A 57,671-nucleotide genomic window follows, 5' to 3' on the forward strand; every position below is an offset into this window, starting at 1 on the left:
TTTATAAAGGTGACCATTGAGGATAATGGGCCCGGCATTGATTCCAAGAATCTGCCGCACATCTTCGATCCATTTTTTACCACCAAGCAAACCGGCAAGGGCACGGGGTTGGGACTGAGTGTCTCTTTCATGATCGTGGAGAAACTCGGGGGACATATAACAGCGTCCGGAATCGAGGGGCAAGGCGCCTTTTTCGAGGTGATCTTACCACTGGCAACGCAGCCTGATTGTGCTTCGATCAAATCCTTCGACAAACAGACAGACGGTTATGGAAAACAAAACAAAAGGTAAACGAATTCTCATTATTGATGATGAGGAAAATATGCGCCACATGCTTAAGAGCATGCTCGTGCGTTATGGCTATGAAATCACCACCGCAACAGATGGTACCGAGGGGCATGGCATTTTATCCACCCAGTCCTTCGATTTCATTCTTTGCGACGTCCAGATGCCGAAGATGAACGGCATGGAATTTTTAACGGCCGCAAAGGACAAACTGCTTTCGACTACCGTTATCATGATGTCCGCCTATGGCAACATTGACATGGCTATCGAAGCGATGAAACTCGGTGCATACGATTTTATTTCCAAACCGTTTAAAAATGAAGAAATCCGATTGACCATTAAAAAAGCGGAAGAACGGGAACGACTCAAAAGAGAGAATCTTGAACTTAAAGACCGCATCTGTCGCATCGCCGGCAGTTTGTCCTTCGGAAACATGGTGGGGCGCAGCCAGGTCATGCAGGACGTCTTTTCCATCGCCCTGAAAGTGGCCCGGTTCAACAGTACGGTGCTGATTACCGGTGAGAGCGGAACCGGAAAGGAACTGGTGGCCCAGGGAATTCATCAGGAAAGCGACCGCCGGACCGGCCCAATGGTTCCGGTAAATTGCGCTTCAATTCCGGAGAACCTGATAGAAAGCGAATTGTTCGGTCATGTAAAAGGTGCTTTTACCGGTGCAGATAAAGACAAAAAAGGCCTTTTCGAGGTCGCTGAAGGGGGGACCCTGTTTCTCGACGAGATCGGTGATATCCCGGTGGCCTTGCAACCCAAACTGCTGCGGGTTCTTCAGGAGGGTGAAATTCGTCCTTTAGGCGCCGCCAGGGCCAGATCCATCGACGTGCGGGTCATTGCGGCAACCGCCAAAGACCTGGAAGCGGAAATGAGAACCGGGCAGTTCAGGGAGGATCTGTTCTATCGCCTCAATGTAATCCCCATTCGACTGCCTCCCCTTCGTGAACGGGCTGAAGATATCCCTCTTCTTTGCCAGTTTTTTATCACGCGATTCAATGACGCCCTTGGCAGCAGCATTAAAAATGTCTCGCCGGCAACCATGGCCGCGTTGATGCAGCACGGCTGGCCGGGAAATATAAGAGAACTGGAAAACGCCATTGAGCGGGCTATCGTTCTCGCCGACGGAAACACTCTGGAAGTTGAGAACTTTTCATTGGTAAACGCAGGTGCGATTAAGCCTGATGGTGACAGCGGCTATGAGGGCTTTTCGCTGAAGGCTGGCAAAGCGGCACTGGAGGATAGGCTGATCCGAAAAGCGCTGACCGCAACCGGCGGCAACCGGACCCATGCGGCAAATATGCTCGAGATCAGCCACCCCTCCCTGTTGAGTAAAATGAAGCTGTATGGCATCGAGTAAGCGCCCTATGCAACAGGCTCGAAAACCTTAAACGGGCGCTATCTGCTTCAAAGACAACGGCCCTTTCGTCGGGGCCTTTAGGGGCGACCGCAATCGTTATAAATGATTGGCCCTTCGTCAGCGAAACGGAATTCAATTGCGGGCGCCCGCCGGTGGGGACGCTATAGTCCGGCCTGCTGGAAAAGCCGTTCGATATTCAGCCGGTTGATCATATCCGTGAAAATTTCACCGATTACTTTTTCCGCGCCCCCGCTTCCCACCAGTCTCATCCGTTCGGCACTGCCGCTTACCACCTCTCGTGCGACCAACTGAGTATCTTGGGACAGGCTGGCTTCATAGCTGACGTCAGCGAGCCATTTCCGGCCAATCAGTTTGATGCGAAACTGATTAATTTTGATCTGGAACTCCGGGACGTTCGGTGATGTTTCGGCCGCCATGCCGATCCCCAACTTCTTCAACCGCTCAACAAGCGCCGTTTCGAAAAGCATCGGCAATTCGTAGGCCCCCTTCAACCTGTGCTGGTCTTCGGGAAATGTCAATGAAAGGGCAAAAAGGCCGGAGAAGTCCTTAAACTTATCCTTGGCACGTCTGTCGAAAATTTCCGTATCGCTGCGAAAATCCCGGGTTTCAACAAAGACCGTGCGTCCGGCCAAGGTGCCGGCAGACGGTGGCAGTCGATATTCAACGTCTATATAGGATTTTTTAGAACATGAGACAAACGCTGTGGCCAGCAACAACGGTACAGCGATCTTCAGGCATGTGTTCACAATTTTCAAAACCATAGCCCCTCCTTATGGCACCGAGAAAATTAGCTTACAGGTGTTGCCTACCCGAGGTCGGGTTCTTTGTCAATGCCGCCCCTTAGGCGGCATTGACACTGAATCTGACAAAGGTGGGCGCACTTTGTAAACGCAACCTGCAAATACCCTTGCCAAAACGGAAGCTTCCATGGTATCCCATCTGGAATCAAGGATTCATCTTTAAGGAACGTGTTTCCCCGCCAAAACCGTATAAAACGCCAATTTTTCCACGGACCCCAGACAGGTCCACCATTATATTAACCGCTTGCTTGATGGGAGGAGGACGTGATGAAACGATTGAGTATGGTGATTGCCGTGATAGCTGTATTTGCACTGATCGGTTCCGCCTCGGCCGGCACCCTGGATGATGTCAAGGCCAAAGGTTTCGTTCAAGTGGGGGTCAATGGCGATCTTTTCGGTTTCGGCAAACCGGATGAAAAAGGCGTCTGGAAGGGATTGGATGTTGACACCGGGCGGGCCATTGCCACCGCCGTATTCGGAGACCCAAGTAAGGTCAAGTTTACGCCGTTGACCGCCGTCACCCGTTTTACAGCCCTTCAATCGGGTGAGATCGATGTGCTCTGCCGCAACGCCACCCGAACCTTGAGCCGGGAGACGGCATTGGGACTTGATTTCGTTCAGGTCAATTATTACGACGGACAGGGCTTCCTGGTGCCCAAAGCGCTGGGGGTAAAGAGTGCCAAGGAACTGGATGGCGCCGCGGTATGTGTTTTGCCCGGCACGACCACGGAATTGAATGTCGCCGATTACTTCCGTTCCACCGGCATGAAGATGAAACCGGTGGTTATAGAGAATACGGCTGAACTGGCCAAAGCATTTTTTGCCGGCCGCTGCGACTGCCTGACCTCGGACGCCTCCCAGCTTGCCGGCACCCGGGCTGTGGCACCCAATCCGGACGATTATATAATCCTTCCCGAAATCATTTCCAAAGAGCCTCTGGCCCCTGCCGTTCGCCACGGTGACGATCAATGGTACGACATCGTCAACATGTCTGTCCTGGCCATGATCAATGCGGAAGAGATGGGGATCACTTCGAAGAACGTCGACAAAATGCTCAAGAGTGCCGACCCCAAAGTGCAGCGTTTTCTTGGTGTGAGCCCTGGTAACGGCAAAGCCTTGGGTCTGGACGAAAAATTTGCATACAACATCGTAAAGATGGTTGGCAATTACGGAGAGGTCTTCGAGCGCAACGTGGGGAAAAACACCCCCCTCAAAATAGAGCGTGGCCTCAATGCCCTCTGGACCGACGGCGGCCTGATGTATTCTCCTCCGTTTAAATAAGCGGCGCAGGGCGTCCGTGGCCGTCAGCCGGTTGAATCGGTTTCGTTTTGCCCGTTTTCTCGTGGCCACTATTCCGTATGTACTATCGTTAACCCGTTGCTGAGCGTGTGTCTTTCATTGACGCGCTCAGCAACGCGTAACCTCGAGCCATAACAGGATGCAAACGGTCCATACCGGGGATGAAAAAATTCCCCTGCTCAACGACCCCGCCAAGCGATCACTGATCTATCAGGTGGGTGTGATGCTCATGGTGGCGGGATTGGGCTACTACCTGATGTCCAATACGCTGACCAACCTCGAGCGCCAGGCCATCGCCACCGGTTTCGGATTTCTCGAAAAAGAGAGTTCTTTCGAAATCGGTGAATCCATCATTTCCTACTCGGCAGCAGACAATTACGCCAGGGCCCTTTTTGTCGGGGTGCTCAATACGCTAAAAGTTTCCTTCATCGGTATCATACTGACGGTTTTATTAGGTACCCTTGTCGGTATCGCGCGACTTTCATCCAACTGGCTGGTTTCCCGACTCGCAGCCATCTACATTGAGGTCCTTCAGGATATTCCCGTCCTGCTGCAGCTTTTTTTCTGGTACGCTTTTTTTTATGAAATGCTGCCATCCCCTCGCCAGGCGCTCAATCCTCTTTCCGGCCTATTCTTATGCAACCGGGGCATGATTTTCGCCGTGCCCGCCGACCACCCTGTTTGGGGATGGATGGGATGGGCATTCTTAGGCGCCTGTATTGTTGCGTATTTTTTGCGGCGGTGGGCAATCCAGCGTTTATTTAATACCGGCAAAACCTTTCCTGTTTTCTGGTGCGCTCTGGGGCTGTTGCTGGGACTGCCCTTTTTGGTCTGGACACTGGGTGGCGCACCGGTGGCCATGGACGTTCCCCAGTTGCGTGGATTCAATTTCCAGGGGGGGATGAGTGTCAGTCCCGAATTTGCCGCCCTGCTGCTGGGGTTGGTCCTCTATACCTCCGCTTTCGTGGCCGAGATTGTGCGTGCCGGTATCCAGTCGGTGAACAAAGGGCAAACCGAGGCTGCCAGGGCCTTGGGGCTGAGGCAGGGCCAGGTGCTCAGCTTGGTTATCCTTCCCCAGGCGTTGCGGGTCATCATTCCACCGTTGACCAGTCAGATGTTGAATCTGACCAAGAACAGTTCTCTGGCGGTGGCCATCGGTTACCCCGACTTTGTTTCGGTGGCCAACACCACCATCAATCAGACCGGTCAGGCCATCGAGGGGGTTGCGATGATCATGACTGTGTACCTGTGTCTCAGCCTGGTGACCTCGGCGTTTATGAACTGGTACAACAAAAAAATGGCATTGGTTGAACGATGACCGTTTATTCCTACGACAGCAGTGTGGATACGATCAAGCCGCCGGCCACGTCGGTGGGGATTCTGGGCTGGACCAAACGCAACCTTTTTAATGGATGGTTCAACTCGATCCTGACGGTAATCATTATCGCATTGATGGTTAAAATACTACCGCCCTTTTTAAAATGGGCATTCGTGGACAGTCATTGGCTGCCATCCGGGGCGGGATGCCAGAACGGCCAAGGGGCTTGCTGGTCCATCGTTTCAGCCAACCTGAGATTCATCATTTTCGGATTTTACCCGCATGATCTGCAGTGGCGGCCGCTGCTGGCCATGGTCATACTGGTCGCTCTGCTTTTCTACAGCAGGGACCGCAGCCACTGGCGCAAAGCCCTGGGATGGGGATGGCTGGTGGCCCTGGTGGTGATGGGGTTGCTGCTGCGAGGCGGCCTGTTCGGTATGGCGCCAGTGGAAAGCACCCAGTGGGGGGGGTTGCCCCTGACACTGCTGCTGTCGGTGTTCGGTCTGACAGCGGCCTATCCGCTGGGGGTCGTGCTGGCTCTGGGTCGTGCGTCGCGAATGACGGCGGTAAAAACCCTATGCATCGTTTATATCGAAATGATTCGCGGTGTGCCGCTGATCAGCCTGCTGTTCATGTCCTCGGTCATTTTCCCCCTTTTTTTACCCGAGGGGGTCACCGTGAACAAGATCCTGCGTGCCCAGGTGGCCATCATTCTGTTTACCGCCGCCTACATTGCCGAAGTGGTCCGCGGCGGTCTGCAGGCGATTGCCAAAGGTCAGTATGAAGCCGCCGAATCCCTGGGGTTGAACTATTATCAGACCATGCGCCTGATCATTTTGCCCCAGGCCCTGAAAATTGTCATCCCGCCATCGGTGAGTATTCTCATTTCGGCTTTCAAAGATACATCCCTGGTTGTGATCATTGCGCTTTACGACCTTTTGAAAACGACCAAGTCCGTATTGTCGGATCCCAAGTGGATGGGGTTTTCGGCCGAAGCCTATATTTTCCTGGCGGTGATTTATTTTCTATGCTGCTATTTCATGTCAAATTACAGCCGCCGGTTGGAGCGGGAGCTGGATACGGGGTTATAATAAAAGCAGCTTTAAGTGTTACGTGTTAAGTGATGGATGAGAATCGTAGTATTGATACCCTGGTTGGTGGCCACTTGTTCATTTGATAACGCTAACTTACTAAAATTATACAGCATGCCATTGCTTAAAACTTAACACAACAGGTTTTAACATGTCTGAGAAACTTGAATCCACTGAAAATACCCTGGAAACCAACGACACCATCATCCGGATCGTCAACATGCACAAGTGGTTTGGTGACTTTCATGTGCTTCAGGATGTTAACCTGGAAGTCGCCAGGGGAGAGCGTATCGTTATCTGCGGCCCCTCCGGATCGGGAAAATCCACGCTCATCCGCTGCATCAACCGTCTGGAGGAACACCAGCGGGGAAAGATCATTGTTGACGGCATCGAACTGACCAACGATCTTAAGAACATTGAGAAGATCAGGGCCGAAGTGGGTATGGTGTTCCAGCATTTTAACCTCTTTCCTCACCTCACCATCCTGGAAAATCTGACGCTGGGCCCCATCTGGGTAAGAAAAACGCCGAAGAAGGAGGCCGATGAAACGGCGATGTACTACCTGGAAAAAGTTCACATCGCCGAGCAGGCCAAAAAATTTCCCGGTCAACTCTCCGGTGGACAGCAGCAGCGAGTGGCCATCGCACGTAGCCTGTGCATGAAGCCCAACGTCATGCTTTTCGACGAGCCCACGTCGGCTCTGGATCCTGAGATGGTCAAAGAAGTGCTGGACGTCATGATCAGCCTGGCCCAGGAGGGGATGACCATGCTGGTGGTCACCCATGAAATGGGATTTGCCAAAAGCGTTGCCCATCGGGTGTTGTTTATGGACTACGGGCGGATTGTCGAGCAGAATTCCCCGACCGAATTTTTTGACAACCCCCAGCATGACCGTACCAAACTGTTTTTAAGCCAGATTTTGCATTGAAGCGGCAGTACCGACAACCTCCACCTGGAAAACGGTCATGGATCCACGAACTTGCGCCCGTATCCATTTAGATTCCCTGCGATTCAACTATCGTGAAATCCAAAAAAAGATCGCACCTGCCCGCCTGATACCTGTGGTCAAAGCCGATGCCTACGGCCACGGCGCCATTGCCGTTTCCCGTTGCCTGGTCGATGAGGGGGCTGATCTGCTTGCCGTTGCCCAATTTCAGGAAGCCGCGGCCCTTCGTGACAGCGGCATCAATGTTCCCATCATCATTTTTGGACGACTCTTGCCGGATGAACTCCCCGATGCCGTCAGGGCCGGATTCCGGATCACCGTGTTCGGCGTCGAAGACCTCCGATGGATTGAACGGGCAACCGGGGGGGGCCAGAAGGCATACGTTCATGTCAACGTGGAAACCGGCATGGGGCGCGTGGGCGTGCAGTTGGATCGGGAACCGGATTTTTTCGACCAACTGTCCCGCTCCCGGTGCTGTGCCTGGGAAGGACTGTACAGCCACTTTGCCACTGCCGACGAGGCGGATAAAACATACGCCATGGGCCAGTTGGACCGCTTCAACGCCCTGCTGAAACGGCTGCGGATCCTTGGCCAGATGCCTCCCATGGTCCACATGGCCAACAGCGGCGCCATTCTCGATATGCCCCAGAGTTATTTCGATGCCTGCCGGTCCGGGATCATGCTTTACGGTCATTACCCCTCAACGGAAACCTCGCGATCGGTTCCGTTAAAACAGGTCATGACCCTCAACACGGTCGTCGCTCATTTGAGGCGCTTGCCTGCCGGTCATAATGTGAGCTACGGAAGGCGATGGAAAACCGACAGGGAAACCACCATCGCCGTACTGCCCATCGGATACGCGGACGGGATCCGGCGCCATTTGACAGGCCGGCTCCAGACCCTGATTGGCGGCCGGTGCTACCCGGTGGTGGGTACGATTACCATGGACCAGATGATGGTGGATGTGGGTGACGCCCCGGTGGCGGTGGGTGATGACGTATTGATCTGGGGAGACAGCGAGAACGGATCGATCCAGGTCCTCGCGGTCGCCGAGGCCATGGGATCAATCCCCTATGAAATGACCTGTGGCATCTCTTCCCGGGTCCGACGCGTCGTGGTGGAAGGCGCCGACCATCCCTGAACCGTCCCCACAAAGGATGGCAGGGCGTTTGCCGGACATAAAATAACGGGGAGGTGCCCTCTTGCCCCGAACGGATGCCTATCCAATGAAGTGCCCCGTGTGCCACAGTGTTGTGGACAAAGATGAAACGGCTTGCCATGTGTGTGGCTGCCGGCTGGGGCTGTTGTGTGATGCCTGCGGGACGATCAACCGCTCCGCAAGTAAGTTCTGCAATGCATGCGGCCGGCCGTTGACCGGCTCCCCCGACCCATTTTCACGGCCAAATCGGCCGGTCGACCATGAATATCCAACGGTTTCCAAGGTAAGCCCACAATCTCCAAGGGGGCCCACAGGCGGCAGTGAGCGAAAACAGGTCACCGTTCTGTTCTCCGATCTGTCCGGCTATACCGCGCTTTGTGAACGGCTGGATCCCGAGGACGTCCGGGAGATGATGAGCCTGATTTTCAAAGAAATCGTTGGTATCATTATCCGATATGAAGGATACATTGACCGGATTATCGGGGATGAAGTGCTGGCGGTTTTCGGAATTCCACGCATTCACGAGGACGACCCGATCCGTGCGATTCGTGCAGCCCTGGACATTCACAGTACCGTGTCCGGAATGAGCGAGCGGTTTGAAAGGCAGCTGGAAGGCCCATTGGCCATGCATTCGGGCATTGCCACGGGACTGGTGGTAACCGGAGAGATCGACCTGGCGACCGGAAGGCACGGCATCACCGGAGAGACGGTCAACCGGGCATCGGTGTTGACCACTCTGGCTGCTTCCGATGAAATTCTGGTGGGGCCCGGCACCATGGCGTTAACATCGGGTTTTTTCCTTTTCGAAAAACGGTCTCCCGGCGCAGACGATGGCAATGCAGACATCATCGATGCCTATCGCGTGAGGAGCGCCGAAAAAAAACCGGACAAAATTCGCCGGCTGCGGGGATTGCGTTCCCGGCTCATCGGGCGTGAGGCCGAGATGACAGCGCTTCGGGAGGCGATGGCTGAGGCTTCACGGGGACGCGGGTGCTGTGTTTTTATCGAAGGAGACGCCGGTACGGGAAAAAGCCGGCTGATTTATGAATTTAAAAAAAAACTGGTCCCAAAGCACGTTCAGTGGCTTCAGGGAAACGCATATACCTTTACCCAGGCGATGCCCTATTCCCCACTGATCGAATTGCTGGGCCGTGCAGTCGATTTACGGGAAGGCGATTCCGAAACCGTGGTCCGGCAAAAGCTGGTTGAGATTCTCAGGCCGCTGGAGGGGGAAGACGGACCCATTGCCCACGTCCTGGAACGCCTGTTTATCCATTCTCGTGACAACACGATCAACATTACTCCGGAAGCATGGAAGCTCAAGCTGCGCCAGGCCCTGATCCAATTGGCGATCAGCTATTCGCAGGACGGCGTGACCATCATCTGCATCGAAGACCTGCACTGGGCTGATCCATCCACGGTGGATCTGCTCCGGATGATGCTCAACAACGCGGCGCTCCCCGTTTTTTTTCTGATCAGCTACCGCCCCGGTCTGTTGACCTTCAACCACCGCCAGATCACGAACCCGTATTACAGAAATCAGTATATCCTGATCGAAGACCTGCCGCCGGAAAAAAGCGAGGCGATGGTCAGATCCCTTCTTCAGACGGAAGAAGTTCCGCGCAGGTTGCTGGCTTTTATCGCTGATCATCTGGGGGGAAATCCTTTTTTTCTGGAAGAACTGATCAATTCCCTGGTCGATGACGGAATCCTTAAGAAAAATGGCAATCGATGGCAGGTCCGCGGGATTATCGGCGATACGGCCTTTTCGTCCAACATCTCTTCGGTCATTGCCGCCAGGCTGGACAGCCTGGGTGATGCCGACAAGCGCATCGTTCAGGAAGCCTCAGCCATTGGCAGGCGCTTTTCTCCGGCTGTTCTCAAACGGATTTCAGCCAACCCAAAGCGAATCGATGGCAGCGTCGCCCTTCTCAAATTACTGGGATTGATTTTTGACGGCAACGATCCGGGTGAAGACGTCTATGTGTTCAAGCACGCGCTGGTTCAGGAGGTGGCCTATAAAAGCCTTCTGAAGCGACAGCGTAAAAATCTTCACGAGCGGATCGGCCGGGTTCTCGAAAGGCAGGGCGCGGAACGGATCGACGCCCTTTGTGAGCCGCTGGCATTTCATTTCAGCAATGGCCATTCACTGGCCAAAGCGGTTAACTACCTGAAGTTGTCCGGCCGCAAGGGATTGAAAAAGTATGCCGTCATCGAGTCGCACAATTATTACGAAAAGGCCTACCAACTGCTTACGGACAAGGCACGGCCGGTTGACGATGCGGCATCCCGGATACTGGAACTCCTGCTGGAGTGGTTTTTTGTTTTCCACCTGCGTGGTCACTACGGGGATGTATTGACCTTGCTGGAGCGGCATGAATCGTCAGCAATGAACAGCCCGGATCTTCAACTCAAGGGGATGTATTTTGCCTGCCTGGGCTGGGCGCACCAGCGGCGCGAGCATCTCGACTCCTCCCGCCGCTGCCTGCTCGAGGCGATCGCCATCGGTGAGCAGATCACAAGCTATAAAGTGATCGCTTACGCCAATGCATGCCTGATCTGGACCTGTACCGATCTGGGACGTCTGGACGAGGCGCTTGTTTTTGCCGGCAAAGCCGAAGCGGCTTCCCGTTTCTTCGAATCCGAAGATTCCTCCTGGTTTTTTGAGACAGGTCAGAACCTGGTCCGGTTTGTTCTCACCGGAACGGCCATCGCCCACTGGTTCAGGGGGGACTGTCGCCAATGCCACAAGTTGGGGGATCGCCTTCTGGCCTACGGAGAGAGTGCAGGGGACGTAAACAGTCTCTCCGAAGGACACCTGGCCCATGGTATGGGGTGTTTTGCAGCCGGGGATTACCGTGCCGCCATCGAAAAGTGCATTACCGCCATCGATAATTCGGGAGACCCGCTTTTTGATGTTAACGCACGTTTTCTGATGGCTTATGCCCACCTTTCGCTGGGAGAGGTGCCGCAGGCAGAGAAAAAACTTCAGGAGATTATTACTTTTTGCCGGCAGTCGGGCTATGAGTACATCGGAACATCGGCGAACGCCCTTGCCAGTGTCATTGCCGTGGCCCGGGGGGAAATCGCAACAGGTGTAAAAACGCTCAAAAGGCATGCCGGGCAACACCTGGCCAACGGTAAAATATACCACGCCCAGACCTTTCATTACATGCTGGGCAGCATTTTTCTGCAAATCGCCATGCGTGAAGGAAGGTTGACCCCGGGGATGGTGTTGAAGAATTTATCGTTTTTCCTGGTGAACCTCCCACGGGCGGCAAGGCATGCGGAGCATCATTTTAAAACGGCAATCCGTATTGCCAGCCAGATCAATGCCATGGGCATTAAAGGCCAGGCTTGTCTCGATCTGGGTCGACTTTACCTGTCAAGAAAAAACCATGATCTTGCCCTACCGCTGATCAAGGAGAGCATCGCCCTTTTCAAACAACTGGGTGCGGACAGTCATCAGCAGCGGGCAACGGCGGTTTTGAACACCGTCGAATAAAAAACCCGAGCCGGAGGGCCATGCGTTCTCTGGCCCTTGCCTGATTTGCATCCGATCATCAGGGCGACAGCCGTCAGGTGCAAACGACGCCGCTGCGCGCTGTCGGTCAGACGGAACGGCCTTCCAGGGCCAGCTGTCGTAAAAGGGTGTAGATTTGTCGGGTTGTGGGGCCCACCTTACCGTCACCGATGGATTTTCCATCGATGCGCACCACGGGAAGCACTTCGGTGACCGTTCCGGTGAGAAAGACCTCGTCGGCACCATAGAGTGTTTCGGTGTCGAAAAACGCTTCCTCGGCATCCAGGCCGGCTTGCCTGCAGATGCGAAAAATTGCCGTGCGGGTGATGCCCGGAAGGATATTGTTGGTCAACGGATGGGTCATGAGCCGGCCGCCGGATACGATGAACAGGTTGGAACTGGTCCCTTCGCGAACGACACCGCTGGCCGACACGAAGATGGCATCGTCGCAGCCTGAATCCAGGGCTTTCTGCTTGGCCAGGCTGTTGGCCACCAGCTGAACGGTTTTGATGTCGCACCGGTCCCAGCGGGTATCTTCAACGGTAATGGCGGTTGCCCCCTTTTTTCGCATCGCTGCCGGGATTTCCTTGACCGGCCGGATGGTCATTATGATCTGGGGGGAGATGTTCGGGCTGATGGCATGGTTTCGGGGGGCGGCGCCCCTTGAAATTTGAATGTAAATGCCCGCGCGGGGGTATCCGGAACGTTCTGCCAGGTCGCAGATGGCCGCTTTGATCTCGGAACGGGAAATCGGATCGAAGTTCAATCCCCGCATGGATCGCTCCAACCGATCCAGGTGCTCCTCCAGCATGAAGAGGCGTCCTTCATAACTGGCGATAAACTCATAAACACCGTCACCAAACTGGTAGCCCCGGTCTTCAATGGGCACCACCGCCTTTTCGATGGGCATGAATTCCCCGTTCACATAGGCCAGGTCCGGCATGGGGCCTCCTTTCAGCGCTCGATTCAGATGTTTCATTTATACCCGATGGTGGGGTGTCGGGGTCGCACGGTTGCCTGGCCAACATACACCAAAAAAATTTGGGTTGAAACCCCTTTCGGTGTCTATTCCAGTGAGCCCGACGGTATCACCCAATGGACGTTTGACACGTGATTCACTCCTGGGATATACAATTTAAGCTCGAAGCTCATGAACCGTTGCGGCCAGCGATTGATCCGGCCGGAAACCTTGATCGGAAACATGTAATGAAACCCATCGTTGCCATTGTTGGCAGGCCCAATGTGGGCAAATCCACCCTGTTCAACCGGATCACCCGATCCCGGGATGCCATTGTGGACGATTTGCCCGGCGTGACCCGGGACCGGAATTTCGGGGATGCCCGCTGGGACGATAAAGCATTTACCCTGGTGGATACCGGCGGCTTTGCCGAAGGGGATGACGACGCGTTTGCCCCCCACATCCGCCAGCAGGTGGAACAGGCTATCATTGATGCCGATGCCATTATCCTCCTCCTGGACGGCAAGGGGGGGATATCGCCTTTTGATGCCGATCTGATTGCCATCCTGCGCACGGTGGACAAGCCTGCGTTTTACGTGGTCAACAAGATTGACGGCGAGGGGCAGGAAAAGGCCCTGTCCGATTTTTACAGCCTTGGCATCGACACCCTGTTTCCGGTATCCGCCGAGCACGGATACGGTGTCGCCAGTTTTCTGGATGAACTGACCGCCGGCTTTCCGGAAATGGACGCCAAAGAAGAACGGTCTGATGCGATCCGCATTGCAGTGGTGGGAAAACCCAATGCCGGGAAATCTTCCATGATCAATGCCATTTTGGGGGAGGACCGGCTGGTGGTCAGCGAGGTCGCCGGTACCACACGGGATTCTATCGACTCCGTTTTTCACCGGGGAGACAGGAAATACGTGCTGGTTGACACGGCGGGAATTCGCCGCAAGGGAAAAGTGTCCTTCCGGCTGGAAAAATTTTCCATCATCAAGGCTCTGCGAAGTTTGGAACGCTGCGACGTGGCCCTGATTATCATCGACGCCGATGTGGGGATTTCCGATCAGGACGTCCGGGTGGCCGGCTACGCATACGACCGCGGATGCGGTGCGATCTTTCTGCTGAACAAATGGGACCTTGTAGATAACCGGGACGGAAAGGCCCTGAAGCGCCTGACGGAAAAATTGCGTATGGACGCCAAGTTCCTCAGTTTTGCGCCGGTGACGACGGTGTCGGCCAAAACCGGTCAGCGGATTCAGCGAATTTTTCCCCTTGTCGACCAGGTTTACGCCCAGTATGCGGCCCGGATCACCACCGGACAGCTGAACAAGGCCATGGACAAGGCCTTGACGCGCACCGAACCCTCCCTGCACAAGGGCACGCGGCTGAAATTCTACTATGCCACTCAGGTGTCCACCCGCCCGCCCACCTTTGTCAGCTTCGTTAATTTCCCCGGCGGGGTGCATTTCTCTTACCAGCGATATCTGATCAACCAGATCAGGGAGGCGTTTTCCCTGGACAAAACGCCGGTTCGCCTGCTTTTGCGGCAACGCACCGGAAAAAATCCGGATTTTTTAAACAAGAAACGCACACCCGCCAGCTGGAAAAAAAAGCGACGCACCAAAAGCAAAAGATAGATGGATCTCTTCGACTATCAGGCGGCAGCCGCCACCGATCCCCAACGGCCGCTGGCCGAGCGTATGCGACCGCAGCGGCTGGCCGATGTATTCGGCCAGGACGCCGTGACCGGTGCGGGTTCCCTGGTTCGCCATGCCATTGAAAACGATCGGGTGTTTTCCATGATCCTGTGGGGGCCCCCCGGCTGTGGGAAAACCACCCTGGCCCGGATCATCGCCCTTGAAACGCAATCTCATTTCGTTCATTTTTCGGCGGTGCTCTCGGGCGTCAAGCAGATCCGGGAAGTCATCGACGAAGCCAAAAAACAGCGGCAGTTCCAGCGCAAGCGAACCATCCTGTTCGTGGATGAAATCCATCGGTTCAACAAGGCCCAGCAGGATGCCTTCCTCCACCACGTCGAGTCCGGGCTGATCACGCTTATCGGCGCCACCACCGAGAATCCGTCCTTCGAGGTCATTTCGGCACTGTTGTCCCGATGCCGGGTGATCACCCTCAACCTGTTGGACGAGGACGCTGTGGGCTGCGTGCTCGACAGGGCCATGGGGGATGGAAAGCGCGGGTTGGGTGAACTGAATTTATGCCTTGCCGAAGAAGCCCGGCAGCATTTGATCCAGATGGCCTCGGGAGATGCACGCAGCGCCCTCAACAGCCTGGAGATGGCCGTCACGCTGACCCTGGCCGAATCGCCGCCAGAGACGGGCACCTGCCGAACGGTCACCCTGGATCACGTGGAAAGCGCTCTGCAGAAAAAGGCGCTGCTTTACGACAAGGGCGGTGACGAGCATTTCAACCTCATTTCCGCATTTCACAAGAGTCTGCGGGGAAGCGATCCCGACGCGGCCCTTTACTGGCTGGCCCGCATGCTGGAGGCCGGCGAAGATGCCCTTTATGTGGCCCGGCGCATGGTGCGGTTCGCCTCCGAGGATGTAGGCAATGCCGATCCGTTTGCCCTGCGCATGGCCCTGGCGGCCATGGAGTCCTTCCGGTTTTTAGGACATCCGGAAGGAGACCTGGCCCTGGCCCAGGCGGCTGTCTATCTGGCCACGGCGCCCAAGAGCAACAGCATCTACCGGGCATGGAACACGGTGCGGCAGGTGGTCCGGGAAAAAGGCGCGCTGCCGGTTCCCCTGCACATCAGAAACGCGCCCACCGGCTTGATGAAAGACCTGGGCTACGGCAAGGGGTACCGCTACGCCCACGACTACAAAGATGGGTACGCCGCCCAGGAGCATCTGCCCGATGCGCTTGCCGGCAGTCTTTTCTACTTTCCCGTAGACCGGGGGTATGAGAAAATGATTGCCGGGCGTTTGAAGCACTGGCGGGCCTTGAAGGAGAAGGCCAAGAAACAGGAATGACACCGGTCGGCGATGGCAAGCCAGATCCGGGATGGGGCCCCGGGCTTTGAATGTAAAACGCAGTTGCGATTCCTGCGGAAATTTTCATTCTCGAAGAACAATCTCCCTCACCCAATGGAGATTTCAACATCCATGAACGGTTTCAGCGTGTTGGCCACGATGCAGCCCCGTTCGGCGATCTGGATCAATTTTTCCATCTGCTCCCGGTTGATGCCCTTGCCCTGAACCGTCAAGGCCATTTTCTGAAAACGGGGCGGGGTGCCATCCAGCGTACCCCGAACCGTGAGGGTAAGGCCTTCGGGCTCAAGCTCCCTTCCCTGGAAAGCGGCGATAAGATTGCTCATGAAGCACCCGCCCAAGCTGGCCACGAGCAACTCCCCGCCCATTGGACCCTGGTTGCCGCCCCCTTTTTCCGCCGGGCGGTCGGTGACCAGCTCATGGTCGCGAATCTGCGTGCGTGCAGCGGTGGTGCCTTCGATATGCGAAATGGTCGTTGTCACTTCCGGCATGGTTTGATCCTCCTGTAAAAAATGAAATCAGTCCACCAAATTGGACATGCTTGGTTCAAAATCAAGGTCCGGCCACGAAATGACCGGGTCATTTAGGGGGAGGGCGGTCGATCCCCAATTGATTTGTCCAATGAATGTTGGTACATAGATGGCGTCCATGTGGACTGTCGGCAAGTTCGGAAAACAGGAGCCTCACCCCGGCGTCACTTTCATTGAATACACGAAGGGAGGCCTACGATGTCCCAACACGGCAGTACCCGAACCCTTGTGGCCGTTGGTGCCCTGGTGGCAGCCTTTGCCGGCCTGCTCGCCGGTCCGGCCGGCGCAGATATGCGGTTATTCAGGGGACAGACCGTATACGTGCCGGTCTATTCTCATATCTACAGCGGTGACCGCGAGCAGCCCTTTTACCTTGCCGCCACCTTGAGCATACGCAACACCGACCCCACGCATGTCATCAAACTCACGGCGGTGGATTATTATGACTCGGACGGAAGATTCCTGAAGCACTATCTGGACAAGGCGTTAGCCCTCAACGCCATGGCCACCAAGCGCTATGTCGTGCCCGAGTCGGATAAAAGCGGCGGGTCCGGTGCCAAATTCATCATCCGCTGGCAGTCGGACCAACCGGTGGCGGAACCGTTGATCGAATCGGTGATGATCAGCACCAAGACCCAGCAGGGCATTTCTTTTACTTCCCGGGGGAGAGTGCTGGAAAGCATATCCCCATAGATAGGGCTCATTCACAATCGGCATCTTGCGGCCCATATCTGCGTTATCGCCAATTGGAAATCCTCGACGTAGCGCTGCTACGCCTGTGGTTTTCAATTCGCTGCAGCCTTGATCTGAGCCGCAAGCCACCATTTCTGAACGAACGCTAGGGATGTACAATTTCAAAAAACGAAATGGGCTGGGAGTCAAAGATGTCGGCTTTTTGTCAGGTTTTCCCTTCTGGTTGAATGCGGGATCGCTTTTTTAGATAGAGCCACAGCAACCCGCCGGCCAGGATCATGGCCATGCAGAGCATTTGCCCCATGGAGAGGGACAGCATGATAAAACCCAAATGGGCGTCGGGCTGGCGGGCATACTCGATGAAAAAACGCACCAGGCCGTATCCCATGAGGTAGAAGGCCAGCATGGCGCCCCGGGTGGTGCTTCGGTTTCTGACCGTCCACAGGACAATAAAGAGCACGATGCCTTCGAAAAAGGCCTCGTAAAGCTGCGAGGGGTGCCGTCTGCCGGGACCCGGTGCCAGGGGGAAGAGCATGCCGATGGGATGGGTGGTCACCCGGCCGTAAAGCTCACCGTTGATAAAGTTGCCCAGGCGACCAAAGGTATAGCCCAGCGGAATGCAGGGGACGATGAGATCGGCCATGTGGAAAAAATCAAGCCGGTTTTTGCGCACGAAGATGACCGACGCGACCACCACGCCGATGAGCCCGCCGTGGTAGGACATGCCGGTGATCCCGGTAAAGCGGATGCCCCCGGAGAATTCAAAGGGCAGGATGATTTCCAGGGGGTGATGCAGGTAGTAGGAGGCGTTGTAGAAGAGCACATAGCCCAGACGGGCGCCGATGATCAGTCCCAGAATCATGGCCGTCAGGAGGCCCTGAAGCTGCTCGAGGTCGAGGTTGAATCGATCTTCCCGCCGGAGCCGGTAGCTGGCCAGCAGGTAGGTGATGGCAAAGGCCACGATGTACATGAGCCCGTAGTACTGAAGCCTGAACCCGCCGATTTCAAATATGACCGGGTCCATGTGCGCCGGCAGGTGCTGCCACCAGAATAGAAAATCAGCCATTTGGATTCGCTTTCCTTGATTTCCGGTTCACTCGAAAAAACGAACTTACTACCGCCCGGTGCCCTGCGTCAACTCCATATGACCCACTGCCCATTGCAACTGCGCCAGGGCCGTTCCATGGCTGTAGCGTGATTCGTAGTAGGTGTTTTCGGCCCGGTTGAGATAATTGCGGGCGTCGAGAACCTCGGTGGATGTGGTCATCTGCTGCCGGTAAAGTGCCTCGGTGATGCGCCAGTGTTCGCGGGCCTGTTCCAGTGCCTGTCGGGCCGTATCGATGTTCTGGGCGGCCACTTCCAGGTCGAGCCGCGCCCGGATGACCTGGAGGCGAACGTCGTCCTTCATTTTCCTGAGTGCCTGCTGCGCGGCGTGCCGTTCGGCGCGGATGCGGGCAGAACCGGCACGGGTTTTCCCGGCCTCGAAAAGAACCCATTGGGCCTGAATCCCGATGCTGGCGTTATACTGGTTGGAATAGTCGTTGTTGCCTGCCCCCGGGTCGTCCCCGTCCTGCTGGTACCTGCCGGTCAGGTCGATGCGGGGATAATAATCGCTCCGGGTGAGGCGCAACGCCTCTTCTTTGGAACGGATCGATTGTATCAGGGCATATACTTCCGGCCGCTTCTCCAGCGCCAGTTTCACCTGGGCGTCCAGATCCGATTCAAGTGGCGCCACCGTCGTCCTGTCCGTGATGGCAATGCTGCTGTCGTAGGGCCTCCCCATCGCCAGGCTCAGGGTGGCCCGGGCGTCGGTTACGCCGGCCACGGCGCGATGCACCTGCTGGACGGCTTCGGCCCTGGCAACCCCGGCCTTGAGCAGGTCATTCAAAGGGACCAGGCCGTTTTCATGAAACATGCGGGCGTCGGCTTCATGGGCTGCCAGTGCCGACATGTTGCTGTGGGCCACATCCAGTTTCTTCCCGGCCATGAGAAGGCTGAAGCAACCCTGTTTCACCCGCAGGACCACCGCCAGGCGGGTCTGCTGCATCTCCAGCTCCCGGGTTTCAAGGCCCAGCTGCGCCAGGCGGTGCCGCGCACTGATGGCGAATCCCGAAAACAGGGGCTGGGTCAGGCTGACTTCCCAGTGGTGCTGAGCCCGGCTGTTTGTCGTGACCTGGTTGCCGTTGATGTTCACGAAGGGGGCATCGGCCAGGTTCCGGTAAGAGTAAGCGGTCGTCAGGCTGGGAAAGAAGGCTGCCCGGGCCTCTTTTTCAGCGTAATGGGCCGCCTGGCGGTCGGCCGCCTCCTGGCGGATCAGCGGGCTGTTGCCGAGGGCTTCCCGGACGGCCTGATCGATGGAGAGTACCTCGGCAGCGGCGCTGCCGGCCCATGTCATCATCAGCAGAAAAATCAATTGCCTTTGCATCGTTATTCTCCCTGAACTTATTCCAAGGTCTTTTTAAACCGCCCCACGGCCAATGCGAGGAAGCCGCCTGCCAGAGCGATCTGGGCAATGATCGGCAGCCACAGGGTCCTGATGCCCACCCCCTTGACCACGATGCCGTGGAGAATTTGAAGGAACCAGCGCATGGGGTTGACTATCGTGGCCCATTGAACGGGGTCAGGCATATTGCGGATGGGGAAGATAAAGCCGCTCAGCAGGATGGTGGGCATGAGGATCAGAAATGCGGTCAACAAGGCCTGCTGCTGGGTGCGGGCCGTGACACTGACCAGCAGGGCCAGCCCCAGGTTTCCCAGGATATAGATGCCGGCGGTGGCGTACAGCAGGGTGACGCTTCCCTGTATCCGGATGTCAAACAGGAACCGGGCGATGATGAACATCATGGTCATGGTGACCATGCCGGTCAGCAGAAAAGGCAGGGTCTTGCCGATGATGAATTCCACCCGGCGGATCGGGGTCACCATGACCTGTTCGATGGTGCCGATCTCCTTTTCCCGGACAATGGCCATGGAGGTGAGAACCAGGCCGATAAGAATGAGCATTACGGCGATCAGGCCGGGCACATAGTAGTATTTGCTTTCCAGGTTCGGATTGTACCAGGCCCGTATGCGCACCTCCACGGCTGCCGGATCGGCCGGCGGGGCTGCCGACCATCCGGTGGCCCTGCGGCGGTTGAATGTGGCGATCGCCTGGCTGGCGTAGCTGAGGGTGATGGCCGAATCATTGCTCAGGGTGCCGTCTACGATCAGTTGCAGCGCCACTGTTCTGCCCGCCCGCAGGTCAGCCGAAAACCCCTGGGGGATGCGAATCACGGCGCGCACCGTACCGGCATCCATCAGCCGCCGCACATGGCTGTCCGTGGCGAACCGATGGGTAATGTGAAAATAGCCGCCGCCGGAAAATGAGGACACCAGGTCGCGGCTCTCCGCGGTGTGATCCGGGTCCACCACGGCCGTGCTGATATTCTTCACGTCCGTGGTCAGGGCGAAGGCCAGCACGGTGAGCTGCACCAGGGGCATGACCAGGACCACCAGGCGCATGCGCGTGTCGCGAAACATCTGCAGGAACTCCTTGACCAGCATTTGTCGAATTCTCAGAATCATGGGTCACCCGTCCAGTTTCAGCCGCATTTTACGGTGGGCCAGGACCACCATGATGGCGGCATAAACGGTTAGCAGCAGCGCGTTGAGACCCAGTATTTCAAGGCCGATGCCCTTGAGAAAAATCCCCCGAAGCAGGGCGATGAAATAGCGGGCCGGTACGATAAAGGTGATCGCCTGGATGGCCGCCGGCATGTTGTAGATGCCGAAGACAAACCCGGAGAGCAGCAGGGTGGGCAGGTAGCCGGAAAAAAGGGCGATCTGGTTGGCCAGTACCTGGGTTTTGAGCACAATGCTCAGCAGCAGTCCCAGAAACAGGGCGCCGGTAAGAAATATCGATGCCGTTAAAAAAAGCAGACCGGTGCTGCCCCGCAGGGGCACGTCGAAGATCCACCGGCCCATGACCACGGCGATGGCCACGTCGGCCAGCCCGATCGCAAAGTAGGGCACCACCTTTCCAAGAACCAGTTCCGGTACGCGGATGGGGGTGCTGATGAGCTGCTCCATGGTGCCGGTCTCCCACTCCCGGGCCACGGTGACGCTGGTGAGCATGGCGGCAATGACCACCATGACCAGGGCGATGATGCCGGGAATGACGACCTTGCGGCTGTCCATATCCGGGTTGTACCAGGCCCGGGGCATCAGGATGACCCGGCCGGCAGCGCCGCCGGCGATGGTTCCTTTCACCGCCAGCCCACTGCTGTATATCTGCCCGATGGCGTTGATGTAGCCCATGGCCAGGGTCGCGTTGTTGGCGTCCGAGCCGTCGACGATCGCCTGGATGTGCACTTTTCGCCCGGCCCTGGACCGATCGGCAAAATTGGCGGGAACGACCAGGGCCACCATGACCCGGCCGGCATCGAGCATGGTCGACAGGTCCCGGTAATTGTCGGCATGGCGTTCGATGGAGAAATAGGCGGAGCCGTCCAGCAGGCTGAGCAGCCGGCGGCTTTCGGCGCTGCGGCTTTGATCCCAGACGGCAGTGGGCACATGCTTCAAGTCCATGGACAGGGCATAGCCGAACAGGGCGATGAGGAATATGGGGATGGCGATGGCCAGCGCCAGGCTTCGCCAGTCTCGGATGACATGGATGAATTCCTTGCGGGCCACCGCCATGAGACGCCGGACTTTCATTGCACCCTCCTTGGCAGACCACCTAACCCGGACAAGCCGGAAATAATAAATTACAAGCACCCAATCTCAAACAAGATACAAACCAACTATTGTTTGCCCGCATTGATGTTTGCAATTGTCTTTGGCAATAATTTAGCGGAAAATCTCACGGCTCTATCGAATTGGCGTATTCTTTCTTCAAGACCACTGGGTTTGAAATTTTGAAATAGGTTATTGTATTTTAAAATGTATTGGCGATTGTCAGCCTTGCTGACGAACCCCAACCCAGCCCGATCAGATCCTTACTTCCTGCTACCATTTTGGCGGTCCTCCCGCTCGATGAGGGAGACGAACACATCTTCCATGGCGGGGTCAACCGTTTCAACGGTTGCGTGCGGCAGCCCCATTGCGTCGGTGTATCGTCGGATCTTATTCCTGGCGGCATCGGCGTCGTCCACCTTCAGATGAAGCCCTGCACCGAACAGGGCCACGTCCCGGATGCCCTTCAGGGCGGCCAGGCCTTCCAGGAGATCCTGGGGCCGCGGGCAGCGAAGATCCAGGATGGTTTCACCGGTCAGCCGTTGTTTCAGCTCCCGCGGGGTGCCCAGGGCAATCATGCGGCCCCGGTAGATCAGGGCCACCCGGTCGCAATACTCGGCCTCCTCCATGTAATGGGTGGTCACGAAAACGGTTCGCCCCCGTCCGGCCATGTCGTAGATCAGATCCCAGAAGCGGCGCCGGCTCAACGGATCCACCCCGCTTGTGGGTTCGTCCAGGAACACGATGGGCGGGCGGTGCAGGATGGCGCAGGCCAGGGCCAGGCGCTGCTTCCACCCGCCGGCCAGCAGCCGGGCGGCCTGGTTTTCACGTCCGTCCAGACCGGCCATGCGGACGGCCCAGTTCTTGCGCCGGCTCAAGGCCCGACCGGTCAGTCCGTAAATGCCCCCGTAAAAGTCGATGTTTTCGGAAACCGTGAGGTCGTCGTATAACGAGAATTTCTGGCTCATGTAGCCGATGCGCTGCTTGATGGCCTCCGCCTGGCCGATGATATCGCAGCCGGCAACGCGGCCGCCGCCGTCCGATGGGCTGAGCAGTCCGCAGAGCATGCGGATGGTGGTGCTCTTGCCCGCACCGTTGGGCCCCAGGAATCCGAATATCTCACCGGCGGGGACCGACAGGCGGATGCGGTCCACGGCCACAAAATCACCGAAGCGCCGGGTCAAACCCTCGACATCAACAGCCGCGGTTCCAGACTCGGGCAACCTTGCTTCGGCCGCTGGGTCGGTTTCCGCCGCCGGAAGAGACGCCGTGTCGCCACCGGTGGGCGCCACCGCGTTGACGAAAACGTCTTCGAGGCTGGGGGGGATCCGACGGATGGCTGCCGGTTGGAGGCCCGCCCGGTCGAGGATCCGCTGGACCCGGTCCGCGGTGGACGGCGCATCGGAGCACACCACGTGCACAGTGTCTCCGAATAGTTCCACCCGCTGGGCATCGGGAAGCCGCTGCCGAAGCTCCCGGGCGATCTGACGCGTCCGTTCGCCTTTTACGGAAAGGATATGCAAGGGCATGGACTGGCGGATCTCCTCCGGTGTGCCCTGGGTCAGGAGCCGCCCGTGGTCCATCAGCCCGATGCGGTTGCAGCGTTCGGCTTCGTCCAGATATGCCGTCGTGACCAGGATGGCGACCCCTTTTTTAAGCATCCGGTAGAGAATTTTCCAGAAGTCCCGTCGGCTGACCGGGTCCACGCCATTGGTCGGTTCGTCCAGAAGCAGCACCCGGGGGGTGTGGATCAGGGCACAGATCAGCTGCAGCTTCTGCCGCATGCCGCCGGAGAGGTTGCCGGCCAGCCGACCGCGGAAGGGCCGCATGTTGGAAAAGTCCAGCAGGTCCTCGAGTCGCGCGGTTCGGTCTTTGCGGCTGACACCATACAGGTCGGCGTAAAAATTGATGTTTTCATCCACCGTCAGGTCCGGATAAAGTCCGAACCGCTGGCTCATATAGGCCAGGTGGTCCTTGACGGCACTGCTTTGGGCCGGCAGCCGGGCACCCGCCACCCGGGCGCTGCCGCCGGACGGGTCCAGCAGGCCGGCCAGCATCCGCAACGTGGTGGTCTTGCCGGCACCGTCCGGCCCCACCAGTCCGTAGATCTCCCCGCTGCGCACGGTCAGCGAGATGTCCGCCACGGCTGCATGGGTGCCGAAGCTTTTGGCCAGGCCGTCGACCCGGATGGCCTCGTCGCCGGGACCGGTCGTCACGATTCAACCTCGATGATGGCGTCGGCCGGCATGCCCGGTTTCAGGGCACCGTCCGGATTGGACAGCTGGATTTTGATCCGATAGACCAGATTGCGCCGTTCCTTATAGGTCTGAACGGATTTGGGGGTGAACTCCGCTTCGCTGCTGATGAAGCTGATGGTTCCGGTCCAGCTGCGATCCGGGTAGGCATCGATGGTTACCCTGGCGGACTGGCCCCGTCTGATTCGCCCCAGATCCGTTTCGGTCACGTAGGCCCGAAGCCAGATGTGTTCGGTGTCGCCAACGGTAAGGACCGTTGTGCCCGGGTTCACGTAGGCGCCGGCTTCTGCCGAGGTGCTGAGAACCACGCCGTCGAACGGGGCGAAGAGTTCGGTTTCCGCCACCTGCTGCCGGGCGATCTTCAGCACGGCGTCAGCGGCAGCCACGCGGGCTTTGGCCTGGCCGATGGTCTCCTTTCGGGGGCCGGCGGCCACCAGGGCGTAATCGGCTTCCGCCTGGGCCAGGATCCATCGGGCCTGGTCGATTTGTTCGCTGCGGCTGCCTTCCTGACGAAGGCTCAGGCGCTGGCCGGTTGCCTGACGCCTGGATACGGCGGCCTTGCGTGCATTTTTGGCCGTTTCCAGGCGGGTGCGATAGACCTCGAACGTCTGGCGGCTGATGCCTCCTTCTTCGAAAACGGCGGCGTAGCGGTTAAAATCCGATTGCGCCAGGGCCAGTTCGCTGCGGGCGGTCTGTTCGTCTGCCATGGCCCGTTTTAAATCGGCCTGGGCTTCGGCGATTTCCTGGTCGCGGCTCCCGGCGATCCGTTCGTTCAAGGCAAATCGCGCCTGACGGACCCGGGCCGCTGCCCGGTCGATCTCTTCGGGCCGGCTGCCGGCCTCCAGTTCGGACAGCACGGACAGGGCATATGCCAGTTCGGCATCCGCTTTTTCGAGCTGAAATTGCTGATCCGTGTCGTCCAGAATGGCGACGCGCTGACCGCGGGTGACCGGATGGCCCTCATCCACCAGGCGTTGACGCAATCGGCCGGCAATCTTAAAGGCCAGGTCCACCTGGGTGACATCCATGTTTCCGGACAGGTGAATCCGGCCATCGACGGCGTTTTTTCCAACGTACAGATTCCATGCCATGACGGTCAGTGCGGCCGCGGTTATCAGTATGATAATGGCTATTCGCTTTCTCATTTCGACTTCCCTTCCATACGGGGTTCATCCACCTGCGCGGGAGGAGTGGAGACCCTGGACTGGCGAACCGATTCAATCCCGGCCAGGGAAAACCGGGTGATGTGGCCGGTCAACTCATCGATAATGTCCGCTTTCGAGAAATCCAGGGCCACCAGTCTGGTGACGATGGGGCGGGCCATGGCATAGTGAAAACACTGGCCGATCACACTGATCTGGCAGCGCATGATGTCGCGGACCGTCGCACCCGGTCCCAGCATTTCCGAGATGATGGTGCTGAGAACGGCGGCCGTCGGCCGGATGAACTGGTCGACCAGGTCATCCATGAAGGGGGATGGATCGGCCAGCTCCCGGGCTATCAGCTGCCCTTTACCCGGGTAGCCGGACAGCCCGTCGGGTGACAACAGCCGCTGCAGGGCGCCACGAATAAAGGCCCGCAGGCGGTCTTCGAGAGACGCGTGGATGCCGATTCCCTCATCGATGGGATAGCGGTCAAACGTCCGGGAGAGCAGGTCCGTGACCACGGTGCGGTACAGCCCTTGTTTGCCGCCGAAATAGTAATTGATGGACGCCACGTTTACGCCGGCTGCACGGCAGATTTCGCGGATCGTGGCCGCCTTGTAGCCCATTTGACCGAACACGTTGCCGGCGGCATCTATTATTTTTTCTTTAACCGGTTTGTCATCGGAAGGGGGTGCCATGGTGAGGTACTTTCTTTGCTGTAAGATTAAACAAGTGTTTTAAACAAATGTTTAGATCAAAAAAATAAAGTCGTCAAGGAATAAAAGATCCTGACCCGAAGGGCCGGGCTTTGTTTGGCCCTTGGAAAGGGCGGCAGGCGTTTGATTGTCGCTCACGCAACAAGAAGTCAGAATTCAGGAGTCAGAAGCCAGAAGCGTCGGGATGTCGCTGTGCTCCTGCGATTAAATACGAAGGCGTGAGCCAATGGCGACACCTTCTTCTGGATTCTGGATTCTGGCTCCCGGATTCTTTATCAATCGGATGCCGGCGGTGCGAATCCGTGGGGAAAGCGAATTTTACGAGGGCATCAACCGTTTGCCCTGCCAGGTGTTTTTCTCCTGAAAGGTGCGGTGGATCAGTTCCACGGTGTCCTTTTTTTGGAGAGACCAGGCGGGGGCCACCAGTTCGTGCAGGTGGGGATCGCCGGTAAGCCGCTGAATGATGGTTGTCTCCGGGAGCCGTTCGATGAAGCTGCAGACCAGTTCGGCATACTCCCGCTGCCTCAGGCATCGGTAGCGGCCGCTTCGGTACAGGGCTTCCATGGGGGTGCCCCGCACCACGTAAAGCAGGTGCAGTTTGACGCCGTCGATACCCATGGCGGCGACGGCGTCGGCGGTCGCCATCATATCCTGCCGGGTTTCTCCGGGCAGGCCCAGGATCACGTGGGCGCAGATGTTGATATTGCGGCCGTGCGTGGCCGATACCGCCCGTTGGAAGCAGGCAAAATCGTGGCCGCGGTTGATCAGGGACAAGGTATGATCATGGGCGCTTTGCAGGCCGTATTCGATCCAGATGAGATGGTCCCGGGCATAAGATTCCAGAAGGTCCAGCACCGCCTCGTCCACGCAGTCGGGCCGGGTGCCGATGGCCAGCCCCACCACGTTTTCGACGGCCAGGGCTTCGTCGTAAAGGGCTTTCAGCTGTTTGACGGGGGCATAGGTGTTGGTGAAGGATTGAAAGTAGGCCATCAGCAGGTTGGTTTTGAAGCGCCGGGCGATTCGATCCTTGCTGCGTTCGATCTGCCTGGTAATCGACACCCCCTGTCGATGGGCACCGGTGCCGGATCCCTTGGCATTGCAATAGATGCATCCGCCGGTGGAGAGGGTGCCGTCTCGGTTGGGGCAGTCCAGTCCGGCGTCGACGGTGACTTTGTGGACCCGGCAGCCGAATCGGGTTCGAAAGTAGGTGTTCAGGTCCCGGTATGGTTTTTTCTGCATGGCAATCCTGTTCTTGACCTAATTATCACGGCAATTATATAGTGCCTGTCCGGAAACGGCATCATTCGGCCCGGACTGCGTTTTCGCCCGGATGAAATTCCCGACGCAGCGTTCCTGCGACTGCGGTTTCAAACTCGCTGCCGCCTTGGCCCCAGGCTCAAATCTACCATTTCCGGACGGGCGCTGGCAATCCGCGCGTCATTTAATTTTTTTACAGGCCGTGAAAACAGATGGGGATTTACCGGAAACAATACGATGTGATTGTCGTGGGCGGCGGGCACGCCGGCTGCGAGGGCGCTTTGGCGGCCGCCCGCATGGGCTGCCGGGTACTGCTGCTGGCTATCGACCTGGACAAGATTGCCGCCATGCCGTGCAGCCCTTCTATCGGTGGTATGGCCAAGGGGCAGCTGGTCAGGGAGATCGATGCCCTGGGCGGAGAGATGGCTAAAATTGCCGACTGCTCGGCGATTCAGTACAAGACCCTCAACACCAAAAAAGGGCCGGCGGTGCAATCCACCCGGACCCAGAACGACAAGGGCCGCTATCACACGGCCATGAAAGCGGTGGTGGAGGCTCAGCCCGGCCTGGATCTGAAACAGGCCCTGGTGGAGCGCCTCATCGTCGAGGGGGGTCGGGTATGCGGGGCGGCGGATCATACGGGTTTCGGTTACCAGGCGCCCTGTGTTGTGCTGGCCACCGGTACCTTTCTTTCCGGTCTGGTGCACATCGGCGACACAACCATGCAGGCCGGGCGGGCAGGGGAGTTTGCCGCATACAGCCTTCCCGGGCATTTAAAGGAACTGGGCTTCAGCCTGGGCCGCATGAAGACCGGCACCCCCCCGCGACTTGACCGGGCCAGTATCGATTTTTCGCGGTTCGAGGAGCAGCCGCTGGAGGATCCTGTCCGGGCTTTCTCTTTTTCTGCGCAATTGGCGCAGCTTCCCCAGATCCCCAGCTATATCGGACACACCAGCGAGGCGGTGCACCGGCTGGTGCGGGACAACCTGCACCTGTCGGCCCTGCACAGCGGAGCCATAAAAGGGGTGCCGGCCCGCTATTGCCCCTCCTTTGAAGACAAGATTGTCCGCTTCCCGGAACGTGACCGCCACCAGATCATCCTGGAGCCCGAGGGGCTGGACACCCGGGAAATATATGCGTCCGGCCTGGGCAACAGTTTGCCTCTGGAGGTTCAGATCCAGGTGGTCAGAAGCGTCAGGGGGCTTGAGCAGGCGGAAATCATGCGCCCGGCCTATGCCATCGAGTACGACTTCATCGACCCGGTCCAGTTGCGGCCCACGCTGGAGACCAAGCGGGTCAAAGGGCTCTATCTGGCCGGTCAGATCAACGGCACGTCGGGATATGAGGAGGCCGCGGCTCAGGGCATGTGGGCCGGCATTAATGCCGCCTGTGTGGTGCAAAAAAGGCCGCCCTTTATCCTGGACCGCAGCCAGGCCTACATGGGGGTGATGGTGGACGACCTGGTCACGCGGGGGACCCGTGAACCCTACCGCATGTTTACCTCCCGGGCGGAATACCGGCTCATGCTCAGGGAAGACAACGCCGACCTCCGCCTTTCGGAGATCGGTCACGACCTGGGACTGGTGGCTGCCGGCGCGGTCGGGGAAATCCGTGAACGAAAAGCCCATATCCAGTCGGAAATCGGGCGCATCAAACGGACCGTGATCAAACCGCAGCCTGCGGTCAATGCCTATCTGGCGTCGCAGGGGACGCCGCCCATCGACAACGGCATTCATCTGATCCAGCTGTTGAAGCGGGCCGAACTGGATTACGGCGCCGTTTCGACGCTGGCCCCCATCGATCCCCCACTATCGGCGTCGGTGGCGCGGCAGGTTGAGATAGAAGTCAAATATGAAGGCTATATCCAGCGCCAGCTTCAGGAAATCGAAAAATTCAGGCACCTGGAACAGATCAGACTCCCCGAAACGATCGACTATGCGGCCGTTCATGGTCTGTCCAGTGAACTCAAGGAAAAGCTGGACGCCGTTCGACCCGCATCACTGGGGCAGGCATCCCGCATTGCGGGGATGACGCCAGCCGCCATCTCCGTCCTCATGGTGCACCTGCGGTCATGGAAAAACCGATGACCCCCCGGCTTCGGGTGGACGGCCTTTGCATTCATGGTGTCGGCCCTGTCAGTATGGATGTCGATGCCGGCATATGCGTGGGGCTGTCCGGGCCCTCCGGATCAGGCAAGACCCTGTTTTTGCGAGCCATTGCCGATATGGAACCCCATGGCGGGGCGGTCTACCTCGATGGAACGGAGCAGCGGCAGATTCATGCACCCGAATGGCGGCGGCAGGTGGCCCTTTTGCCGGCTGAAAGCCTGTGGTGGTTCGATACCGCGGGCGAGCATTTTTCACGGCCCGATGCCGACCGTTTCCATCGGCTGGGGCTGGACCCGGGAATGCTGACCTGGCCGGTTTCACGGCTTTCCAGTGGCGAGCGCCAGCGCCTGGCCCTGCTGCGCCTTCTGGAAAACGATCCCGGCCTGTTGCTTCTGGATGAACCCACCGCCAATCTGGATCCGGACAATACAACGAGGGTCGAAAAGCTGGTGGCCGGCTACCGTGAAGCGACCGGAGCGGCGGTTCTGTGGGTCGGCCACCGCAGGGAGCAACTGCACCGGGTGGCCAGCCGGGTCGTGTGCATCTCGGGCGGTCGCATCGGAAACGATGGAGGCGATCGGTGACAGCGGAGACGATTTTCCTTTCCCCGACGGATCTTTCCCTGGCCGCCCTGCTGGTGATTGCCCTTGCCCTGGCCAGTCGGCGCATGGGGCTGGACCTGGGCGGCCAGATCCTCGTGGCCGCTTTGCGAACCACCATCCAGCTGTGTCTGGTGGGCCTGGTCCTGAAGGTTGTGTTCTCATCGATTCACCCCTTGTGGATCGCCGTCATGGCTGCGGTGATGCTGATCGCGGCCGCCCGCGAAGTGATGGCCCGGCAGAAAAGACGTTTTTCCGGCTGGTGGGGGGTCGGCATGGGCGGGGGGGCCATGTTTGTCTCCTCTTTTGCCATCACCACCCTTTCATTATTGGCCGTAATCCGTGTCGACCCATGGTATACCCCGCAGTATGCCATTCCTTTGCTGGGGATGATGCTGGGCAACACCATGACCGGCATCGCATTGGGCCTGGACCGCCTGACGGAATCGGCCTGGGAGCAGCGCCGTATCATTGAAGCGCAATTGATGCTGGGCAACACCTGGTCCGAGGCGATCGGCGGCATTCGCCGCTCCAGTGCGCGCAGTGCCATGATTCCTTCCATCAATGCCATGGCCGCCGCCGGCCTGGTGAGCCTGCCCGGCATGATGACCGGCCAGATTCTTGCCGGCAACCCGCCCTTTGAAGCGGTCAAATACCAGATCCTGATCATGTTCATCATCTCCGCCGGCACCGGTTTCGGGGCGTTGATTGCCGTGTGGGCCGGCTCTCGACGGCTCTTTGACGACCGGCACCGGCTGCGCCTGGACCGGCTGAGCAAGCCGTCCCGATGAACCGATTCGCCGGCTTGACATTAAAAAGCGAACACCTTATTTTTTCAGCGTAAAAAACAGGGCGACCCCAGAATGCACGGAATCGCCGGAACCAACCAAATCAGGGAACAGGAGCGATCATGTCCCAACAGGACTACTACCAGACGCTGGGCGTGTCCAAGACCGCCACGGATGCCGAGATTAAGAAGGCCTACCGCAAACTGGCCATGCAGTACCACCCCGACCATTCCAAGGGAAATAAACACGCCGAAGAGATGTTTAAAAAGGTCAGTGAAGCCTACGCGGTGCTCAGCGACAAGGAAAAACGCCAGCAGTACGATACCTTTGGCTCCACCGATTTCCACCAGCGGTACTCCCAGGAGGATATTTTCAGAAATGCAGACCTGGGAGATATTCTCAAGGAGTTCGGCTTTGGCGGCCAGGGAGGGCGGTTTTCCTTTGGTGGCGGATCTCCCTTTGGCGGGCCGTTCGGTGGTCGCCAGCGGCGCCAGGCGCCTGTCAAAGGATCGGATCTGGTCTATGAATTGCCCCTGACGCTGCGCGATGTGGCCGGCGGAACCAGCAAGACCGTCACCTTTCAACACCAGGGGCGAAATGAAAACATAACGGTCAAGATCCCACCGGGCATGATTACCGGCAAGAAGCTCCGGTTGGCCGGGAAGGGGGAGCAGAGCAGCTACGGGGGGCCTCCCGGAGACCTGTATATCCAATCCCGTGTTTCAGCCGATCCGGTATTCACCGCAGAGGAGTATGACCTTCACACCACCACCACCATCCGGCTCAGCGAATCCCTTTTGGGGACTCAGGTGCAGATCCCTACCGTTGAAGGGGGAGAACTGAATCTCAAGATCCCTCCGGGAACCCGTCACAAAACCCGCATGCGTCTGGCCGGGCACGGGCTTCCCAAAATGAAGGGCAGTAAAAAGGGAGACCTGTATGTCACCGTTTCGGTGGACATCGGGAACAAGCTCACTTCTGAACAGAAAAAACTCGTTGAAAAACTGGCTGCCACAGGCTTGTAACAAATTAAATTCATTGACAACTAACCCGCAGTAGGTTACTTTTTCGCAAAACTGGCGGCATGGAATTGGTGTTTCATGGATGCCGATAAACGGTTACTTAAATTTTTTAAACTGCATTGGCGATACCCGCACCAAACCACTGATTCCCATGACCCTTTTTTCTTCTGTCCCCAAATTCCATAATGCTTGCCAGTTGCGCGACGCGCAGTAAAGACCACATATGCCAGAATTTACTCCCGTTATCAAAAAGAATGACATCCAGCGCCAGACCGTCAGGATCGCCAAAATCATTTCAGACGACTATCAGGGCAGGGAACTGGTGCTGGTCGGCGTGCTCAAGGGCGCGTTTATTTTTCTCGCCGATCTTGTCCGCCAGTTAACGCTGGAAAAGGTAAAAATAGATTTTCTTCAAGCTTCCAGCTACGGTGCCGATACCATATCTTCAGGGAATATTGTGCTCAAAAAAGATATTGACGTCGATATCCGCGGAAAAGATGTGCTTGTGGTGGAAGACATCGTCGATACCGGCCTGACGTTGGCTTATCTCATCCGCCACCTGAAGCGTATGAGCCCCGGCAGTATCAAGGTGTGCGCAATGATCGACAAACGTGAACGCCGAAAGGCGGCGGTTACGGTCGATTATGCCTGCTCGACCGTACCGGAAGGCTTTCTTGTCGGGTATGGTTTGGATTATGCCGAGTATTACAGGAACTTGCCGGAAATATACCATATGAAACTCTAGTCAGTGAGGGGCGCCATGATTATCACCTGTAAATCGTGCAACACCAGTTTCAATCTTGATGACAAGATGCTCAAACCCACTGGTTCCAAAGTCAGGTGCTCGGTATGCGCAAACGTTTTCACTGCCTTTCCGCAGCAGGCGTCAACACCGGAACCACCGGCAGAATCCCATGATGCAGAGCCTGCAGCCGAATCGGAAGCGGCTTCCGATGCCCTTTCGGCGGCACCTGCCACCTTCGCTTCCGCTGGGCAGGACGCCGCGACGGATGCAGATGCCGCTGAGGCGCAGACGCCGGAGGCGGATGTTCTCGAAGAAGATGCCGCGAAACTTTTTGATGACGGCGCCGATCTTGATTTTGCACTGGAAGACGAAGCGGAAGACGACGTGTCGGATGTGGAGATTGAAGATGCGGTCAGTGGCGTTCTGAGTGAAGAGTTGACGGATGTTTCCCTTGAACCGGAGCCGGAGGATGACGACGATCTGGCGGTTATTGCCGGTCTGGACGATGATGATTTCAGCTTGGACGCTTCTTCGGAGAATGCCGACGACGATGTCGCCGCCACCGTTATCGCCAACCTGGATGATGACCTGGACCTCTCTCTGGACGGGCCGCCGGATGTGGCCGAAACGGTGATTGCCGACTTGGATCAGGAAGATTTTGACCTGGGGCTCCCGTCAGAATCCGACGACGATTCCAGCGGCACCGCCACGGTAATTGCCGATCTTGATGACGACGGGATGGATCTGGACGACCTGGATCTTACCCTGGATATGGGTGATGACACGCCGCCGTCCGATGCGGTTGACGCCGAGCTGGATGAGCTCTCCCTGGATTTCGATCTGGAAGCCGATGCCGATACGGATGAATCCGAACCCGATACGGAATCCGACCTTTCCGTCGATGACGACCTGGATCTGACGCTGGACATGGATGATGCGGAGGCGGGAGAGATGGAACCGGCCGCCGGCCTGTCCGAACTCGAAGATGATCTCGACCTGTCCAGCCTGGAGAGCCTGCTGATGGAGGACGATGAGGGCGATGACGACGCCGTCACCATGATTGTCGATGGCGGTGAAGAGCCTGAATTGAAACTCGAAATGGACGATGTGCCGGCCCTTGATGGCGATAAGGTTGCGGATATACCGGAGGAAACCCTGGAAGACCTGGAATTCGACCTGGATGCCGACGGTGGGGATGATGCCGCTGACATCGACTTGGCCGATGATGGCGACCAGGAAATCGACCTGTCTGAAATCGAAAAAATGCTCGAAGAGCCCGAAACGGAAAGTGTCGATCTGAGTGCCGTGCCGGAACAGGACCTGGACCTGGATATCGAAGCCAGCCTTGAGACGGAAAAATGGATGTCCGAATCCGGTGATGACGATTCGCTGGTGAAGGATGAAGAACTGGATCTGTCCGAACTCGAGCAGGCCTTGGAAGATGTCGATACCGAAGAAACGGACGAGGCCTTGGAAGAACCGGAACTGGATCTGGACCTGGGCGATGATCAGTTGCTGGGCACCCCGACCGAAACCGTGGCGGTCGACAATGAGTTGGAATTCGATCTTTCGGATTTCGAGGAGGATGTCCCTGCCAAAGCCGGCGCCGAAGCAGAGAGCCCTGAATCTGTGGATATGGAGTTGGAATTTGAGGTGGAGTCGGACAGTCAGGCGGAACAGACCTTGGAAGACGAAGGACTGGAAGAGACCGTGGCCATCCCCGAGCCAACGGCCGACAAGGCCGAGCAGGCACCGCCTGAACCCGCCGTTACGGCCAAGCCGGCGGCTGCACCTCGACCGGTAAAAAAGGGTGTCAGCAAATCGCTGGTATTTCTGCTGATCGTTGCTATTCTCGGTGGAGGTGGATACGGGACTTATTACATGCTGAACCAGAACGGCATCGATATTCCCTTTCTCAGCGATTACCTGAAGCCCAAGGTGGATGATCCGGGCAACCTCAAGCTGACCACCTTCGATATCAACAGCAAGTTTATCGACAATGCCAGCGTCGGAAAGCTCTTTGTGGTTTCCGGCAAGGTGAAGAACGGCTATACCGAAAACCGCGGCATGATCACGTTGTTGGGCAAACTCTTCTCTACCGGCAAAGTCCCCGTAAACCAGGAAAAGGTATACTGCGGAAATATCATGTCCGATCTTGAGCTGGCCAACCTGGAATGGGATAAAATCAAGGCCCGGCTGTCCAATCGCCTGGGGGATAACCGCAGCAACGTGAAAATCGAACCGGGAAAGTCGATTCCCTTCATGGTTGTGTTTTCCGGGCTGCCCACCGATCTTGAGGAGTTCACCATCGAGGTGACCGGATCGACCACACTCAAATAAAAGGTTTTTGTTTTCGGCTTGACTAACAGCGGCCGAGCTGTTAATAGTCCGCTGTTCTTTTTCAGCCACGATAAGAATCATGGCGATGTAGCTCAGCTGGTTAGAGCATGCGGCTCATATCCGCAGCGTCCGGGGTTCAAGTCCCTGCATCGCCACCAAACCATTGAAATAACAGCATAAACGCTTTAGGCACCTACCATTTACAGCTTTTTTACAGCTGACTGGGAGGTGCCTTTTGTGTTTTCTGGTGAAGAGAAATAGGACATATCATCTGCAGGTTAAGGTTCCCAAGGAGCTGACCGATACCTTGGGTGGAAGTGACCTAAGCATCAGCCTTGGAACGGGAAGCCGCAGAGAGGCGGGCAGGCTGGCAGAGGTGGCAAATGTCCGATACCAGTTAGCGTTTCGTGAGCTCAGGGTTAGGGGAATCAACAAAATGAATAGCGACCAAGAAATTGATCCAATGAAAATCAAGAAGCTGATCAGGGACTATGTGAAGGCTTCTTTGGAGGATTTCGATCTGATGCAGGCCACCGGCAGGAAGGGTAACCTTGGAACGGTGGATGATGAACTGGACGGATTGGATGCCGCCTTGGATGTCAGCAGGGAGCAGCTCACCACACGCAGGCATGTAGATTTCATGGGACCGCATCTGGATCACCAGCTGAAGGTGAGGGGGGTCGGGCCAATTGAAAAAGATTCCAACCAATACAAGATGCTGTGTTATGAGCTGCTGAAGGCCAACATCAGGCTGCTGGAGGCTAACCGAGAGACCAGCGTGGGCCATTTCCAAGGCCATGATGTTGATTCAATTCTGAAGGATCTCGGATTGCAGGAGCAGCCGGATACCAGCAAACCGGTCAGTGCCCCTGAACTCCCTGCTGTTAAGCCGAATACCGCTGCCGAGCCTGCCACTATTGAGCCACCGCTGACTGCTGAAACTCCCGCTGCTGCGGGTCCAACCATGCAAGAGCTTATCGATGAGTTCCAGCGGCAAAAGGTAGAGTCAGGAAAGTGGAGAAACACTACGGTCAGGAACCACCACCCCAAGCTGCAAGCCCTGCTGCAGGTGCTCGGACACAGCACCCCCGTCAGCCAGATCACAGTGGATATGCTGCGGGAATATGGCAGGATTCTGGAGCTGTTGCCTCCGAGTTTTTCCTTGAAAGGGTACAAGGATTTGGGTGGGGTTAGCTCGGCAGAGCTGGCCGGAAAGCACACCAAAACCATGGATATCACCACTCGCAGGGAATACCTGAACCTTGCCCGATCCATCTTCCAATATGCTCTGGACAATGAGTATGTGAAAAAGAACCCTGTGATTGCTGGGCTGATACCATCCAAGAAGGGAAACCAGCGGGAGCAGCGGTCACCATACACACCTGATGATCTTAAGAGGATATTCAATCCAGAGACCTTTGATAAATGGGTGGCCAATGGGGGCGGTGGCAAGGGTAGCCCAGCTCGCTATTGGTTGCCGAGGCTTGCTTTGTGGACCGGCTCAAGGGTTGAAGAACTGGCCAACCTGCAGACCGCAGATGTGGTGGAGGTGAAGGCAAACGATACCGGGGAGGTCTTGGTGTGCTTGGATCACAACATGGACAATGGCAGGCGGCTCAAGAATCAGAATTCCATCAGGACTGTACCCCTGCACCCTGAGATCGCTGGGGAATTTGCCAAGTATGCAGAAAAGATGAAGGCAAAGGGTAGCCAGAGGCTGTTTCCCGAGCTCACCAAGGCCAACGGAAAGTTCAGCCACCAGTTCAGCAAGAGCTTTATGGGATACCTCCGCAACAAGGTGAAGATCACAGACCCTAAAAAGAATTTCCACAGTTTACGGCACACGGCTACAGATACGCTATGGAAAGCTATGGTGCAGGAATCTATCATTGAGGAGCTGACAGGTAGGGCCGGAAAGACAGAAACCTCAAGGCGCTATGCTAAGGGGTATCGAGTTGAGACCCTGTACCGGGAGGCTGTGCTGAAGTTGGATTTTGAGTTGGCTTGAACGTATGGGAGGGGATGAGGATCACCGTGCCTGACTAACTGCTTGGCCGAGTTCAGCAAAGCGTTGCGGGGGCGGTCTATCTAAAATCCTGTTTCAGCCATTCCTACCAGAGCCTGATTCAAGTTTCTGGTGTTCAAAATCTTCCAGGAACGGTTTAACAGCATCATTAACATACTTTATTGATGTTCTACGGTTTACATCAAGATGGCTTTCGATAAGTTGATTTTTTTCCTTGTCCGTGAGTATTTCCCAATGGTATTTAACCTGCTCTGGATCAATATCAGCATGGGCATCTTCTAAAATATATCCAAAAGTTTCGTAGCTGTAAATATTGTAGGTTAGCGGGATCGAGGGTGGAGTAACCGGCAAGATAATCACAATCGTTGACAAACGGAAAAGAATTTTCGAATTAGATGAGCCTCCGGCAAGGGGGCTTTTTTTATGGATAAAGAAAAGGGGTGACGGTTGGCAGACCGGAGCACCCCAGAAAACCGGGTCGTATTATCGACCCCAACAAAGAATGGTCCGATGATACTTTCCGTTTGTGTAAAACTCAAGGATATTGATGAACAGGGACGCAATTTTTGTTGGCCAACACCTCGCGGATGCCCCAGGTGTGGTTCAACCCGAATATGGGGACACGGTTTCGTACTCGCCTATTTTGATGGATTTGCTTTTGGCGTATGGCTTCGAAGATACCGTTGCCCGGACTGTAATTGCATTATCAAAATGAAGCCCGAAGGTTATTTTAATCGTTTCCAGGTGCCGATTTTAACAATTTCCGATTGTTTGAAGCAACGCCTATCCAGCGGCAGATGGAACTCGAAGTTGTCTACATCCCGGCAGCGCCATTGGCTGGCCGCACTGAAACGAAAAGCCCTGGCCTGTTTCGGGATCGGAACCGATTTGCTTGCCGCCTTTTCCCTATTCCTGAATATGGGCCGGACACCTGTCAGTCGGACCATCTAATCCGGAGTTCTTTCCGTCATCGACAAACCTACCGAACAGTGCGCTCCCCGTACCGTGAGAAATGGTTTAAAGCCAGGGGAAACACAAAAAAGGAGGTTTGTATGACACAAGAAAAGGATGAGACCGTCGCTGTTTTCCGGTTCGGGGTCATTCACGAGTTTGTCGGCACGACGAACCTGACCAGAAGCGAGAAACGGCGACTGTTGAGGGAGAAGTGCGAGCGCAAATGGGTCATTCCCTATTCCAGCCGAACACGGATCAGCGAAAATACGATCTATCGCTGGATTCGACGTTACCAAAAAAGCAACGGCCGTATCGAATCGCTGTATCCCGGGAAAAGAGGCGATCAGGGTAGATCCCGAAACTTGGACGAAGAAACAGTCAACATCGTCCTTGCCACTAGACAAAGCCAGATGGCAACGCCAGTCCCGATGCTTTTGGAAAGTCTCAAACGCCAGACAATTGTTCCTGCAAGCTTTGGTCTTTCCACCCTCTATCGGCTGTTTCACCGACACGGGTTGATGGATCAATCCCCCAAACCGGAGGATCGAAGAAAGTACGAAGCCGAGCTGGTCAACGACATCTGGCAAAGCGATGTGATGCACGGACCCAAGGTGGTGGTCGATCAGAAAATGCGAAAAAGCTATTTGATCGCTTTTATCGACGATCATTCCCGATTGATCGTTTACGGCGGGTTCTACCTGTCGGAGAACCTGGCCAGTTTCATGGATGCTTTTGAAAAAGCACTTTCCAAACGAGGATTGCCGCGAAAACTGTACGTGGACAACGGCGCTGCCTATCGCAGCCGCAAACTCGAATTTACCTGTGCCTCACTGGCCATCGCCCTCATTCATGCAAGGCCGTACAAGCCCCAAGGCAAGGGCAAAATTGAGAGATTCTTCAAAACCGTTCGCGGTGGATTTTTACCTGCAGCCGATCTTTCCTCCCTGGAACGATTGAATCAGTCGTTTGCCCATTGGCTCGATACAGCCTATCACCAACGCATTCACAGCGCCACCGGCATGACGCCCTTTAACCGGTTCAGCAAAAACCTTGCCTGCATCCGAACGGCACCGAAGAACCTGAACGATCACTTTCGCACCGCCGTATACCGAACCGTCGCAAAGGATCGAACCGTCACACTCAACGGCAACCTGTTCGAAGCCCCGGTGGTATTGATCGGCAAGCGGGTGCTGATTTTGTATCACGAAAGCGAACCGAAAACGGCTGAGGTGTTTTTCAATCGGAAGTCCCACGGATTGTTGGTTCCCGTGGATCTGCATGTTAACTGCCGGGTAAAGCGGGACAAGAACATCAATACCCAACTCGAACCGGCCCACAAGACGGATTATCAGGGAGGCGGTCTATGGAAATGAATACGCCGTATCTGCCGTTCTTCGGTTTTGAGAAAGAGCCCTTCACGGCGGATATCGCGGTGACGGATATACTTGAAACGGATCAACTGGCGGCAGCGAAGAACCGTTTCGATTACAGTTTGGGGTTAGGGGCGATTTATCTGATCACCGGTGAGATCGGCTCCGGTAAATCCACAGCCATCCGTTATCTGGTAAACGGTCTGCATCCTTCCGAGTACAAGCTGGTCTACGTCACAGCCACGTCCGGTTCCATCCTGGAACTGTACCGCCTGATCATGGGAGAACTGGGAATGAAACCTGCCGGGACCTCCCGTGCGGCCATGACCGATGGAATCAAACGAGAAGTATTGGAATTGATCCACGGGAAAAAACAAAATGTCGTTCTGGTCATCGATGAAGCCTCTTTGCTCCGTCTGGAAGTCTTCGTGGAGCTGCATACGCTGTGTCAGTTCGAGATGGACTCAAAACCCTACCTGCCCATGGTACTGGCCGGACAAACTCATTTGATCGACAACCTGCGATATCCGGGTTGTCTTCCCCTGGCATCGCGGGTGGTGGCCAAAAGCCATTTCATCGGTTCCAAAAAAGAACAGATGCAAACCTATCTTCAGCATCATCTGACCATTGCCGGAATCGACCGGATGCTGTTCGAAGGTGATGCTATCACGGCCATCCACCAAGGATCGGGCGGCATCTTCAGGAAAGCCAACCACCTGGCTCGCGGTGCCCTGGTTGCCGCGGCAATGGGTCATGAAAAAACTGTCAACGCGGAACATGTGCGGCTTGCCGCATCCGAAATATTTTAGGAAAGGAGTCGATATGCCATCCCATCCGACCGCCGAAGATATCCGCCAAAAACTGGAGGCGCTTGTATTGGCCGCCATCTTAAATGTGCTCAACCGATTAACGGATGAGTTGTCTGTGGTAAGCCAGCAGAAAAAGATGAAATTTTAATCCGATTCGATACGGTTTGCCCGGTGAAACGGAGACAGGCTCTGCTGGGGAGCAACCTGTCAAGGGATAGCCGGGTGCAGGAGGCATTGAATAAAATGCCCAGAGGGGAGTAGCAAATCAGAAATGCTGCTCCCCTCATTTTATTCAAGCCTTCCTGCCCATGCCTTGAAAAACCCATAAGATTGGAGCGCGTAGCGCACCCTAATAGAGGTCCGACCAACGGTGGAAAGTCGTTGAAAACCGGTGGATATAAACAAAGTTCCAGTAAATTTGAAAACTTCGAAAACTCTTCAATTTAATCCGAAAATTGTCTTCCGTTGATTGCGGGAATCAACAATATCATCGTATGGGACTTTAAATCGTATGTAAACGAGCTGATATACCATCTCCTCGAATGCATATTCTCCTTCAAAATGTTTTTTAAATGAAATCTTTTTATGTGAATTTGGTGGTATTTTTTCACTATAATCTAAATTGCTTGATCTATTTTTTCCCTCATACATGCCGCTACTATCTACAATAAACATCCATCTTTTCTTTCGGTCTTTAAAAACTTGAACAAATAAGCATGTCACATCATGGGCGGCAAGCTCTCCCATGTTATGAATTTGGTAACTATGATTGAATATCCCATCTATATACTCGGTTTTTTCTGTAACTACCAAGAATACAGGATAAGACTTAATCATGAATTGCTTGATACTTGAATCGGCCAGTTTTTTGGTTTCTTTTCTCATCTCGCGGGCTTCATCAATGTGGCTGTAAGTTAAAAAAGCCAATGCAAAAGTTGCCAATGCAACCATGAGGTTGCTGTATTGATTCAGCCAGTTTAAAAAGTGTCCCACCAAACCAAAAAAAATAGAGATTAAAGGCTTCTTTTTTCCTTCTTTATTTTGAGCAACTTTCTGATAGACAGCCTCCTTTTCGTTAGCCTTACTCTCTTCAGTTGAATCCTGATCTTTTTCGTTAACCTTACTCTCTTCAGCTGGACCTTGATCCTTTTCGTTAGCCTTTCTCTCGTCGGTTAGATCATGATCCAGTAAGTCAACATTGTTGCCCCCTGATTCTGCTGAGAGTTCGTGTGGCTCATCCTCCCTCTTTCGGTAACCTAAAACCTGAACATCAGTTTTATCTACTTCGGAATCATCCATCTTTACCCACTCCACTTCTAATGGACCGATTTTGTCCCTGAATCTTTTCCCGCCAAAAAACAGCCTTCAACTGATCTCATGCGATTTATCACCAGAATCAAAATGTCAGCCAACTGAAAAGTATTCATGTAGCGCACATCCATAGAGCTACAATGCCAGCTCCGGACCTCCTCTATAGGAGCCCTTTCACGGAGATGGGACAGGAGCCATCCCAGAGTAGGGGAGTTGGCTGAAGATCGCTGGAGTGCGCGCATCAATTCTTTCTATCCTTTTGCCACCCCCGAGCCTTCATACATTTTTCAAATAACCGTTTTCGCACCCTTTCGTTATAGTCAGGGGTTTGCAGAGGGGATAGGAATACGGCAGCATCCCGTTCGCATTCGTAGGAGTCTCGATCAAAAGCAGAGGGGTTGCCACCGGTCCATACATCCTGATCTTTGACACAACCAACGACAAAAAAAAGAATGCTCAAAATCGAAACTGAAATCTTGGACATCATGTTACCCTCCTTTTGACTTTCGCTTCTTGGCGGGTGTGGCAGGATCATTGTTACTGCGCCCATCCTCGCGCCAGAATTCTTTAGGTAACAAAATTTTCATCTATATATTGTCAATTTTAAACCAGCCAAATGAATACACGGCTGCACATACCCCACCCCAAGTTGCTACTTTTGCAAGAAAACTTAGCGCCGATACTGAAAGTGGAACTGAAATCGACTTTTTAAGCTCTTTAAGGTTTTTAGCGCCAAATGCTAAGACAGGATCAGTTCCTCCTAAAAGGGCGTTCAGTCGATGGGTATAAGATATTTGTAACGATAACGCGCAGGCCAATAAAACAATGATTAGAACCCAAGTTAAACCGAATGTTAAATGTAGGAAAGTGGCAATTGCAAATCCTCCGACAAAAGCAAGCATTTAAGCCTCCTGATTGTTATCTAACGAGAATATCACAGGTTTTTAAATCACCAAGTTCACACATAGCTCACATTCTGTGCCTTCCAATGCCAGCTTTCCGATAGCTCCGAGAAAGCTCCTTGCCTGTGGTATGTGGATCTTTTAAGATTTTGGTTATCCTATAGAGACAGCTTTTCCGCATCCCTCGATTATATTTCCTGACATTGTGATCCCATCAAGCTTCCAATACTTAGAGGAAATTTCCAAAATGTTTCCTTTGCTTGTGTAAAAAACACCTTTTGGTATAACAATTTTATTGTTACCTGTAACCTTCGCTTCAACGACAACTTTGAATGATTTCCTATGGATTAACTGCAGAGAGTTGGGATTGGTTCTAATTTCATAATCAGCGTCCTTATTGAAAACCCAAGCATTCCTCTTGAGCTTAGCAACCTTGACTGAAGAAGCATCATAGATATCGGCGCTGGTCCCAAAAAACTGGACAGTATGATAAGCTCTGAGTCAGCCAAAACAAAAGGAGCTGAACATGAGCACGAAGCGCAGAAGCTACTCACCCCAGTTTAAGGCCAAGGTGGCCTTAGCGGCACTGAAGAACGATGAGCCTATTGCTGAACTGGCTGCCCGGTTTAAGATCCATCCAACCATGATCAACAATTGGAAGCGGGCCCTGGCTGACAGTGCCGCTGACATTTTCGATAAAGGCCATAAGTCACAAAAGCAAAACGAGGCCCAGGTTGATAATTTGTACAGACAGATCGGCAAGCTGAAAGTTGAAAACGATTTTTTGGCAAAAAAGCTCAGTCTTTAAGCATCAAGCAGCGGAAGCAGATGGTGGACCCAAAGGATCCGAATCTGAGCGTTGCCAGGCAGTGTCGGATTCTGAACATCCAGCGATCCTCGTATTACTATAGACCAAAGCCGATAAAGGCAGAGGATCTGGACTTGATGCGGCTCATCGACAAACAGTACCTGAAGACGCCCACCTGGGGCTCACGGTCGATGAGAAACCATTTGCGTAGGCTGGGCTATAAAATCAACCGAAAACGTGTTCAACGACTGATGCGCCTGATGGGCCTTGAGGCGATTTATCCTCGACCTAAAACCAGCCGGCCGCATCCGGAGCATAAGGTATACCCTTACCTGCTAAGGAACCTGGACATTACGCGGCCGAACCAGGTGTGGTGTACAGACATAACGTATATCCCCATGAAACGAGGTTTCATGTACTTGGTGGCCGTCATGGATTGGCACAGCCGCAAGGTGCTTTCCTGGAGGCTGTCCAATACCATGGAGACCGACTTTTGTCTTGAGGCGGTGGAGGAGGCTATCCGCCGCTACGGAACCCCGGAAATTTTCAACACCGATCAGGGCTCCCAGTTTACCAGTGATGATTTTACCGGCTTGCTAAAAGACCATGGCATTGCCATCAGTATGGACGGCAGAGGCCGTGCCCAAGACAACATTTTTATTGAAAGGCTATGGTGGACCCTGAAGTATAACTATGTCTATCTCCGCGCTTTTAACAATGGGTCCGACCTGCGGAAAGGCCTTCGCGGCTGGTTCTCATTTTACAACAAGGAGCGATTTCATCAGGCACTTGACAACCTGACCCCGGATGAGGTTTATTACGGCCTTCCTCATCCATTCGCGGAGGCTGCCTGAGGCCTCCCCTTAACGAATCGGCTCAGAGCTTATCCTATACGTCAGGTTGTCCAGCCTTTCGGGTCCATCGCCCTCCTCTCAGTTGATTGTCTGCAATTATTCACTTAATTCGTTTCGGATTCTGGAGCTTTCCCCATAGAACAGCAGCCTCTTTCTGAATTTCTGTGGGCTGTTCAGGGGTACTATCTCAACAGATTTCGAATACGATCCTCGGCTACATCTTTATTGTTAACAAAATACACCTCAGCATACGCGTATGCTTCCTGCCAATTTGGAAAAACTACACGAAACATATCTATTTTAGATTTTACCTCTTCACAAAATTCTTGAGGAGTAGCGTTACGCTTTATCTGTTCATCTAAGATCATGGCAAACAGAGCGTTCCTTAACTTGTCTTCAAACTTCTTCATGGCTGACAACCCCTTATCTCTACCGAATAAACCCGTTTTCCCACTATTTTTCATCAACTTTGCCATGGCCATGACTAAATGCTGCATAGCGATAAAGGTGTGTGGTTCAGCCTTTTCCCACATCTTTGCGATTACCTGAGTTGAATCATCCATCCCGATCCCTTTTTATAAGGTCGTTGCTAAAAGTGTGAATCATATGGACACCCCCCAAGGTCACTCTGAAGCGGCGGTTATTGAACGCTATCTATGGGTGGATCTGCAGGACAAGCGGACAGGAAAATATTGAGCACTATCTCAATATCACAAAGGCCTCAAGCGAGCAAGGGGATATGCTCACTCCTCTCAGATGCATACTGCAGGGTGGTCGGAGATCGCCCGGTGGTGGATCGATGTTTGCTCGGTGGAGGATCAGCCAAAAACTTACCACAAAAATCTGAACGCCTATCTGTACGCACTGAGCCGACGTTTGTAGGTTAGCGGGATCGAGGGTGGAGTAACCGGCAAGATAATCACAATCGTTGACAAACGGAAAAGAATTTTCGAATTAGATGAGCCTCCGGCAAGGGGGCTTTTTTTATGGATAAAGAAAAGGGGTGACGGTTGGCAGACCGGAGCACCCCAGAAAACCGGGTCGTATTATCGACCCCAACAAAGAATGGTCCGATGATACTTTCCGTTTGTGTAAAACTCAAGGATATTGATGAACAGGGACGCAATTTTTGTTGGCCAACACCTCGCGGATGCCCCAGGTGTGGTTCAACCCGAATATGGGGACACGGTTTCGTACTCGCCTATTTTGATGGATTTGCTTTTGGCGTATGGCTTCGAAGATACCGTTGCCCGGACTGTAATTGCATTATCAAAATGAAGCCCGAAGGTTATTTTAATCGTTTCCAGGTGCCGATTTTAACAATTTCCGATTGTTTGAAGCAACGCCTATCCAGCGGCAGATGGAACTCGAAGTTGTCTACATCCCGGCAGCGCCATTGGCTGGCCGCACTGAAACGAAAAGCCCTGGCCTGTTTCGGGATCGGAACCGATTTGCTTGCCGCCTTTTCCCTATTCCTGAATATGGGCCGGACACCTGTCAGTCGGACCATCTAATCCGGAGTTCTTTCCGTCATCGACAAACCTACCGAACAGTGCGCTCCCCGTACCGTGAGAAATGGTTTAAAGCCAGGGGAAACACAAAAAAGGAGGTTTGTATGACACAAGAAAAGGATGAGACCGTCGCTGTTTTCCGGTTCGGGGTCATTCACGAGTTTGTCGGCACGACGAACCTGACCAGAAGCGAGAAACGGCGACTGTTGAGGGAGAAGTGCGAGCGCAAATGGGTCATTCCCTATTCCAGCCGAACACGGATCAGCGAAAATACGATCTATCGCTGGATTCGACGTTACCAAAAAAGCAACGGCCGTATCGAATCGCTGTATCCCGGGAAAAGAGGCGATCAGGGTAGATCCCGAAACTTGGACGAAGAAACAGTCAACATCGTCCTTGCCACTAGACAAAGCCAGATGGCAACGCCAGTCCCGATGCTTTTGGAAAGTCTCAAACGCCAGACAATTGTTCCTGCAAGCTTTGGTCTTTCCACCCTCTATCGGCTGTTTCACCGACACGGGTTGATGGATCAATCCCCCAAACCGGAGGATCGAAGAAAGTACGAAGCCGAGCTGGTCAACGACATCTGGCAAAGCGATGTGATGCACGGACCCAAGGTGGTGGTCGATCAGAAAATGCGAAAAAGCTATTTGATCGCTTTTATCGACGATCATTCCCGATTGATCGTTTACGGCGGGTTCTACCTGTCGGAGAACCTGGCCAGTTTCATGGATGCTTTTGAAAAAGCACTTTCCAAACGAGGATTGCCGCGAAAACTGTACGTGGACAACGGCGCTGCCTATCGCAGCCGCAAACTCGAATTTACCTGTGCCTCACTGGCCATCGCCCTCATTCATGCAAGGCCGTACAAGCCCCAAGGCAAGGGCAAAATTGAGAGATTCTTCAAAACCGTTCGCGGTGGATTTTTACCTGCAGCCGATCTTTCCTCCCTGGAACGATTGAATCAGTCGTTTGCCCATTGGCTCGATACAGCCTATCACCAACGCATTCACAGCGCCACCGGCATGACGCCCTTTAACCGGTTCAGCAAAAACCTTGCCTGCATCCGAACGGCACCGAAGAACCTGAACGATCACTTTCGCACCGCCGTATACCGAACCGTCGCAAAGGATCGAACCGTCACACTCAACGGCAACCTGTTCGAAGCCCCGGTGGTATTGATCGGCAAGCGGGTGCTGATTTTGTATCACGAAAGCGAACCGAAAACGGCTGAGGTGTTTTTCAATCGGAAGTCCCACGGATTGTTGGTTCCCGTGGATCTGCATGTTAACTGCCGGGTAAAGCGGGACAAGAACATCAATACCCAACTCGAACCGGCCCACAAGACGGATTATCAGGGAGGCGGTCTATGGAAATGAATACGCCGTATCTGCCGTTCTTCGGTTTTGAGAAAGAGCCCTTCACGGCGGATATCGCGGTGACGGATATACTTGAAACGGATCAACTGGCGGCAGCGAAGAACCGTTTCGATTACAGTTTGGGGTTAGGGGCGATTTATCTGATCACCGGTGAGATCGGCTCCGGTAAATCCACAGCCATCCGTTATCTGGTAAACGGTCTGCATCCTTCCGAGTACAAGCTGGTCTACGTCACAGCCACGTCCGGTTCCATCCTGGAACTGTACCGCCTGATCATGGGAGAACTGGGAATGAAACCTGCCGGGACCTCCCGTGCGGCCATGACCGATGGAATCAAACGAGAAGTATTGGAATTGATCCACGGGAAAAAACAAAATGTCGTTCTGGTCATCGATGAAGCCTCTTTGCTCCGTCTGGAAGTCTTCGTGGAGCTGCATACGCTGTGTCAGTTCGAGATGGACTCAAAACCCTACCTGCCCATGGTACTGGCCGGACAAACTCATTTGATCGACAACCTGCGATATCCGGGTTGTCTTCCCCTGGCATCGCGGGTGGTGGCCAAAAGCCATTTCATCGGTTCCAAAAAAGAACAGATGCAAACCTATCTTCAGCATCATCTGACCATTGCCGGAATCGACCGGATGCTGTTCGAAGGTGATGCTATCACGGCCATCCACCAAGGATCGGGCGGCATCTTCAGGAAAGCCAACCACCTGGCTCGCGGTGCCCTGGTTGCCGCGGCAATGGGTCATGAAAAAACTGTCAACGCGGAACATGTGCGGCTTGCCGCATCCGAAATATTTTAGGAAAGGAGTCGATATGCCATCCCATCCGACCGCCGAAGATATCCGCCAAAAACTGGAGGCGCTTGTATTGGCCGCCATCTTAAATGTGCTCAACCGATTAACGGATGAGTTGTCTGTGGTAAGCCAGCAGAAAAAGATGAAATTTTAATCCGATTCGATACGGTTTGCCCGGTGAAACGGAGACAGGCTCTGCTGGGGAGCAACCTGTCAAGGGATAGCCGGGTGCAGGAGGCATTGAATAAAATGCCCAGAGGGGAGTAGCAAATCAGAAATGCTGCTCCCCTCATTTTATTCAAGCCTTCCTGCCCATGCCTTGAAAAACCCATAAGATTGGAGCGCGTAGCGCACCCTAATAGAGGTCCGACCAACGGTGGAAAGTCGTTGAAAACCGGTGGATATAAACAAAGTTCCAGTAAATTTGAAAACTTCGAAAACTCTTCAATTTAATCCGAAAATTGTCTTCCGTTGATTGCGGGAATCAACAACGTTCCCCCCGTATGGGGTGCCGCCTTCAAGCTCACCAGAGCAACCCTTCCTCCTTTTATAAAGAGGCCAGACCGTGGCTCCGCTTTTCCTTTACATAGGAGCCTTCCACAGATGGATCTCCATGAACCCATACCGTGGTATGCGCTCGGGATGATTGCTCCGTGGGTGGTCTTTATACGAATTGTTTCTGAACTGAAGGCCGGAATCCATACTGTAGTTGGGGCCGAGCATAGAACTCGAACCCCAATTTCTCCCAATTTCCACCACTTTCACTGATACTGCAGGCCAGACGCCCATGGTTACTATGTGCTTGAGGGATAACAAATCCCTCTGCTTCAGTTGCTGGTAAACCAGCTGTAAGGGATACGCGCAGAAGGAGTATTCTGAATGCCTACTAGGGTTGCTGGAGTTCGCTGGCAGAATATCAGTTATTGAGTACTCGCTTAGGAGCATCTCCAGAAAATGTAGCTGATCAATCCATTCCTTATTGATTTCCGTTCTCGTTTAGGCCTTTTCCTCTGTTCTGTGTCATTCCCATGAAGCAGGTTGGAGGAGTGTGTCACAATGTGGAGTTCATGGTCAGCAGGCTGTCAGCCCACTGATTCCCTGAGACAGAAACCCCACAAAGGTTGCTGGAATCATAGAGGATGTTGGGTTAAAACCCACTGGTACGATCTCAGGGCGCTCTTGGATAACGTACCTGAGAACGAAAAGCGTAAGTGCTCCGTGCATACTTACCTTCCAAAAAGGATATGTTTGATTGGTGATGAGTTGGAGAGCACCAGAATTTTTGCAACCCTTTTTTTAGCTCATTTTTCAGACAACACTCCCCTGTGCCGATTTTAACCGGTTTTTTTTAAGACTATGAACCGGTATGCCGATCAAAAATAAATATCTACAGCTCAGCAAAACAGGTGGTTCACCCCGTCCACTAATGTCCGATTGTGGCAATCTGGTATGACGAGATCTCCTGTTGTTTTTGGGATCAGAGCACCTTGGAGCCATTAAATTTCGGACGGAACGGGTGGGCACTCTCCAACAAGCCGTCAGTCGATCCTATTCATCAAATCGCCTGCGGCAGCTATCTGGAGCCATCCCGTCGCCGAAGCTGAGAGCATCATCTTTTTACCGCCATTGCCGGCATCCGTCCGTGATTACATTTTTAGTTTTATCCCATATACCTCCTGTAGGATATATCGCCATTGACCCAAAGGTTTGTCCCTGGCAAACGCTACATTAAGTCCGCCGGCTTTACTCCACTTGTCTCGAAGATATGACCACATGGCCAGGTAATAATCAGCACGACGCTCAGGCTTGATGTGAGTACTTCTCATATCTGGCGGCAGGTAAACCTGGGATGTGCGCATCATGCACATGGCCATGCGTACAAAGCGACGGGCTATCCCGAAGTCGGCATGCTGACCGGCAGCCTCGCGGCGACTGTAATCGTCTTTTAAATCCTTGGGACCATAACGGCCAATATGGAATGCCGATTGTACGACGTAGTCTTTGAGAATATGGTTGCTCCGTTTGCTGACGTGGCTCGTTATCGAAGGTCCCTGACTGCCGCCGGATTGTTTGACTGTGGGAACGATACCCGCATACGACGCCACTTGATCCGTCGACCGTTGAACCAGAGGGTCGCCGATCTCAGCAGCAACGCCTGCAGCCAGAACGATGCCGATACCTTTAATGCTGGTTAAAAAGGCACCCTGGGTCTGGGCCAACAGCTGCGCCATCTCATTCACCAATTGATGAGCACCTTCGAACAGACAGCGGTAATGCGTCACGTGGCTGGCCAAGGAGACCTGAAGCGCGGCGGTATATTCGTCTGGTGTCTTCAGGACCTGGGATGCGTAGTTCTGAAGCCTGGCTGCAACCTGTTCGGCTTTTTTAGTTCCCCGCTTTTCTAAGTTACGGATCAGGGCACCCCGCTGACGGCGACGGATCTGCGGTGCGCTGAAACGCTCCTGCATCAGGTATAACGAGCTGTTGGAAAAAGGACGGATCCCACTTTTCTTTTCATTCAGAAAGCCGGGGAAAAGCCGGTCGACAAGGGTGTGGATCCGGTTGCGGACTTCGGTCTTCATCTTGACCAGCTTCTTGCGATGGCGCACCAGGGTTCGCAGGTTGCGATACACCCCGGTCTGTGCCGGGCAACAGTTGGCCCTGCGGTTGAGCAGCATGGTGGCGATGCCCATCAGATCCAGCCGATCAGTGCTGGCCTGCAGGTTCTCGCGCTGCTTTTTGGCATCGTGGGCATTGACGTTGGCCACCAGCCACCCTTTGGACCGAATGGTGTTGGCAAAATTCTCAGCATACGAATTGACATCTTCTCCACCGAAAAAGACATGGTCGGACTGAATGTGACGATGCCGGCAAGAACGGTTGACCTGGCCGAGCAGATACTTGACCCCGTCGACGGAATTCTTGACTGAAAATGGCTTTCGGAGCACTTCGCCGTTTCCGTTACAGAACATGACCAGGTGATCCTTTTTGGCGTAATCGATGGGCACGCATATCAGTTTTGACAGGTTGCCTGCCTTTTCGAACAGGGCAGCCAGTTCTTGACTTCGATTCGGATAGATGCTTGACTTTTTCATGGTGGGGCTCCTTTCGTGTATGTGTTTCAGCTGCCTAACGGCAGACTGATAAACCACATTACCACCGGATCACTCCGGATGGTCCTTTACACAAAGGAGCTTCACCACTTTAAATTTGAAGAATGGGCAGAAGGCGGGGGGCAGAATTTCCAATGACGGCCCGAGTTACAAAGCAGTGCAGGCTCCGCGAGCTATCCCCTGCGGGCTCGCTCGCCTCCCCTCCATCTGTCACTCGGAAACGTACCAGCTATCACGAAAAAAAGCAGGGCCAAATTGACCCCGCTCATGCTTATTGAAAATTTGTCGTGTTTACTTTTTAAGGAGTCTTTTTCTATTGAATCCAGCAAGGCCCAAAAGACCGGTGCCAAGAAGGAGCATCGTTGCCGGTTCGGGTACTGGAGCCGCTTGGCCATAAAGGGTCACATGCGAAATGGCGCCTTCACCTGGCCAAAAGTTCGACAAAACAAGGGTTTCCGTTCCATTCCAGCTCAAAGCCCCCAAATTAAAGAGATACCAGGCTGGCTCTTGGTTTCCATCCTTGACGAGTAAATATGGATCAGTAATAATTTGCCCACCAACATACTCGATTTCTGCTCCGCTCGGATCACTGGAAGTATTCAAGAAGGTGGTTTCGTAACTTTCCAGTAGTGAACCCGATTCTCCATCGTCCACTTCAGCTTTATACAGTTCAACAAGATCGGGTTCAAATAGATCCTCAAGTACATCATTGATATCATCTTGATTGTTTTCATTGCCTTCCCACCTAAAACCTGTGGTGGGCGTAATTGACAAAGCATAAGCTTGTCCCGCAAACACCAGTACAGCACATAAAACTAATAATTTGATCATTAATAATGCTTTGAGTTTTTTCATTAAGATTCTTACCTTTCTCAGCATTTTTAATGCAGTTTAATGTTGAAAGCTCACAAAAGCATTTTCATAGTGTAGAAAAAATTTCATCATATGGGACTATGGTGGTTCTTCCAAGCAATATTTGCACCATAAAGAAAACTTTTTAGGACACATTGCAAAACTATTTAATATTAAATCTAATATGCAAAAATTACTTTTGAGGGAGGGATTGGCAAAATTTTAATTGTGGAAAAATGTATATAAAAAAATTTACATATATAGAAAAATTATGGGTTCTTCCCGCTTGCAGATAGATTAGTGTCCATCCATAAATGGTGATTCTCAGAGCCGAGTCGCAAAAAATATGGAGCAGTAGAATCCTCGGCAGGATATTTCTCACCATCGTTACATTGAGTTGTGACTAATCAATCAAAATCGGCTTAATCCAAGCGCACTTGTTCAACCAGTTTTTAAGATGCGGAAGCGGTTAAGCTCTCAAGTGGCTGGCTTGGCCCTGGCGATGGTCAGCAAGTTCGCGGCCACAATCGACGACCAGACATAGGATTTAAACGAGTCCCATCCTTTCCAGGTACATCGGGAAAGGCCAAGACAACGCTTCAGCCAGGAAATGCCAGCTTCAATTCCGGCTCGAAAACGGCGTAACCTGCGATAAACATACTGGCTGCGGCACATGTCGGTTTCTGATAGACCTCGCTTTTTGGCAAAACAGACGTCTTTGATCTTACGCGATTTGGCCTGTTTCAAGTTCTCCTTGGATGCAAAACCGCCATCGAAGCTGGCCTTGAGGGGATAACGGCCATAGATCTGTTTTTGCCGGTCCAGCATGGGTATGGTCAGATCCGTGTCGGCTGGATTACCTTCGGTGACTACACAGTCCAGAATCAGGTTCGAAGCGCCGCCGGTCAGACAGATTTTGTGGCCAAACAGCGTATCGCGTCGATCCTTGACGATGATGTCGGTATGTGGCTCGAACACCGATACCACCTTGTCTTTGGCATCGACAGTTTCTCCATGAAGAACCCGGCGTTCGGTCTGGTGGATCACCCTACGGGTCAAGTCAACAAAATGTTCGATCTGGAAGCCAAGTGCCATGGCCAGAGGGTCTATGGTCCCACCGGTGTTGATCGCAGCGACAGCCCTGTGGGCGTACCCGACCACTTTGCGACTGGTTTTGAGCAGATCCACGTAGGCGGCCTTACGCGTGATCTTGCGTTTGGCATTCATCACCGCCAGCATCCGACGTTTGGCAACACGGGTATGGTTATGGAAACCAGGAACGTTAACCCGAAAATCTTCCCGGCAGCGGTCGACCAGCCTTGTCAGCACCCGAACACCATCCCACAACAGGTTGGAGTCGGTAGGGTGATGGATGTGGGTTTCAACGCATGTGCAATCCACACGGACTTGACGACCCTTTTCAATGCCCTTTTGTTTCGCATATCCCAAAAGGTCCGTGTTGATCAGTTCCCAGGTGATGTCCGATATGGCTTTGATGTTCTTGTTCAGCGCAGATTTCTTGTATCCCTTGTCGGCGATGCCGATACGGCAAAACCAGCTCAATGCCTGCGAATCGACGATATGAAAGGCCAAGTCTTCATACGTAAAACCGAAAAGGACTTTCACAATGGCACAACGAAGCACCTGGTCAGCACTCATGCCACCGGCACCTTTTCGATAGGCGACCAACTTGCCCTTGTTCAAATCTTGAAGAACGCGATCGCAGATGATAGGGTGCCCATCAATGATGTCACTGATGGCTGTGAGTTCTTTTGCTTGGGCGTGGTCTTTTATCTGAGGCATCAGCGGCATCTGTTTTTGCCATTTTTCGCGCATTTTGTGTTTCGCCTTTTTCTTTCTTTTGTAATGATATTGGTTGTTTGGAGACTTTCAATATACTACAACGAGAAGAATAAAGCTACAACAAAATGCGCGTTTCTTATTTATTACGGGTAGTTATTCCCGTGGATGGACACTAGATTAAGATATCCAATCTCACGCAGGCAGCAACGAATCTGCGCATGTGCGACATGGCTAATTATGGCACAAATTCCGATTTAAATGGGGTGACACTTTTCCCGCCCTTACGATTTTGATCAGATCATTTTTCAGCAGCCACTGTTTTGCCGCGATTCTCCATTCCACATTGATAATTTTTGGCTTACCCGTCCGGATTGCTATTTCTGCGGCCAGACTCAGGATCCATCGGTAAACGCTTTTTCTTTGGCCTTTTGAGTAACGGATACGATCGCCTCCAAAATAGGTACCGCAGGCCGTTCGATTATCAAGACAGCGCCGGAGGGTGTGATTAAAATCATGAGCCGCCGTTTCTGATAGAAGAAAATACGATCCTATCGTTTGCCGAGCAGTTCGGCATCAGCGATCACAGCGTATACCACTGCAAGAGATACCGGCAGCAGGGGTGTCCTAATCAGACGTTTGCCAAGAAGTTCTTTGACCGGCTTGGACTCGTTTCACTGCTGGATCTGGTTCTCAGGTTTCAATGTAACACATGAACCGCCGTATACGGAACCCTACGTAAGGTGGTGTGGGAGGACGGAGGCCGTTAGCCCTCCTCCTACCCGTTGGAGTCCGGATAGCTATTTGCGTTCGTTAACGCACCCTTGCCTGAGGTTGCTCTTCATATTCAGAAAACGGTGTAAACGAGCGACGCCGCCTGCCGGGTCAAACGGTGACGGCAGGCAGCCTTTGCTTTTCTGGCCGGTTAGAAGGACAGGGCGCGCAGATGGTCGGCAGCATTGGGGATATGGCTATTTTTCGGCCTCGTCGGTATCGCGATCAAGATTCTCGGCGATGAATTCCCGCAGCAGTTTCCGGCTTTCACGATCATGCCCGGTGGTGAATTCCGTCCCGCAAACCCATCCCGATTTGAAATGAAGGTGCCTGTTCGAGGGCCGGAACTGGGAAATGTGTCTGGGGATGCCGGTCACCCGCACCGGCAGATTGCCGTTGACGATCATCGGCTCGATCCTGGCACCGATTTCGATCTCTTCCGGAGAATCCATCAGAAACCCCAGCCCGTATTCGTTAATATTGAAAACCCGATAGGTTTTCCCGTTGATCGATACGGTCAGGTCCTTTACCGAAAATCGCCGCTTCCTTCTCTTTCCCCAGTCCGGATCCATTTTTTCTCCTGTTTTCCTACACTACTCCCGGCGGTTTTTCCCGTCAATCCCCCACGCCTTGTTTTCAATGATTACTTTCCGGTATCGGGTCAGATCGACAGATCCTTTAGCTGAAAGTGGTTCACGGATGACAGGGGCGTGCCTGTTCCGCATCCGTGCCCATCATTACGGGCGGGTTGGTGTTTCCCGGGTTCGGCGGTCGATCAACCTGGTTGGGCCGGCCCTTTGCGGATAAGATTCATGAAATCCGATAACCGGCCGATAATACCGTCATACGGGCAATGGGGGCATTTCCAGTTCCGATGGAATGCCTCCCGTGATTGCTCTCCGGGGCAAAGGAACTTATGGTGAGCGCGCATTTAGAGATACTGCCGATAATCAACCGGCTTGGGTTTTTCAATTCGTTTACCGCGGAGGAGAAGGGGCAGATGGTGTCGGACGATACCCACTTCAGGGTGTATCGGCCGGGGGAAATGCTCATCCGCCAGGGCAGCAGCGATCAAAGCCTGTTTATTATTCTTGCCGGGACGGTCAGCATCACCGAAGGGACCGGCGAAACCATTTTTGCCGTATTGAGAGCCGGTGACATCTTCGGGGAGATGGCCTTTTTAACTGACACCCGACGCACCGCCAACGTCGTTGCCAGGGACGCGGTTATCGCGCTGAAACTGGACCGTGTGCGGTTCGAACAACTCTCCGCTCGGATCCGTGAAAAGTTCAAAGACAAGATCATCGAAAAACTGGTGGCCCGGTTGGATACGGCAAACAAGGAGCTGGTCAGAATCAACGCCGCCGTGAGTGACCGTTTTCCCGAGCCATCGAAACCCATCGGTTCACCGCCCGGTCGGCCTGCTGCCGACGCGACAGAACCCGCATTCATTTCCGGCAGGGAACTGATTCGAAAGATCGTTTCGGACACGGCGTCGTTGCCGGCCATGCCCGAAGTGATGCTCAAAGTTCAGCAGATGATCAAGCATCCGGGAACCAGTCCGGCCCAGTTGTCCAAAATCATTGAAACCGATCCTGCCATGGTAACCGGCATCCTCAAAGTGGCCAATTCCGCCTACTATGGGTTTCGTGGAAAGGTCTCCACCATCCAGCATGCATCCTCCCTGTTCGGCACCCGTCGGTTGGCTGAATTGATCACCGCCATGAGTGCCGGCGGTGTTCTGGGAATGGCCATGGGCGGATACGGCCTCAAGGCCGGCGACATGTGGCGGCATTCCATTGCCGTGGCGTGCACCGCCGGTGAGATCGCATCCTCCGTTTCCGCTGAAGCATACGACAGCGCATATATGGCGGGGCTGCTTCACGATGTGGGCAAGATCATCCTTGACCCTTTTGTCCAGGAGCGCAGCGTGTTGTTCGACCACTACTTTGCCGCCCATCCGGATAAACCCCTTCAGGATGCGGAACGGGATATCCTGGGGTTTGATCATGCCGTTATTGCAGGCATTCTCTGCGACAACTGGAATCTGCCGCGGTCCATCTCCTTCGGCATTCGCCATCACCACCAGCCGTCGTCGGCCGGGGGCCATCAATTGTCCCATATCGTGCATCTCGCGGACTATATTTCGGTTCAGGCGGGTTTGGGCGCCGGCGGCAAGGCCGCCTGCCATGTGTTGGATGAAACCAGCAGCGCCGCCGTCTCCCTGGGTTCGAATTTTTTGCAGACCGCGGCAGATAAGGCCCACCATTATGTGGAAAGCCTGACCGGGCGTCTGCTCGGTTCATGACCCCTTCCGTCCGCACCCGCCCATGGTGGCGTTGTCCGGTACATTAGTCCTTGAAATCCGTCCTTACGGTATAATATAGTCCTTTAACCGATTGCGTCGGTCTACACGATCGAGACGGACGTATTTTGTAAAATTACACAGTGAAATGAATGGTCAACCCGGCCCCGGCGTGGTGCCTCATGAGATGGATCGCATGTTTACCGGATTTGAAAAAATAATTGAATCCCGAATTAAAAAAGCCCAGGACCAGGGTGCCTTCGAAAACCTTCCCGGCAGCGGCAAACCCCTGGAAATAGAGGATGACCGGCATATCCCCGAGGATTTGCGCCTGGCCTACAAGGTTCTGAAAAATGCCGACTGCCTTCCGCCGGAGGTGCAGTTGCGCAAGGAAATCCGTACGACCGAGGACCTGCTGGCCGGCATGACGGACGCGGGGCAGAAGTACCGCACCCTGAAAAAACTCAACTATCTGATCCTGAAGCTGAACGCCATGAGAGACGCCAACGCGGCGTACGATATTCCCCAGCGCTACTACGGCGAGGTGGTCGAACGACTCGGGGCCGACAAAGCGTAATCTGGTGCAACCATGTTAGCTAAAAAAAAAGAAGGCGACGGCCTGGTCAAGAGCGTGTTGCTCGCCTACTTCATTCTCGCACTTCATGTACTTCTGATCGCCGGAATGGCGGTTCTGGTCCTTTTTTTCCGGGGTGTGGTCAACTATATGCTCTGGATTTTTCTGGGGGGAATGGTGCTGATCGGTTTTTCCCTCTTCTATTTTATCAGGCGGATGCGGGCCGAGGGCAGATCCCTTCGTGAGATGTTGAAAAATCCAATGTTCAACGGTCGATCCGTCGAGGTGAGCCTGCTGGGTGGGATGGCCACCGTCAAACTGGGCCAGTCGTCCCAGCCGCCGGCTATCGGACACGATGCCGCCGTTGATCTTCCCCGTCTTGAAGATCCGGAGGCCTCCCGGAACAGGGACGCTTCGGACCTTGCGGAACTGGCACGCCTGCTTGAAAAAGATCTCATCACGGTTGACGAATTCAACAAGGCCAAACGGCAATTGTTGAAGGGTTGATCGCGCCTGCCGAAACAGATGACCGGAAGGGGCTGGAAAACGGCCCGCTCCTGTTTTTTTTGAACCCGCTGCACCGCCTGCGTTGCCGGGATTCCGGGCATCAGGCCTCGCACTGCGGCTGAAGCCACGTTTCGCCGGTTTTCCATTGCCGATTATTCAAAAAAGGAAACCTTGATATGCAAAAGAAATCGATCGCCTTGATTTTCGGCGGGATCTCTTCTGAGAGAGACGTCTCCCTCAACAGCGGCAAACAGGTGTTTGACGCACTGGACAAGAACAAATATGACATTGCGACCTATGATCCCAAAACGGATATTCCCCGGCTGGTGAA

Annotated in this window: 49 protein-coding genes, 1 tRNA gene and 1 pseudogene (2 of these 51 cut by a window edge); 30 read left to right on the forward strand and 21 right to left on the reverse strand. The window is 54.3% G+C overall.

Translation table 11 applies throughout. The features are described 5' to 3' along the window. Together DSCA_RS29590 and DSCA_RS29595 are read left to right on the forward strand one after the other, a co-directional pair. A protein-coding gene (locus DSCA_RS29590) for a sensor histidine kinase (protein WP_155319858.1) crosses the window boundary here: on the forward strand, positions 1-291 show its 3' end. The gene continues 1,299 nt to the left of window position 1, outside the view; the window shows 291 of its 1,590 coding nt (coding positions 1,300-1,590); its start codon lies beyond the left edge, outside the window; it ends in the stop codon at positions 289-291. Beyond that, a complete protein-coding gene (locus DSCA_RS29595; RefSeq protein ID WP_155319859.1) occupies positions 269-1,651 on the forward strand; it encodes a sigma-54-dependent transcriptional regulator in 1,383 nt (460 codons plus the stop codon). Before DSCA_RS29590 ends, DSCA_RS29595 begins: the two co-directional genes overlap by 23 nt. Before the next feature lie 161 nt (positions 1,652-1,812). Here the strand turns inward: DSCA_RS29595 and DSCA_RS29600 are convergent, their stop codons facing one another. Beyond that, positions 1,813-2,433 carry a hypothetical protein gene (locus DSCA_RS29600; protein WP_155319860.1) on the reverse strand — a complete coding sequence of 207 codons (621 nt, stop codon included), beginning with the start codon at positions 2,431-2,433 and terminating at the stop codon, positions 1,813-1,815. Between the two features lie 306 nt (positions 2,434-2,739). On the opposite strand from DSCA_RS29600, the gene DSCA_RS29605 reads away from it, so the two are divergent. The 6 genes from DSCA_RS29605 to DSCA_RS29630 all read left to right on the forward strand — a co-directional run bounded on the left by DSCA_RS29605 (position 2,740) and on the right by DSCA_RS29630 (position 11,790). Then, positions 2,740-3,753, forward strand: coding sequence for an amino acid ABC transporter substrate-binding protein (locus tag DSCA_RS29605; protein ID WP_155319861.1), 1,014 nt, complete (start codon positions 2,740-2,742; stop codon positions 3,751-3,753). Positions 3,754-3,910: 157 nt separating this feature from the next. Then, positions 3,911-5,089: an amino acid ABC transporter permease gene (locus tag DSCA_RS29610; RefSeq protein WP_155319862.1), complete on the forward strand. Its 1,179-nt coding sequence runs from the start codon at positions 3,911-3,913 to the stop codon at positions 5,087-5,089. Continuing rightward, positions 5,086-6,180: an amino acid ABC transporter permease gene (locus tag DSCA_RS29615; RefSeq protein ID WP_155319863.1), complete on the forward strand. Its 1,095-nt coding sequence runs from the start codon at positions 5,086-5,088 to the stop codon at positions 6,178-6,180. Before DSCA_RS29610 ends, DSCA_RS29615 begins: the two co-directional genes overlap by 4 nt. Before the next feature lie 151 nt (positions 6,181-6,331). Then, positions 6,332-7,108 carry an amino acid ABC transporter ATP-binding protein gene (locus DSCA_RS29620; protein ID WP_155319864.1) on the forward strand — a complete coding sequence of 259 codons (777 nt, stop codon included), beginning with the start codon at positions 6,332-6,334 and terminating at the stop codon, positions 7,106-7,108. Between the two features lie 37 nt (positions 7,109-7,145). Beyond that, positions 7,146-8,267 carry an alanine racemase gene (alr, locus tag DSCA_RS29625; protein WP_155319865.1) on the forward strand — a complete coding sequence of 374 codons (1,122 nt, stop codon included), beginning with the start codon at positions 7,146-7,148 and terminating at the stop codon, positions 8,265-8,267. Positions 8,268-8,352: 85 nt separating this feature from the next. Next, the gene (locus DSCA_RS29630; RefSeq protein WP_155319866.1) at positions 8,353-11,790 is read left to right on the forward strand and encodes an adenylate/guanylate cyclase domain-containing protein; all 3,438 of its coding nucleotides are present in this window, start codon (positions 8,353-8,355) and stop codon (positions 11,788-11,790) included. A 106-nt stretch (positions 11,791-11,896) separates the two neighbouring features. Here DSCA_RS29630 and DSCA_RS29635 read toward each other — a convergent pair whose 3' ends face one another. Then, positions 11,897-12,751, reverse strand: a complete 855-nt coding sequence (locus DSCA_RS29635; protein ID WP_167528009.1) for a D-amino acid aminotransferase — start codon at positions 12,749-12,751, stop codon at positions 11,897-11,899. 263 nt (positions 12,752-13,014) lie between these two features. On the opposite strand from DSCA_RS29635, the gene der reads away from it, so the two are divergent. Both der and DSCA_RS29645 read left to right on the forward strand, forming a co-directional pair. Beyond that, positions 13,015-14,406: a ribosome biogenesis GTPase Der gene (der, locus tag DSCA_RS29640; protein WP_155319868.1), complete on the forward strand. Its 1,392-nt coding sequence runs from the start codon at positions 13,015-13,017 to the stop codon at positions 14,404-14,406. Continuing rightward, entirely contained in the window at positions 14,407-15,762 is a 1,356-nt protein-coding gene (locus DSCA_RS29645) for a replication-associated recombination protein A (protein ID WP_155319869.1), read from the forward strand. It abuts the gene before it with no gap. A 107-nt stretch (positions 15,763-15,869) separates the two neighbouring features. Here the strand turns inward: DSCA_RS29645 and DSCA_RS29650 are convergent, their stop codons facing one another. Next, positions 15,870-16,271: an OsmC family protein gene (locus DSCA_RS29650; protein ID WP_155319870.1), complete on the reverse strand. Its 402-nt coding sequence runs from the start codon at positions 16,269-16,271 to the stop codon at positions 15,870-15,872. Between the two features lie 237 nt (positions 16,272-16,508). On the opposite strand from DSCA_RS29650, the gene DSCA_RS29655 reads away from it, so the two are divergent. Then, entirely contained in the window at positions 16,509-17,003 is a 495-nt protein-coding gene (locus DSCA_RS29655) for a DUF3124 domain-containing protein (RefSeq protein WP_155319871.1), read from the forward strand. A gap of 205 nt (positions 17,004-17,208) precedes the next feature. Here the strand turns inward: DSCA_RS29655 and lgt are convergent, their stop codons facing one another. From lgt to DSCA_RS29695, 9 genes and pseudogenes are all read right to left on the reverse strand, one after another. Next, the gene (lgt, locus tag DSCA_RS29660; protein ID WP_155319872.1) at positions 17,209-18,069 is read right to left on the reverse strand and encodes a prolipoprotein diacylglyceryl transferase; all 861 of its coding nucleotides are present in this window, start codon (positions 18,067-18,069) and stop codon (positions 17,209-17,211) included. Positions 18,070-18,117: 48 nt separating this feature from the next. Then, a complete protein-coding gene (locus tag DSCA_RS29665) occupies positions 18,118-19,428 on the reverse strand; it encodes a TolC family protein (protein WP_155319873.1) in 1,311 nt (436 codons plus the stop codon). A 17-nt stretch (positions 19,429-19,445) separates the two neighbouring features. Further along, positions 19,446-20,567: an ABC transporter permease gene (locus tag DSCA_RS29670; RefSeq protein ID WP_155319874.1), complete on the reverse strand. Its 1,122-nt coding sequence runs from the start codon at positions 20,565-20,567 to the stop codon at positions 19,446-19,448. 3 nt (positions 20,568-20,570) lie between these two features. Further along, on the reverse strand, positions 20,571-21,698 hold the full coding sequence (locus DSCA_RS29675) for an ABC transporter permease (RefSeq protein ID WP_155319875.1): 1,128 nt from the start codon (positions 21,696-21,698) through the stop codon (positions 20,571-20,573). A 281-nt stretch (positions 21,699-21,979) separates the two neighbouring features. Next, entirely contained in the window at positions 21,980-23,377 is a 1,398-nt protein-coding gene (locus DSCA_RS29680) for an ATP-binding cassette domain-containing protein (RefSeq protein ID WP_407924265.1), read from the reverse strand. After that, positions 23,354-23,848, reverse strand: a pseudogene (locus DSCA_RS33415) (ABC transporter ATP-binding protein); the annotation flags it as partial. The pseudogene DSCA_RS33415 and the gene DSCA_RS29680, both read right to left, overlap by 24 nt. 80 nt (positions 23,849-23,928) lie before the next feature. Further along, positions 23,929-25,116 carry an efflux RND transporter periplasmic adaptor subunit gene (locus tag DSCA_RS29685; RefSeq protein WP_155319876.1) on the reverse strand — a complete coding sequence of 396 codons (1,188 nt, stop codon included), beginning with the start codon at positions 25,114-25,116 and terminating at the stop codon, positions 23,929-23,931. Further along, positions 25,113-25,814, reverse strand: a complete 702-nt coding sequence (locus DSCA_RS29690) for a CerR family C-terminal domain-containing protein (RefSeq protein WP_155319877.1) — start codon at positions 25,812-25,814, stop codon at positions 25,113-25,115. The genes DSCA_RS29685 and DSCA_RS29690 overlap by 4 nt, the downstream gene beginning before the upstream one ends. Before the next feature lie 336 nt (positions 25,815-26,150). Further along, positions 26,151-27,071, reverse strand: coding sequence for a TIGR01212 family radical SAM protein (locus tag DSCA_RS29695; RefSeq protein ID WP_155319878.1), 921 nt, complete (start codon positions 27,069-27,071; stop codon positions 26,151-26,153). A gap of 230 nt (positions 27,072-27,301) precedes the next feature. On the opposite strand from DSCA_RS29695, the gene mnmG reads away from it, so the two are divergent. The 8 genes from mnmG (at position 27,302) to DSCA_RS29735 (ending at position 36,699) form a co-directional block, all read left to right on the forward strand. Further along, positions 27,302-29,176, forward strand: coding sequence for a tRNA uridine-5-carboxymethylaminomethyl(34) synthesis enzyme MnmG (mnmG, locus tag DSCA_RS29700; protein ID WP_155319879.1), 1,875 nt, complete (start codon positions 27,302-27,304; stop codon positions 29,174-29,176). Further along, positions 29,173-29,781 (forward strand): ABC transporter ATP-binding protein, encoded by a 609-nt coding sequence (locus DSCA_RS29705; protein ID WP_155319880.1) that lies wholly within the window; start codon positions 29,173-29,175, stop codon positions 29,779-29,781. The genes mnmG and DSCA_RS29705 overlap by 4 nt, the downstream gene beginning before the upstream one ends. Further along, positions 29,778-30,587, forward strand: a complete 810-nt coding sequence (locus DSCA_RS29710; RefSeq protein ID WP_155319881.1) for an ABC transporter permease — start codon at positions 29,778-29,780, stop codon at positions 30,585-30,587. Before DSCA_RS29705 ends, DSCA_RS29710 begins: the two co-directional genes overlap by 4 nt. Positions 30,588-30,706: 119 nt before the next feature. After that, entirely contained in the window at positions 30,707-31,609 is a 903-nt protein-coding gene (locus DSCA_RS29715; protein ID WP_155319882.1) for a DnaJ C-terminal domain-containing protein, read from the forward strand. Between the two features lie 220 nt (positions 31,610-31,829). Then, the gene (gene hpt / locus DSCA_RS29720) at positions 31,830-32,351 is read left to right on the forward strand and encodes a hypoxanthine phosphoribosyltransferase (protein WP_155319883.1); all 522 of its coding nucleotides are present in this window, start codon (positions 31,830-31,832) and stop codon (positions 32,349-32,351) included. Positions 32,352-32,366: 15 nt separating this feature from the next. Next, positions 32,367-34,691: a zinc-ribbon domain-containing protein gene (locus DSCA_RS29725; protein WP_155320599.1), complete on the forward strand. Its 2,325-nt coding sequence runs from the start codon at positions 32,367-32,369 to the stop codon at positions 34,689-34,691. Between the two features lie 81 nt (positions 34,692-34,772). Next, positions 34,773-34,849, forward strand: a tRNA-Met gene (locus DSCA_RS29730). Positions 34,850-34,926: 77 nt separating this feature from the next. After that, positions 34,927-36,699 carry a site-specific integrase gene (locus DSCA_RS29735; protein WP_155319884.1) on the forward strand — a complete coding sequence of 591 codons (1,773 nt, stop codon included), beginning with the start codon at positions 34,927-34,929 and terminating at the stop codon, positions 36,697-36,699. Positions 36,700-36,792: 93 nt separating this feature from the next. Here DSCA_RS29735 and DSCA_RS29740 read toward each other — a convergent pair whose 3' ends face one another. After that, positions 36,793-37,089 (reverse strand): acetate and sugar kinases/Hsc70/actin family protein, encoded by a 297-nt coding sequence (locus DSCA_RS29740; RefSeq protein ID WP_155319885.1) that lies wholly within the window; start codon positions 37,087-37,089, stop codon positions 36,793-36,795. Positions 37,090-37,769: 680 nt separating this feature from the next. Between DSCA_RS29740 and DSCA_RS29745 the strand changes: the two genes are divergently transcribed. Genes DSCA_RS29745 through DSCA_RS33035 form a run of 3 tightly spaced genes read left to right on the forward strand, consistent with a single transcriptional unit; the run spans position 37,770 to position 39,998 of the window. Next, positions 37,770-39,044, forward strand: coding sequence for a DDE-type integrase/transposase/recombinase (locus DSCA_RS29745; protein ID WP_155314545.1), 1,275 nt, complete (start codon positions 37,770-37,772; stop codon positions 39,042-39,044). Beyond that, positions 39,035-39,850 carry an ExeA family protein gene (locus DSCA_RS29750; RefSeq protein ID WP_197904692.1) on the forward strand — a complete coding sequence of 272 codons (816 nt, stop codon included), beginning with the start codon at positions 39,035-39,037 and terminating at the stop codon, positions 39,848-39,850. The genes DSCA_RS29745 and DSCA_RS29750 overlap by 10 nt, the downstream gene beginning before the upstream one ends. A gap of 13 nt (positions 39,851-39,863) precedes the next feature. Beyond that, positions 39,864-39,998, forward strand: coding sequence for a hypothetical protein (locus tag DSCA_RS33035; RefSeq protein ID WP_269434622.1), 135 nt, complete (start codon positions 39,864-39,866; stop codon positions 39,996-39,998). A gap of 290 nt (positions 39,999-40,288) precedes the next feature. On the opposite strand, the gene DSCA_RS29755 is transcribed toward DSCA_RS33035, so the two are convergent. From DSCA_RS29755 to DSCA_RS29765, 3 genes are all read right to left on the reverse strand, one after another. Beyond that, complete coding sequence (locus tag DSCA_RS29755; RefSeq protein WP_155319886.1) at positions 40,289-41,149, reverse strand: hypothetical protein; 861 nt, start codon at positions 41,147-41,149, stop codon at positions 40,289-40,291. A gap of 253 nt (positions 41,150-41,402) precedes the next feature. Further along, positions 41,403-41,648, reverse strand: a complete 246-nt coding sequence (locus DSCA_RS29760) for a hypothetical protein (protein WP_155319887.1) — start codon at positions 41,646-41,648, stop codon at positions 41,403-41,405. A 100-nt stretch (positions 41,649-41,748) separates the two neighbouring features. Further along, entirely contained in the window at positions 41,749-42,063 is a 315-nt protein-coding gene (locus DSCA_RS29765) for a hypothetical protein (protein ID WP_155319888.1), read from the reverse strand. Between the two features lie 526 nt (positions 42,064-42,589). Here DSCA_RS29765 and DSCA_RS29770 point away from each other — a divergent pair. Next, positions 42,590-43,725, forward strand: a protein-coding gene (locus DSCA_RS29770) for an IS3 family transposase (RefSeq protein ID WP_407924226.1) whose coding sequence is annotated in 2 segments (ribosomal slippage) — positions 42,590-42,863 and positions 42,863-43,725 — 1,137 coding nt in all. Because the reading frame shifts where the segments join, the coding sequence is not laid out codon by codon here. A 182-nt stretch (positions 43,726-43,907) separates the two neighbouring features. On the opposite strand, the gene DSCA_RS29775 is transcribed toward DSCA_RS29770, so the two are convergent. Then, entirely contained in the window at positions 43,908-44,288 is a 381-nt protein-coding gene (locus DSCA_RS29775; RefSeq protein ID WP_155319890.1) for a hypothetical protein, read from the reverse strand. Between the two features lie 1,052 nt (positions 44,289-45,340). Between DSCA_RS29775 and DSCA_RS29780 the strand changes: the two genes are divergently transcribed. The 3 genes from DSCA_RS29780 to DSCA_RS33040 are packed head-to-tail and all read left to right on the forward strand — an operon-like array spanning position 45,341 to position 47,569. Beyond that, positions 45,341-46,615, forward strand: coding sequence for a DDE-type integrase/transposase/recombinase (locus DSCA_RS29780; protein WP_155314545.1), 1,275 nt, complete (start codon positions 45,341-45,343; stop codon positions 46,613-46,615). Further along, positions 46,606-47,421, forward strand: a complete 816-nt coding sequence (locus DSCA_RS29785; RefSeq protein ID WP_197904692.1) for an ExeA family protein — start codon at positions 46,606-46,608, stop codon at positions 47,419-47,421. The genes DSCA_RS29780 and DSCA_RS29785 overlap by 10 nt, the downstream gene beginning before the upstream one ends. A gap of 13 nt (positions 47,422-47,434) precedes the next feature. Next, the gene (locus tag DSCA_RS33040) at positions 47,435-47,569 is read left to right on the forward strand and encodes a hypothetical protein (RefSeq protein WP_269434622.1); all 135 of its coding nucleotides are present in this window, start codon (positions 47,435-47,437) and stop codon (positions 47,567-47,569) included. 1,492 nt (positions 47,570-49,061) lie between these two features. On the opposite strand, the gene DSCA_RS29790 is transcribed toward DSCA_RS33040, so the two are convergent. The 4 genes from DSCA_RS29790 to DSCA_RS29805 form a co-directional block, all read right to left on the reverse strand. Then, positions 49,062-50,510: an IS110 family transposase gene (locus DSCA_RS29790; protein ID WP_155319891.1), complete on the reverse strand. Its 1,449-nt coding sequence runs from the start codon at positions 50,508-50,510 to the stop codon at positions 49,062-49,064. A 309-nt stretch (positions 50,511-50,819) separates the two neighbouring features. Further along, on the reverse strand, positions 50,820-51,383 hold the full coding sequence (locus tag DSCA_RS29795; RefSeq protein WP_231716318.1) for a PEP-CTERM sorting domain-containing protein: 564 nt from the start codon (positions 51,381-51,383) through the stop codon (positions 50,820-50,822). Positions 51,384-51,857: 474 nt separating this feature from the next. Next, complete coding sequence (locus DSCA_RS29800) at positions 51,858-53,216, reverse strand: ISNCY family transposase (RefSeq protein ID WP_155316411.1); 1,359 nt, start codon at positions 53,214-53,216, stop codon at positions 51,858-51,860. 935 nt (positions 53,217-54,151) lie between these two features. Beyond that, complete coding sequence (locus DSCA_RS29805) at positions 54,152-54,526, reverse strand: hypothetical protein (protein ID WP_155319893.1); 375 nt, start codon at positions 54,524-54,526, stop codon at positions 54,152-54,154. 428 nt (positions 54,527-54,954) lie between these two features. On the opposite strand from DSCA_RS29805, the gene DSCA_RS29810 reads away from it, so the two are divergent. The 4 genes from DSCA_RS29810 to DSCA_RS29825 all read left to right on the forward strand — a co-directional run. Then, positions 54,955-56,262 (forward strand): HDOD domain-containing protein, encoded by a 1,308-nt coding sequence (locus DSCA_RS29810; RefSeq protein WP_167528010.1) that lies wholly within the window; start codon positions 54,955-54,957, stop codon positions 56,260-56,262. 193 nt (positions 56,263-56,455) lie between these two features. Beyond that, the gene (locus DSCA_RS29815; RefSeq protein ID WP_155319895.1) at positions 56,456-56,836 is read left to right on the forward strand and encodes a DnaJ family domain-containing protein; all 381 of its coding nucleotides are present in this window, start codon (positions 56,456-56,458) and stop codon (positions 56,834-56,836) included. Positions 56,837-56,848: 12 nt separating this feature from the next. Then, the gene (locus tag DSCA_RS29820; RefSeq protein WP_155319896.1) at positions 56,849-57,340 is read left to right on the forward strand and encodes an SHOCT domain-containing protein; all 492 of its coding nucleotides are present in this window, start codon (positions 56,849-56,851) and stop codon (positions 57,338-57,340) included. 176 nt (positions 57,341-57,516) lie between these two features. Next, a protein-coding gene (locus DSCA_RS29825; RefSeq protein WP_155319897.1) for a D-alanine--D-alanine ligase family protein crosses the window boundary here: on the forward strand, positions 57,517-57,671 show its 5' end (the start). It continues 799 nt past the right edge of the window; the window shows 155 of its 954 coding nt (coding positions 1-155); it begins with the start codon at positions 57,517-57,519; its stop codon lies beyond the right edge, outside the window.

The organism is Desulfosarcina alkanivorans (assembly GCF_009688945.1).
Lineage (GTDB): Bacteria > Desulfobacterota > Desulfobacteria > Desulfobacterales > Desulfosarcinaceae > Desulfosarcina > Desulfosarcina alkanivorans.

What these genes read in the sequence shown, in the direction of transcription:
- DSCA_RS29645 (WP_155319869.1), top strand. Translation starts at nt 14,407, where the DNA reads ATGGATCTCTTCGACTATCAGGCGGCAGCCGCCACCGATCCCCAACGG.
- DSCA_RS29610 (WP_155319862.1), top strand. Translation starts at nt 3,911, where the DNA reads ATGCAAACGGTCCATACCGGGGATGAAAAAATTCCCCTGCTCAACGAC.
- DSCA_RS29775 (WP_155319890.1), bottom strand. Translation starts at nt 44,288, where the DNA reads ATGGATGATTCAACTCAGGTAATCGCAAAGATGTGGGAAAAGGCTGAA.
- DSCA_RS29805 (WP_155319893.1), bottom strand. Translation starts at nt 54,526, where the DNA reads ATGGATCCGGACTGGGGAAAGAGAAGGAAGCGGCGATTTTCGGTAAAG.
- hpt (WP_155319883.1), top strand. Translation starts at nt 31,830, where the DNA reads ATGCCAGAATTTACTCCCGTTATCAAAAAGAATGACATCCAGCGCCAG.
- DSCA_RS29820 (WP_155319896.1), top strand. Translation starts at nt 56,849, where the DNA reads ATGTTAGCTAAAAAAAAAGAAGGCGACGGCCTGGTCAAGAGCGTGTTG.
- der (WP_155319868.1), top strand. Translation starts at nt 13,015, where the DNA reads ATGAAACCCATCGTTGCCATTGTTGGCAGGCCCAATGTGGGCAAATCC.
- DSCA_RS29725 (WP_155320599.1), top strand. Translation starts at nt 32,367, where the DNA reads ATGATTATCACCTGTAAATCGTGCAACACCAGTTTCAATCTTGATGAC.
- DSCA_RS29670 (WP_155319874.1), bottom strand. Translation starts at nt 20,567, where the DNA reads ATGATTCTGAGAATTCGACAAATGCTGGTCAAGGAGTTCCTGCAGATG.
- mnmG (WP_155319879.1), top strand. Translation starts at nt 27,302, where the DNA reads ATGGGGATTTACCGGAAACAATACGATGTGATTGTCGTGGGCGGCGGG.
- DSCA_RS29715 (WP_155319882.1), top strand. Translation starts at nt 30,707, where the DNA reads ATGTCCCAACAGGACTACTACCAGACGCTGGGCGTGTCCAAGACCGCC.
- DSCA_RS29675 (WP_155319875.1), bottom strand. Translation starts at nt 21,698, where the DNA reads ATGAAAGTCCGGCGTCTCATGGCGGTGGCCCGCAAGGAATTCATCCAT.
- DSCA_RS29780 (WP_155314545.1), top strand. Translation starts at nt 45,341, where the DNA reads ATGACACAAGAAAAGGATGAGACCGTCGCTGTTTTCCGGTTCGGGGTC.
- DSCA_RS29760 (WP_155319887.1), bottom strand. Translation starts at nt 41,648, where the DNA reads ATGATGTCCAAGATTTCAGTTTCGATTTTGAGCATTCTTTTTTTTGTC.
- DSCA_RS29785 (WP_197904692.1), top strand. Translation starts at nt 46,606, where the DNA reads ATGGAAATGAATACGCCGTATCTGCCGTTCTTCGGTTTTGAGAAAGAG.
- DSCA_RS29705 (WP_155319880.1), top strand. Translation starts at nt 29,173, where the DNA reads ATGACCCCCCGGCTTCGGGTGGACGGCCTTTGCATTCATGGTGTCGGC.
- DSCA_RS29630 (WP_155319866.1), top strand. Translation starts at nt 8,353, where the DNA reads ATGAAGTGCCCCGTGTGCCACAGTGTTGTGGACAAAGATGAAACGGCT.
- DSCA_RS29685 (WP_155319876.1), bottom strand. Translation starts at nt 25,116, where the DNA reads ATGAGAAAGCGAATAGCCATTATCATACTGATAACCGCGGCCGCACTG.
- DSCA_RS29795 (WP_231716318.1), bottom strand. Translation starts at nt 51,383, where the DNA reads ATGAAAAAACTCAAAGCATTATTAATGATCAAATTATTAGTTTTATGT.
- DSCA_RS29750 (WP_197904692.1), top strand. Translation starts at nt 39,035, where the DNA reads ATGGAAATGAATACGCCGTATCTGCCGTTCTTCGGTTTTGAGAAAGAG.
- DSCA_RS29600 (WP_155319860.1), bottom strand. Translation starts at nt 2,433, where the DNA reads ATGGTTTTGAAAATTGTGAACACATGCCTGAAGATCGCTGTACCGTTG.
- DSCA_RS29815 (WP_155319895.1), top strand. Translation starts at nt 56,456, where the DNA reads ATGTTTACCGGATTTGAAAAAATAATTGAATCCCGAATTAAAAAAGCC.
- DSCA_RS29765 (WP_155319888.1), bottom strand. Translation starts at nt 42,063, where the DNA reads ATGCTTGCTTTTGTCGGAGGATTTGCAATTGCCACTTTCCTACATTTA.
- DSCA_RS29800 (WP_155316411.1), bottom strand. Translation starts at nt 53,216, where the DNA reads ATGCGCGAAAAATGGCAAAAACAGATGCCGCTGATGCCTCAGATAAAA.
- DSCA_RS33035 (WP_269434622.1), top strand. Translation starts at nt 39,864, where the DNA reads ATGCCATCCCATCCGACCGCCGAAGATATCCGCCAAAAACTGGAGGCG.
- DSCA_RS29680 (WP_407924265.1), bottom strand. Translation starts at nt 23,377, where the DNA reads ATGCTTAAAAAAGGGGTCGCCATCCTGGTCACGACGGCATATCTGGAC.
- DSCA_RS29615 (WP_155319863.1), top strand. Translation starts at nt 5,086, where the DNA reads ATGACCGTTTATTCCTACGACAGCAGTGTGGATACGATCAAGCCGCCG.
- DSCA_RS29810 (WP_167528010.1), top strand. Translation starts at nt 54,955, where the DNA reads ATGGTGTCGGACGATACCCACTTCAGGGTGTATCGGCCGGGGGAAATG.
- DSCA_RS29650 (WP_155319870.1), bottom strand. Translation starts at nt 16,271, where the DNA reads ATGCCGGAAGTGACAACGACCATTTCGCATATCGAAGGCACCACCGCT.
- DSCA_RS29605 (WP_155319861.1), top strand. Translation starts at nt 2,740, where the DNA reads ATGAAACGATTGAGTATGGTGATTGCCGTGATAGCTGTATTTGCACTG.
- DSCA_RS29790 (WP_155319891.1), bottom strand. Translation starts at nt 50,510, where the DNA reads ATGAAAAAGTCAAGCATCTATCCGAATCGAAGTCAAGAACTGGCTGCC.
- DSCA_RS29690 (WP_155319877.1), bottom strand. Translation starts at nt 25,814, where the DNA reads ATGGCACCCCCTTCCGATGACAAACCGGTTAAAGAAAAAATAATAGAT.
- DSCA_RS29655 (WP_155319871.1), top strand. Translation starts at nt 16,509, where the DNA reads ATGTCCCAACACGGCAGTACCCGAACCCTTGTGGCCGTTGGTGCCCTG.
- DSCA_RS29635 (WP_167528009.1), bottom strand. Translation starts at nt 12,751, where the DNA reads ATGCCGGACCTGGCCTATGTGAACGGGGAATTCATGCCCATCGAAAAG.
- lgt (WP_155319872.1), bottom strand. Translation starts at nt 18,069, where the DNA reads ATGGCTGATTTTCTATTCTGGTGGCAGCACCTGCCGGCGCACATGGAC.
- DSCA_RS29595 (WP_155319859.1), top strand. Translation starts at nt 269, where the DNA reads ATGGAAAACAAAACAAAAGGTAAACGAATTCTCATTATTGATGATGAG.
- DSCA_RS29695 (WP_155319878.1), bottom strand. Translation starts at nt 27,071, where the DNA reads ATGCAGAAAAAACCATACCGGGACCTGAACACCTACTTTCGAACCCGA.
- alr (WP_155319865.1), top strand. Translation starts at nt 7,146, where the DNA reads ATGGATCCACGAACTTGCGCCCGTATCCATTTAGATTCCCTGCGATTC.
- DSCA_RS29620 (WP_155319864.1), top strand. Translation starts at nt 6,332, where the DNA reads ATGTCTGAGAAACTTGAATCCACTGAAAATACCCTGGAAACCAACGAC.
- DSCA_RS29665 (WP_155319873.1), bottom strand. Translation starts at nt 19,428, where the DNA reads ATGCAAAGGCAATTGATTTTTCTGCTGATGATGACATGGGCCGGCAGC.
- DSCA_RS29755 (WP_155319886.1), bottom strand. Translation starts at nt 41,149, where the DNA reads ATGGATGATTCCGAAGTAGATAAAACTGATGTTCAGGTTTTAGGTTAC.
- DSCA_RS33040 (WP_269434622.1), top strand. Translation starts at nt 47,435, where the DNA reads ATGCCATCCCATCCGACCGCCGAAGATATCCGCCAAAAACTGGAGGCG.
- DSCA_RS29745 (WP_155314545.1), top strand. Translation starts at nt 37,770, where the DNA reads ATGACACAAGAAAAGGATGAGACCGTCGCTGTTTTCCGGTTCGGGGTC.